At 27.6% G+C, this 57,671-nt stretch carries 57 protein-coding genes (1 of these 57 running past the window's edge); 50 read left to right on the forward strand and 7 right to left on the reverse strand.

The window, feature by feature from the left end; genetic code table 11:
• From HMPREF9629_RS08815 to rfbB, 27 genes are all read left to right on the forward strand, one after another.
• Positions 1-449: GGDEF domain-containing protein (locus HMPREF9629_RS08815; RefSeq protein WP_009526055.1), on the forward strand; the 449-nt coding region annotated here is incomplete at its 5' end.
• Between the two features lie 433 nt (positions 450-882).
• Entirely contained in the window at positions 883-1,605 is a 723-nt protein-coding gene (locus HMPREF9629_RS08820; RefSeq protein ID WP_009526056.1) for a glycosyltransferase family 2 protein, read from the forward strand.
• A 37-nt stretch (positions 1,606-1,642) separates the two neighbouring features.
• Positions 1,643-2,656, forward strand: coding sequence for a glycosyltransferase family 2 protein (locus HMPREF9629_RS08825; protein WP_242822041.1), 1,014 nt, complete (start codon positions 1,643-1,645; stop codon positions 2,654-2,656).
• A complete protein-coding gene (locus HMPREF9629_RS08830; protein ID WP_009526058.1) occupies positions 2,631-3,404 on the forward strand; it encodes an ABC transporter permease in 774 nt (257 codons plus the stop codon). The genes HMPREF9629_RS08825 and HMPREF9629_RS08830 overlap by 26 nt, the downstream gene beginning before the upstream one ends.
• 14 nt (positions 3,405-3,418) lie before the next feature.
• Positions 3,419-3,928, forward strand: coding sequence for an ABC transporter ATP-binding protein (locus tag HMPREF9629_RS12605; protein ID WP_009526059.1), 510 nt, complete (start codon positions 3,419-3,421; stop codon positions 3,926-3,928).
• Positions 3,882-4,163: an ABC transporter ATP-binding protein gene (locus HMPREF9629_RS12610; RefSeq protein WP_009526060.1), complete on the forward strand. Its 282-nt coding sequence runs from the start codon at positions 3,882-3,884 to the stop codon at positions 4,161-4,163. Before HMPREF9629_RS12605 ends, HMPREF9629_RS12610 begins: the two co-directional genes overlap by 47 nt.
• A gap of 36 nt (positions 4,164-4,199) precedes the next feature.
• The gene (locus tag HMPREF9629_RS08840; protein WP_009526061.1) at positions 4,200-5,198 is read left to right on the forward strand and encodes a GHMP family kinase ATP-binding protein; all 999 of its coding nucleotides are present in this window, start codon (positions 4,200-4,202) and stop codon (positions 5,196-5,198) included.
• An 18-nt stretch (positions 5,199-5,216) separates the two neighbouring features.
• The gene (locus HMPREF9629_RS08845) at positions 5,217-6,170 is read left to right on the forward strand and encodes an NAD-dependent epimerase/dehydratase family protein (RefSeq protein WP_009526062.1); all 954 of its coding nucleotides are present in this window, start codon (positions 5,217-5,219) and stop codon (positions 6,168-6,170) included.
• Positions 6,167-7,459: an HAD-IIIA family hydrolase gene (locus HMPREF9629_RS08850; protein ID WP_009526063.1), complete on the forward strand. Its 1,293-nt coding sequence runs from the start codon at positions 6,167-6,169 to the stop codon at positions 7,457-7,459. The genes HMPREF9629_RS08845 and HMPREF9629_RS08850 overlap by 4 nt, the downstream gene beginning before the upstream one ends.
• Before the next feature lie 25 nt (positions 7,460-7,484).
• Positions 7,485-8,072, forward strand: coding sequence for an SIS domain-containing protein (locus HMPREF9629_RS08855; RefSeq protein WP_009526064.1), 588 nt, complete (start codon positions 7,485-7,487; stop codon positions 8,070-8,072).
• A 2-nt stretch (positions 8,073-8,074) separates the two neighbouring features.
• On the forward strand, positions 8,075-9,094 hold the full coding sequence (locus tag HMPREF9629_RS08860) for a glycosyltransferase family 2 protein (protein ID WP_009526065.1): 1,020 nt from the start codon (positions 8,075-8,077) through the stop codon (positions 9,092-9,094).
• Between the two features lie 136 nt (positions 9,095-9,230).
• The gene (locus tag HMPREF9629_RS08865) at positions 9,231-10,934 is read left to right on the forward strand and encodes an acyltransferase (protein WP_009526066.1); all 1,704 of its coding nucleotides are present in this window, start codon (positions 9,231-9,233) and stop codon (positions 10,932-10,934) included.
• Between the two features lie 153 nt (positions 10,935-11,087).
• A complete protein-coding gene (locus HMPREF9629_RS08870) occupies positions 11,088-12,944 on the forward strand; it encodes a glycosyltransferase family 2 protein (RefSeq protein WP_009526067.1) in 1,857 nt (618 codons plus the stop codon).
• Between the two features lie 94 nt (positions 12,945-13,038).
• Positions 13,039-13,665, forward strand: coding sequence for a hypothetical protein (locus HMPREF9629_RS08875; protein ID WP_040012708.1), 627 nt, complete (start codon positions 13,039-13,041; stop codon positions 13,663-13,665).
• A gap of 56 nt (positions 13,666-13,721) precedes the next feature.
• Positions 13,722-14,351, forward strand: a complete 630-nt coding sequence (locus HMPREF9629_RS08880) for a class I SAM-dependent methyltransferase (protein WP_278224227.1) — start codon at positions 13,722-13,724, stop codon at positions 14,349-14,351.
• 110 nt (positions 14,352-14,461) lie between these two features.
• The gene (locus HMPREF9629_RS08885; protein WP_009526070.1) at positions 14,462-16,693 is read left to right on the forward strand and encodes a hypothetical protein; all 2,232 of its coding nucleotides are present in this window, start codon (positions 14,462-14,464) and stop codon (positions 16,691-16,693) included.
• Positions 16,694-17,269, forward strand: a complete 576-nt coding sequence (locus HMPREF9629_RS08890; protein ID WP_009526071.1) for a hypothetical protein — start codon at positions 16,694-16,696, stop codon at positions 17,267-17,269.
• Between the two features lie 4 nt (positions 17,270-17,273).
• Complete coding sequence (locus tag HMPREF9629_RS08895; protein WP_009526072.1) at positions 17,274-18,227, forward strand: glycosyltransferase family 2 protein; 954 nt, start codon at positions 17,274-17,276, stop codon at positions 18,225-18,227.
• Positions 18,227-19,561, forward strand: coding sequence for an NDP-hexose 2,3-dehydratase family protein (locus HMPREF9629_RS08900; protein ID WP_009526073.1), 1,335 nt, complete (start codon positions 18,227-18,229; stop codon positions 19,559-19,561). Before HMPREF9629_RS08895 ends, HMPREF9629_RS08900 begins: the two co-directional genes overlap by 1 nt.
• 8 nt (positions 19,562-19,569) lie before the next feature.
• Positions 19,570-19,929: a Gfo/Idh/MocA family protein gene (locus HMPREF9629_RS11580; RefSeq protein WP_009526074.1), complete on the forward strand. Its 360-nt coding sequence runs from the start codon at positions 19,570-19,572 to the stop codon at positions 19,927-19,929.
• Positions 19,930-19,939: 10 nt separating this feature from the next.
• On the forward strand, positions 19,940-20,527 hold the full coding sequence (locus HMPREF9629_RS11585) for a Gfo/Idh/MocA family protein (RefSeq protein ID WP_050801868.1): 588 nt from the start codon (positions 19,940-19,942) through the stop codon (positions 20,525-20,527).
• Between the two features lie 3 nt (positions 20,528-20,530).
• Complete coding sequence (gene rfbC, locus HMPREF9629_RS08910) at positions 20,531-21,076, forward strand: dTDP-4-dehydrorhamnose 3,5-epimerase (RefSeq protein ID WP_009526076.1); 546 nt, start codon at positions 20,531-20,533, stop codon at positions 21,074-21,076.
• Positions 21,077-21,085: 9 nt separating this feature from the next.
• Positions 21,086-21,991, forward strand: a complete 906-nt coding sequence (locus HMPREF9629_RS08915) for an NAD-dependent epimerase/dehydratase family protein (RefSeq protein WP_009526077.1) — start codon at positions 21,086-21,088, stop codon at positions 21,989-21,991.
• Positions 21,988-23,163 carry a UDP-galactopyranose mutase gene (gene glf / locus HMPREF9629_RS08920; RefSeq protein WP_009526078.1) on the forward strand — a complete coding sequence of 392 codons (1,176 nt, stop codon included), beginning with the start codon at positions 21,988-21,990 and terminating at the stop codon, positions 23,161-23,163. The genes HMPREF9629_RS08915 and glf overlap by 4 nt, the downstream gene beginning before the upstream one ends.
• Positions 23,153-23,539 (forward strand): GtrA family protein, encoded by a 387-nt coding sequence (locus tag HMPREF9629_RS12750; RefSeq protein ID WP_009526079.1) that lies wholly within the window; start codon positions 23,153-23,155, stop codon positions 23,537-23,539. Before glf ends, HMPREF9629_RS12750 begins: the two co-directional genes overlap by 11 nt.
• 11 nt (positions 23,540-23,550) lie before the next feature.
• A complete protein-coding gene (gene rfbA / locus HMPREF9629_RS08930) occupies positions 23,551-24,417 on the forward strand; it encodes a glucose-1-phosphate thymidylyltransferase RfbA (protein ID WP_009526080.1) in 867 nt (288 codons plus the stop codon).
• 50 nt (positions 24,418-24,467) lie between these two features.
• The gene (gene rfbB, locus HMPREF9629_RS08935; protein ID WP_009526081.1) at positions 24,468-25,514 is read left to right on the forward strand and encodes a dTDP-glucose 4,6-dehydratase; all 1,047 of its coding nucleotides are present in this window, start codon (positions 24,468-24,470) and stop codon (positions 25,512-25,514) included.
• Between the two features lie 172 nt (positions 25,515-25,686).
• On the opposite strand, the gene HMPREF9629_RS08940 is transcribed toward rfbB, so the two are convergent.
• The 5 genes from HMPREF9629_RS08940 to HMPREF9629_RS08955 form a co-directional block, all read right to left on the reverse strand.
• Positions 25,687-26,868 carry a glycosyltransferase gene (locus tag HMPREF9629_RS08940; protein WP_009526082.1) on the reverse strand — a complete coding sequence of 394 codons (1,182 nt, stop codon included), beginning with the start codon at positions 26,866-26,868 and terminating at the stop codon, positions 25,687-25,689.
• A gap of 213 nt (positions 26,869-27,081) precedes the next feature.
• The gene (locus HMPREF9629_RS08945; RefSeq protein ID WP_330367859.1) at positions 27,082-28,176 is read right to left on the reverse strand and encodes an aminoacetone oxidase family FAD-binding enzyme; all 1,095 of its coding nucleotides are present in this window, start codon (positions 28,174-28,176) and stop codon (positions 27,082-27,084) included.
• Positions 28,127-28,321 carry an NAD(P)/FAD-dependent oxidoreductase gene (locus HMPREF9629_RS12300; protein WP_009526084.1) on the reverse strand — a complete coding sequence of 65 codons (195 nt, stop codon included), beginning with the start codon at positions 28,319-28,321 and terminating at the stop codon, positions 28,127-28,129. Before HMPREF9629_RS12300 ends, HMPREF9629_RS08945 begins: the two co-directional genes overlap by 50 nt.
• Before the next feature lie 144 nt (positions 28,322-28,465).
• Positions 28,466-29,533 (reverse strand): DNA replication/repair protein RecF, encoded by a 1,068-nt coding sequence (gene recF / locus HMPREF9629_RS08950; protein ID WP_009526085.1) that lies wholly within the window; start codon positions 29,531-29,533, stop codon positions 28,466-28,468.
• Positions 29,524-29,739 (reverse strand): RNA-binding S4 domain-containing protein, encoded by a 216-nt coding sequence (locus HMPREF9629_RS08955; RefSeq protein ID WP_009526086.1) that lies wholly within the window; start codon positions 29,737-29,739, stop codon positions 29,524-29,526. The genes recF and HMPREF9629_RS08955 overlap by 10 nt, the downstream gene beginning before the upstream one ends.
• Before the next feature lie 476 nt (positions 29,740-30,215).
• On the opposite strand from HMPREF9629_RS08955, the gene HMPREF9629_RS08960 reads away from it, so the two are divergent.
• On the forward strand, positions 30,216-31,835 hold the full coding sequence (locus HMPREF9629_RS08960) for a putative manganese-dependent inorganic diphosphatase (RefSeq protein WP_009526087.1): 1,620 nt from the start codon (positions 30,216-30,218) through the stop codon (positions 31,833-31,835).
• Positions 31,836-31,932: 97 nt separating this feature from the next.
• Here HMPREF9629_RS08960 and HMPREF9629_RS12685 read toward each other — a convergent pair whose 3' ends face one another.
• Positions 31,933-32,184, reverse strand: coding sequence for a type II toxin-antitoxin system RelE/ParE family toxin (locus HMPREF9629_RS12685; RefSeq protein ID WP_081466046.1), 252 nt, complete (start codon positions 32,182-32,184; stop codon positions 31,933-31,935).
• A 349-nt stretch (positions 32,185-32,533) separates the two neighbouring features.
• Here HMPREF9629_RS12685 and HMPREF9629_RS08965 point away from each other — a divergent pair, with 349 nt between their 5' ends.
• Complete coding sequence (locus HMPREF9629_RS08965; RefSeq protein WP_009526088.1) at positions 32,534-34,189, forward strand: hypothetical protein; 1,656 nt, start codon at positions 32,534-32,536, stop codon at positions 34,187-34,189.
• Between the two features lie 321 nt (positions 34,190-34,510).
• Here the strand turns inward: HMPREF9629_RS08965 and HMPREF9629_RS08970 are convergent, their stop codons facing one another.
• The gene (locus HMPREF9629_RS08970) at positions 34,511-35,689 is read right to left on the reverse strand and encodes a hypothetical protein (protein ID WP_009526089.1); all 1,179 of its coding nucleotides are present in this window, start codon (positions 35,687-35,689) and stop codon (positions 34,511-34,513) included.
• Positions 35,690-35,993: 304 nt separating this feature from the next.
• On the opposite strand from HMPREF9629_RS08970, the gene nadD reads away from it, so the two are divergent.
• The 21 genes from nadD to HMPREF9629_RS09065 form a co-directional block, all read left to right on the forward strand.
• Complete coding sequence (gene nadD / locus HMPREF9629_RS08975; protein WP_009526090.1) at positions 35,994-36,602, forward strand: nicotinate-nucleotide adenylyltransferase; 609 nt, start codon at positions 35,994-35,996, stop codon at positions 36,600-36,602.
• Positions 36,586-36,786 (forward strand): HD domain-containing protein, encoded by a 201-nt coding sequence (locus HMPREF9629_RS12475; protein ID WP_009526091.1) that lies wholly within the window; start codon positions 36,586-36,588, stop codon positions 36,784-36,786. Before nadD ends, HMPREF9629_RS12475 begins: the two co-directional genes overlap by 17 nt.
• 47 nt (positions 36,787-36,833) lie before the next feature.
• Complete coding sequence (gene yqeK / locus HMPREF9629_RS08980) at positions 36,834-37,208, forward strand: bis(5'-nucleosyl)-tetraphosphatase (symmetrical) YqeK (protein WP_009526092.1); 375 nt, start codon at positions 36,834-36,836, stop codon at positions 37,206-37,208.
• Positions 37,209-37,397: 189 nt separating this feature from the next.
• Complete coding sequence (locus tag HMPREF9629_RS08985) at positions 37,398-38,684, forward strand: LCP family protein (RefSeq protein ID WP_009526093.1); 1,287 nt, start codon at positions 37,398-37,400, stop codon at positions 38,682-38,684.
• 143 nt (positions 38,685-38,827) lie between these two features.
• Positions 38,828-39,178, forward strand: a complete 351-nt coding sequence (gene rsfS / locus HMPREF9629_RS08990; protein WP_009526094.1) for a ribosome silencing factor — start codon at positions 38,828-38,830, stop codon at positions 39,176-39,178.
• A 13-nt stretch (positions 39,179-39,191) separates the two neighbouring features.
• Positions 39,192-39,413 carry a hypothetical protein gene (locus tag HMPREF9629_RS12305; RefSeq protein WP_009526095.1) on the forward strand — a complete coding sequence of 74 codons (222 nt, stop codon included), beginning with the start codon at positions 39,192-39,194 and terminating at the stop codon, positions 39,411-39,413.
• A 31-nt stretch (positions 39,414-39,444) separates the two neighbouring features.
• Positions 39,445-40,284: a GGDEF domain-containing protein gene (locus tag HMPREF9629_RS08995; RefSeq protein WP_009526096.1), complete on the forward strand. Its 840-nt coding sequence runs from the start codon at positions 39,445-39,447 to the stop codon at positions 40,282-40,284.
• A gap of 350 nt (positions 40,285-40,634) precedes the next feature.
• Positions 40,635-41,240, forward strand: coding sequence for a hypothetical protein (locus HMPREF9629_RS09000; RefSeq protein WP_009526097.1), 606 nt, complete (start codon positions 40,635-40,637; stop codon positions 41,238-41,240).
• 363 nt (positions 41,241-41,603) lie between these two features.
• Entirely contained in the window at positions 41,604-42,719 is a 1,116-nt protein-coding gene (gene alr, locus HMPREF9629_RS09005; protein WP_009526098.1) for an alanine racemase, read from the forward strand.
• Positions 42,720-42,737: 18 nt separating this feature from the next.
• Positions 42,738-43,094 carry a type II toxin-antitoxin system PemK/MazF family toxin gene (locus HMPREF9629_RS09010; RefSeq protein WP_009526099.1) on the forward strand — a complete coding sequence of 119 codons (357 nt, stop codon included), beginning with the start codon at positions 42,738-42,740 and terminating at the stop codon, positions 43,092-43,094.
• A gap of 160 nt (positions 43,095-43,254) precedes the next feature.
• A complete protein-coding gene (locus tag HMPREF9629_RS09015) occupies positions 43,255-44,169 on the forward strand; it encodes a YegS/Rv2252/BmrU family lipid kinase (RefSeq protein WP_009526100.1) in 915 nt (304 codons plus the stop codon).
• 390 nt (positions 44,170-44,559) lie between these two features.
• The gene (gene trxB, locus HMPREF9629_RS09020; protein WP_009526101.1) at positions 44,560-45,495 is read left to right on the forward strand and encodes a thioredoxin-disulfide reductase; all 936 of its coding nucleotides are present in this window, start codon (positions 44,560-44,562) and stop codon (positions 45,493-45,495) included.
• Positions 45,496-45,534: 39 nt separating this feature from the next.
• A complete protein-coding gene (locus HMPREF9629_RS09025) occupies positions 45,535-46,296 on the forward strand; it encodes a TrmH family RNA methyltransferase (RefSeq protein WP_009526102.1) in 762 nt (253 codons plus the stop codon).
• 36 nt (positions 46,297-46,332) lie between these two features.
• Positions 46,333-47,352, forward strand: a complete 1,020-nt coding sequence (gene pheS, locus HMPREF9629_RS09030) for a phenylalanine--tRNA ligase subunit alpha (RefSeq protein WP_009526103.1) — start codon at positions 46,333-46,335, stop codon at positions 47,350-47,352.
• A 357-nt stretch (positions 47,353-47,709) separates the two neighbouring features.
• Positions 47,710-50,085 carry a phenylalanine--tRNA ligase subunit beta gene (gene pheT, locus HMPREF9629_RS09035; protein WP_009526104.1) on the forward strand — a complete coding sequence of 792 codons (2,376 nt, stop codon included), beginning with the start codon at positions 47,710-47,712 and terminating at the stop codon, positions 50,083-50,085.
• Between the two features lie 381 nt (positions 50,086-50,466).
• Positions 50,467-50,916: a MaoC family dehydratase gene (locus tag HMPREF9629_RS09040; RefSeq protein WP_009526105.1), complete on the forward strand. Its 450-nt coding sequence runs from the start codon at positions 50,467-50,469 to the stop codon at positions 50,914-50,916.
• 405 nt (positions 50,917-51,321) lie between these two features.
• On the forward strand, positions 51,322-53,298 hold the full coding sequence (locus HMPREF9629_RS09045; protein ID WP_009526106.1) for an elongation factor G: 1,977 nt from the start codon (positions 51,322-51,324) through the stop codon (positions 53,296-53,298).
• Positions 53,299-53,679: 381 nt separating this feature from the next.
• Complete coding sequence (locus tag HMPREF9629_RS09050) at positions 53,680-54,894, forward strand: diaminopimelate decarboxylase family protein (protein WP_009526107.1); 1,215 nt, start codon at positions 53,680-53,682, stop codon at positions 54,892-54,894.
• Positions 54,895-54,970: 76 nt separating this feature from the next.
• A complete protein-coding gene (gene nagA, locus HMPREF9629_RS09055; RefSeq protein ID WP_009526108.1) occupies positions 54,971-56,110 on the forward strand; it encodes an N-acetylglucosamine-6-phosphate deacetylase in 1,140 nt (379 codons plus the stop codon).
• A 119-nt stretch (positions 56,111-56,229) separates the two neighbouring features.
• Entirely contained in the window at positions 56,230-56,622 is a 393-nt protein-coding gene (locus tag HMPREF9629_RS09060) for a PTS sugar transporter subunit IIA (RefSeq protein ID WP_009526109.1), read from the forward strand.
• Between the two features lie 452 nt (positions 56,623-57,074).
• A protein-coding gene (locus HMPREF9629_RS09065; protein WP_009526110.1) for an S-layer homology domain-containing protein crosses the window boundary here: on the forward strand, positions 57,075-57,671 show its beginning. 2,370 nt of this gene lie beyond the right edge of the window; only the first 597 of its 2,967 coding nucleotides appear in the window; its start codon is at positions 57,075-57,077; its stop codon lies beyond the right edge, outside the window.

Genomic DNA, 57,671 nt, shown 5'->3' on the forward strand with positions numbered 1-57,671 from the left:
CAGACATAGACAACTTCAAGAAAATAAATGACCAATACGGACACGATGCAGGAGACAAGGTATTAACAACAGTATCAAATATATTAAAAAGAGAACTAAGACAAGACGATATAGCAGCAAGGTTTGGAGGAGAAGAATTTTTGATAATATTAAACGATATGACAAAAGACAAGTTAAACGATGAGAAAGCGTATAATATAATAGAGAAGATAAGAAGAAAAATAGAAAGTAGCTATATAGTATATCAGGGCAATAAAATAAAAGTAAGTATGACATTTGGAATGGTAAGCTCCGGAGGATATAAAGATGTAAGGAAGATGATAAAAGAAGCTGATGAAAAGATGTATATAGGAAAGAGAAGCGGAAAGAATAAAGTTGTGTTTGATAGTTATAATATGACTGTAAATATTGATAAAATCAGCAAAAGTGATGATATGTTTAATGAATGACGATAATCTGATATTTTTAATTCAACTGATTATAGCCCGTTTACATTCATTTTTATTAACATTATTTGATATTATATCCTATACATTACTATCAAAATAAGAATTGTAGTTAAGTAAAATTTTATAAAAATTTCAGATTTATAAGATTTATATAAGTTCAATATATTTTAATACATTTTTTATATGTATATCAGAAATTTATTTTTATTATATACAAATCTATTACACATTAAGACACCCTGTACAGATAATTTTTTTGTTGTCTTCACAGGGTGTTTTAACTATTTTTTAATTTTACTGATATAAAATTATTTGTATAATGCAGACAATTATTCTAAATATAGTGAATTATTTTATGTTGAGTAATTATAAAGTATCTGTTATAATATATACTGATAAATAAATTATTTTGTTATTTTTGGAAGTGATTATATTGAGTGATACGACTATAATTTCAGTAGTAATGGGTGTTTATAATCCTGATAAAGAATATCTTATAAATTCTATAAACTCAATATTGAATCAAACTTTTGAAGATATAGAATTTATAATTTGTGATGACGGATCTAATAAAAATGAAGATATATTTGATGAACTGAAAAATTTAGATAATAGGATAATTATCATAAAAAATGAAAAAAATATGGGATTGGCGTATACATTAAATAATTGTATAAATTATTCAAGTGGTAAATATATAGCAAGACAAGATGCAGACGATGTATCAAAAAAAGATAGATTAGAAAAACAATTTAATTTTCTGGAAAATAATATGAGTTATTCATTCGTTGGAAGCAACATCTCTCTTTTTGATGAAAATGGGGAATATGGTACTTTTAAATTTCCTAATTGCCCCACAAATAGAGATTTTTTGTTTACTTCTCCGTTTAATCATGGAAGTATAATGATTAGAAAGCAAGTACTTGAACAAAATAATCTGTATAGAGTATCTAAAGAAACAATAAGATGTGAAGATAAAGAATCAAAAAAAAGAAGAAAATTTATTTGTAGAATAGATGATTTTAAGATTAGAAAAAAATATTTTAAAAAATCAGGAATAGGATTAGAAAGATATATTTATATGATAAAGCCTATATTGGTAGGCTTATTTCCTGTAGATATTATAGATTATATGAAGAAGATTTATTACAAGTAAAGTCTTTTGTCTTTATATTGGAGAAAATATTTTGAATATGTTGCTTAGTATAATAATACCTGCATATAATATAGAAAATTATATAGTAGAGTGTATAGACAGTGTTTTGAAAATAAAAAATATCAAATATGAAGTTTTAGTAATATTGGGAGAATCTACAGATAATAGTAATAAAATAGTTGAAGAATATACTTTAAAAAATGACAATATTTTTATGTGTTTTCAAAATGCGAGAGGCTTATCAAATGCACGTAATTGTGGTATGGAGTATGCTAAAGGAGAATACATATTATTTTTAGACGGTGATGACTATATAGATTCAAATAAACTTGAATGTGCTATTAAATATTTGATGGATTGCAAGTCTGATGTACTTGTATCAGAATATAGGAAATTTTATGATTTTGATGATAGATATTTTATTTCAAAACAGATTAATGATATAAAGAACAATGAAAATATAGACATAAAGATTAAAAAATTTTTGAGGGAAAAAAAATGTTTTTGGAATGTATGGAGATATATATATAGAAAAGATTTTTTAATTAAAAATAAAATAAGATTTAAAGAAGGAACGTATGCCGAAGATTTAGAGTATACTACAGATATATTTTTAAATACTGACAATATCTGTTTTTTTAATGACTATTATTATAATTATAGACTTAACAGGAAAAATTCTCTTATGAATGTTCCTACAAAAAAAAGAACTATTGATACTATAGGTGTAATTGAAAGTAATATAAGAAAATTATATAATCATAATTATAAATATAAAAAGTTATTTTATAAACAATATGCAATAGAATTTATTTTGAATCTATCCGGTTTATATGAGATAAATGTTGATGATAGAGAAGAAGTTATTCGATTTTTAGAAGAAAAAGAAAATGTTCTTTCAATAGAAAAATATTATGTAGCTGAGTATGCACATATTTTTATTAAAATTTTTACTTTAAAATGCTTTGCATATATCATATTCATCTTAAAATGTATAAAGAGAAAATTAAAAGGGACATTATTAAATGGAATATTTAAAAAAATTTTATAAATATAGAAATTTATTGAGTGAATTAGTTAAGAGAGATATAAAAATAAAATATAGACGTTCTATTTTGGGATATTTATGGAGTGTATTAAATCCGCTACTTATGATGGTAGTAATGTCTATAGTGTTTTCTTATATGTTTAGATTTGATATAGAAAATTACACTATATATCTTTTGACAGGTCAGCTTATTTATAATTTTTATTCAGATGCAACTAATATGTCTATGTCATCTATAATTTGGAGTGGAGGACTTATAGGGAAGGTGTATATACCTAAATATATCTTGCCGTTAGCCAGAACACTATCTTCATTTGTTAATATGATGTTTTCTCTAATAGCATTGATACTTATGCTAATAATAACAAAAACTCCTGTAACTCCTGCTATATTTATGTTTCCTGTGCCATTGTTCTATCTTTTATTGATTTGTATAGGTATGGGTTTGATATTATCTGTATTGGCAGTATATTTTAGAGATATTGTCCATTTATATGGAGTTTTTTTGGTTGCACTAACATATCTAACGCCTATATTTTATCCTATTTCAGCTGTGCCTAAATATGCGCTTAATATATTAAAAATGAACCCTTTGTTTTATGTATTAAATATGTTTAGAAATATAATTATGTATGGTAATATTCCATCTTTACAGGATAATTTTGTTTGTTTTGCATGGGGATTTATTTTAATAGTCATAGGATTATATATTTTTAGAAAAAAACAAGATGATTTTGTATTATATATGTAAAAAAGGGGAAAAATTTGAAAGAATATGCAGTCAGGATTAAAAATGTATCTATGGAATTCAATTTAGCTTCTGAAAAAGCTGAGGGATTAAAAGAATATGTAATAAATATAATAAGAGGCAAAAATATAAAAATAGAAACATTTAGAGCATTGAACAATATAAGTTTTGACATTGAAAAGGGAGATTCATTTGCAATAATGGGCTCAAACGGTTCCGGAAAGAGTACTCTGTTAAAGTTAATATCCGGAATATTTCATCCAACTTCAGGACATATAGAGACTAATGGTTTGATAGCACCTATGATAGAATTAGGAGCAGGCTTTGATTTAAATCTAACAGCAAGAGAAAACATATATCTCAATGGCGCTGTTCTTGGACACGATAGATTTTTTATGGATAAATATTTTGAAAATATTATAGAATTTTCAGAATTATGGGATTTTGTAGATGTTCCTGTAAAAAAATTTCTCTTCGGGAATGCAAGCAAGATTAGGTTTTGCAATAGCAACATTAATCAAACCTGATATATTAATTGTGGATGAAATTTTATCCGTTGGAGATGCACATTTTCAGGAAAAATGTAAAAATAAAATGAATGAACTTAAAAGTGGAGGAACTACACTGATATTAGTATCCCATTCAATAAAAGATGTCGAAGATAACTGCAAAAATGCAGTATGGATAAATAAAGGCAACTTAATGAGAATAGGTAGTACTGAAGAAGTTATAGAAGAATATATAAAAAATAAAGATTTGTAACTATATCAAAAATAAATATAAATTGGAGATGTAATAATGCTTATAACAAAGACACCGTTTAGAATAAGCTTTGCAGGTGGAGGAAGTGATATGGCATCCTTTTATGAAGAACATGGAGGATGCGTTCTTAGTACAAGTATAAATAAATATATGTATATATCTATACATCCATATTTTGATCCTAATTATACTGTACTTAAATATTCTAAGAATGAGATTGTAAAAGATATAAAGGATATAGAACATAAAATAATTAATTGTGTTTTAAACGATAAAAATATATCTGGAGTAGAAATAGTAAGTACGGCTGATGTACCGGGAGGAACAGGATTAGGTTCATCAAGTACATTCACGGTAGGACTTCTTAACACAATATACAGTTATATAGGCAAATATGTATCTAAGGAGAAATTGGCGTATGAAGCTTGCGATGTGGAAATAAATAAATTATTATCTCCCATAGGTAAGCAAGATCAGTATGCAGCATCATATGGCGGATTAAATTTTATAAAATTTAATAAAGACGGTTCAGTATCTGTCTCCCCTATAATAATGAAAGGTAATATATATAAAGAGTTGCAAAACAATCTCATGATGTTTTATACAGGTAAAATGAGATCTGCTAATGATATATTAAGTGAACAGAAGAAGAATATAACGCAAGAAGACAAAGCAAATAATTTAAAAAAGATGTGTATTTTAGCAGAAAATATGAAATTGTCACTCGAAGATAATGATTTGTCATCATTCGGTAAGTATCTTAATGAAGGATGGATTTTAAAAAAGACTTTGGCAAAAGGAATAAGCAATCCTGATATAGATAAAGCATATGAAATAGCGTTAAATAGCGGTGCTAAAGGTGGTAAGTTATTAGGAGCAGGAGGAGGAGGTTTCCTATTATTTTATTGCGAAAAAAATAAGCAAGAAAGATTAGCTGAAAAACTCAAGAAAGAATTGAGTATAGAAAAATTTGATTTTAAATTTGAGCATGACGGCTCATCAGTTATCTATATAGGAGATAAATACTGGGATTAAAAAAACAATGGAGGAACAATGAAAGTATTAGTAGCCGGTGGAGCAGGTTTTATAGGCAGTCATTTAATAGATGCACTTTTAAAAGAAAATCATACAGTTGTATGTATAGATAATTTTTTTATTGGAACAAAGGAAAATATAAAACATTTAAAAGGAAATAAAAATTTTATTTTTTATGAGCAAGATCTTTGTGATATAAATAAATTAAAATCAATTTTTGAAAAAGAAAAAATAGAATATATTTTTCACTTAGCGGCAAACTCTGATATACAAGCAAGTGCAAAGAATCCGGTCATAGAATATAATAACACATATACTACAACATTTAACATATTGGAATGTATGAGACTATATGATGTAAAAAAGGTGTTTTTTGCGTCGACTTCGGCTGTATATGGAGAAAAAAATGGTGTAGATGTAGCAGAAAATAATACAACTCTAGAACCTATATCATATTATGGGGCATCAAAGCTTGGCTCAGAAGCGATAATAAATGCTTACACATATATGAATAATTATAAAACTCTAATATTCAGATTTCCAAATGTCATAGGACCGAGGTTAACACATGGAGTAATATTTGACTTTATAAAAAAACTTGAAAATAATAATGAGAAATTACAGATATTAGGAGATGGAAATCAGACTAAACCATATATGTATGTATATGATTTGGTGGATGCAATAATAAAGTTTAAGGATAAAATCGAAGAAGGAGTTACAATATATAATATAGGTGTAGATACACATACAAGCGTAACAAAAATAGCGGATATAATATGTGAAAAAATGAATTTAAAAGATGTTAAGTATGACTACACAGGTGGTAAAGGTGGATGGAAAGGGGATGTTCCGAAATTTTCATACAATCTTAATAAAATACATTCAGCAGGTTGGAAAGCTAAGTATACTTCTGATGAGGCTGTAGAAGAAACAGTGAAAGAAGAATTGAAAAAAAGAGGATATAAATGAGAGCAGTAATAATGGCTGGCGGCAAAGGAACAAGACTTAAAGAAATGACAAGAAATGAGATACCTAAGCCAATGGTAAAAATTTTGGGAAAACCGATATTAGAATATCAAATAGATGTACTAAAAGAGAATGGATTAAAAGACATAATAATAGTTATTGGATATTTGGGATATAAAATAAAACAATATTTTAAAGATGGAAAAGATTTTGGAGTAAATATAACATATATTGAGGAAAATGAGCCACTTGGAACAGCAGGTGCTTTTTATTATATTAAAGATTATATAAAAGAAGATTTTATATTATTATTTGGAGATATAATATTTGATGTATATTTGAAAAAAATGATAGATTTTCATAATATGAAAAATTCATATGCAACGTTATTTGTCCATCCAAATTCGCATCCTTATGATTCTGATATCATATTAATGGATGTTGATAATAAAATTATAGGATTTGATTCTAAAAATAACATTAGGACTTACTCGTATGATAATTGCGTAAATGCAGGTATATATATAATATCAAGTAACCTGATACAAAAAATTGATGAATTAAAGAAGTTGGATTTGGAGAAAGATATATTGTCAAAAGAAATTAATGAAGAAAACATATTCGGATATTATTCATCAGAATATGTAAAAGATGTAGGAACAGTTGAAAGAATCAAGAAAACATCTAAAGACTTACAAAAAAATATATTAAAAAGTAAAAATTTAAAAAATAAACAAAAATGTATATTTTTAGATAGAGACGGCACAATAAATATTCATAAGGGACTAATTGTCAACCCTGATGATATAGAGTTAGAAAAAAATGTCGCAGAAGCTGTACAAAAGATAAATTCATCAGAATATATTACTGTCGTTATAACTAATCAACCACAGGTTGCCAGAGGATTATGTAGTATAGAAGATGTTGAAAATATAAATAAAAGACTCAAAACTATATTAGGTGAAAAGGGTGCTTATGTAGAAGATATATACTATTGCCCTCATCATCCTGATAAAGGTTATCCGGAAGAAAATAAAAAATACAAAATAAAATGCAAATGCAGAAAGCCGAGTATTGAATTGATAGAAAAAGCAGTATTAAAATATAATATAGATTTAGAAAACTCTTGGTTTATTGGAGATACTACGATTGATATTCAAACAGGTGTGAATGCCGGTATGAAAACAATATTACTTAATACAGGTGAAGCAGGAAAAGACGGCAAATATGATGTGGTTTCTGATTATATATGTAATGACATATTAGAAGCTGTGAATATAATAATAAAATAAGTGTAAAAAATTTAAGGAGAGTAACATGGATTATAAAAATCAAATTCAAGAATATATAAATTTAGAGATAGAAACACTTAAAAAATTAGATATAGATGCAATAAACGAAGCCATGAATCTGATATATGATACCTATGAAAAAGAAGGAACTATATATGTTTTTGGTAATGGCGGAAGTTCAGCTACAGCATCACATTATCAAAATGATTTCAATAAAGGTATTTCAGAATATGTAGAAAAAAAATTCAGATTTTTGTGCTTAAATGATAATATTCCTACAGTTATGGCAATAGCAAATGATATAGGCTTTGAAGAGATATTCAGATTTCAATTAAAAAATAAACTAAAAAAAGATGATATAGTATTGGCAATATCAGGAAGCGGAAATTCAAAAAATGTACTAAATGCTGTGGAATATGCAAAAGAATGTGGAAATAAAATAATAGGTATGACGGGATATAATGGTGGTAGATTATTGGAATTATCAGATGTATCCTTAAATGCACCTGTAATGAGCATGCAAGTAACAGAAGATATCCATATGATATATGATCATTTGATAATGAGTATATTTTATAAAACTATGTGTAATAAAGAACATTTGAGTAAATAGTAATGAGTAGAATATCGGTGGTATTACCAGTTTATAATTCATGGGAAAATCTAAGAGATACAATTGATAGTATAATAAATCAAACATATACTGATTGGGAAATTATAATAATAAATGAATATGGTTCTAATGAGATAGTAGAAAAAATAGTTTCTACTTATAAAAATAATAAAATTATATTTATTCAAAATGATACAAGATTAGGATTATCTGAATCATTGAATAAAGGTATTAGATTGTCATCAGGAGAATATATTGCAAGGATAGATTCAGGAGATATATCATATAGAAATAGATTTAGAAAGCAAGTGGATTTATTAGAACAAAATGATTCTATAGGAGTTTGCGGAACTTATCAAAGACATAAAGGTAAAAGAGTTAATTGGGTTCATAAGACACCTATAAGTAAAGAAGATTGTAAAGCAGCTTTGCTATTTGATTGTGAATTATGTCATTCGACAGTTATGTTTAAAAAAGATATTTTTGAAAAGAATAATTTATATTATGATAAAAAATATTATGCAGAAGATTTTGAATTATGGTCAAGAGTAGTTGAGTTTACAAATATAGTAAATATACCGGAAGAGTTAGGACTTTATAGGGTTGGAGATAATATAACCGATAAGAAAAAAGAAAATATAATATCTGAAAGTGTGAGAATAGTAAAAAAATCTTTAAAAAAATATTTAGAAATAGACGTTTCAGATAGATATAATGATTATATAAAAAATTGGACTAATCCATTTAAAAATGAAAGAGATTTAAACATTAGAAAGAAAATGTATCTTGAGTATATTGAATTGTTAACAAATATCTATAAAAAAAATCTTGATATAGGGTTTTATAATGAAAATTCTCTAAAAAAAATAATTAACTTAAAATGGAAAAATATGAAATATAGAGAGCCAAAAGATTTTACTAAAGGATTTGAAAGAGAATTTGAATATATTTTTAAAAAAAATTATATTCCTAATTATTTTAATATTATATATTTTTATTATTTACACAATAAAATTATATAATATTAAAATATTCTTATTATAGCATTTTTATACTAAGATTTGTTTAATAAATTAATATAATATTGTATAAGTGTTTAATTTTCTTATTAAAAATAGTTATTATTTTATCATTAAATATTAGTATGGGGAAATAAATATGAGAGAGATATTTGTTATACTTTTAATAATATCAACCATTATTTTGAGTGTGAATAATAAAAATACTGAATTTTTAAAAAAATATATAGTGTCTATTTTAATTTCTGTATTAATTACAGGATTTTGTTATTATTTAATTCAGTATATATATAGTTATACCCAAAAAATTAATATAGAGATTACAGCAGAAGGAAACGGAGATGTTATTTTTATAGGTGCTATGATAGATGATAATAAGTGGTACTGGGCTGATCAACTTAAACCTATTTCAAATTGGGACGTATATGAAGAGCATAGATTGAAGTATAACTTCAATAATAAAAATAATACTATTGATGATAAAAAATTAAGTATATCTATACCTAAGGCAGAAAATATATCACTTGGTTTTAAAACCGGAAAATCATTTGGAAATGTTATAATAAATTCAGAAAATATAATAAAAAAACAATCTTTATATAATAAAAATGAAGGTGAAACCGCTGTTGATATTGAGTTAGTTAATAGTAATATTTTAAAGTCGGAAAATAAAGTTTTTATTATATTGGGAACTATATTTTTAGTATCTATTTTTCTGTGCATAGCTATTTTTAATAAATATGAAATTATTAATAATATAGAATATATTAATGATAGCGAAACGTGGCCGGATATATTTAGAATAGTTTTAATATTTATAATTGTACTGTTTCATACAACATACAATGTATTTTTCAGCTTTACTGAAAATATCTTTGATTGGTATAATATACTATATATAAATTGTTTTACAGGATTTGCAGTACCATGTTTTTTTATGTTGTCGGGTTCCTTATTACTTAGAAAAGATAATAAGATAAAAAACACATTACTAAATAGAACTATTAAATTTTATGGAGTATTAATAATATGGGGGATAATTTATATTATAATAAATATAGTAAAATTTAATGAAAATGATAATTTTATAAAATTATTTTTAGCATCATTTTTTAAACCGTATGAATTATTTTTATGGTTTGGATATTCTATAGTAAGCCTATATTTTCTCTTACCAATATTATCTTATTTTAAAAATTTGAATGAGCTTTATAAAAAATATATTTTAATTATATTATTATTTATTCCAAGCCTAATCTATGAAATTCAAAGTTTATCAGGTTTTTTTATAGGTATACCCCATTTTTCATTATTTTGGCCTGATATGGGATTATTTTTGTGGGGTTATTATTTATGGGAAAAAAGAAATATTCTAAAAAATAAGAAAATTATGTTCTTTATTTCTTTAATTTTTAGTTATTTTTTGATTATTGTAGAAACTTATTATATCAGTATAAAGAATAATACTCCACAAAATTTATTTTTTGGAAACACAGGAATAGGATTATTAATTATGTCGACTTCTATATTTGCTTTATTTATGTCCTTTGAAGATAAATTTAAGATGTTTAAATTTGAAAGTCGGAAGTTTTTAAGAATAGTTTCTGGAATTGTAATGGGAATATATTTTTCTCATTTTATGCTTATAAAAATATTTGGTGACAAGTTAAAAATATTTGGCATATATTTTAACTCAAATACAGGAACTTTGTTAAGTATGTTTTTAGGAGCAATATTTTATTTCTTATTAAGTGCAATGTTATGTTATTGTTGCTCAAATATTCCTATAATTGGATGGTTATTCGATATGAGAACAAAGCTCAGAAAAATAAAAAGAGATTAATTTTTCAAAAAACACTTATTTAAAATATTTTGATACATATTTTATTATTAAATCTATAAAAATTAATTATTAAAAATATATGTTATTTATACCAAAAGATTTAATGAAAATATATTGATGCTTAAACTGTTTAAAAATTAGGAGGAAATAAGAGTGGATAGACTTAAAAATGCTGTAATGGTGGCAGATACAAGGCCATTGTTAGTGGCTCATATTTTATTACAATTACAAGAAGATAATAAGGGATTATTTGATGAGGCTATAATTTATCATACAAATTTTTCTGAAAATGATAAAAAACTTATGAATAGTATAATGCCGTGCAGATTTATAGATTATATTTCTCCTATACCTAAAGAAACATTTAATTTACCAAGATTTAAAAGATTTTCGCCTATTATGTTTGTTAGATATGAAATTTTTAACCTAATTAGAGAATATGAAACTATAATGTGGATAGACACAGATGTATTGATCCAAGGAGACCTATCTAAATTATTGGAAGAAGTGAAAAAAACCGGATATGCAATGTTAAGTGAAGATCCGCACAATAATTCTGCTGGAAATGTAGATTATATGAGGACGAATTTCTTTAAAAGTGTACCAAATTATGATATGGATAGATATTTACTATGTACAGGAACAATAATAGTAAATAGAAAACTAACAATAAAATCTGATTATACAAATTGGTGTTATAAAAAGACAATAGAATGGGCAAAAAATCTGAACTTGCCGGATCAAGGCGTTATAAATGCATTAGTTCAAGAATTTAATATAAAAACTACTCCGATTGGACATAATGGGGTGTATGGATGTTTCCCATCTTATGGAAGAGATTGCAGTAAAGCTATATATATACATGCTTGGGGAGAAAATAAGTTTTGGAATGATTGGTATTTATATAATAAATTTCCTAAATGGAAAGAAGTTTATGATAAATGGATTGATATGGGAGGAAGTAGACTTTTAGACAAATTTGTTCCGGAGGTTTCTATAGTAATACCAACATATAAACCGGATTTTGGATATTTTAAACAGTGCTTGGACAGCCTAATTGGACAAAAGAAAAATGATTATGAAAGATTTTCTAATTTTGAGATAATAATAATATCAGAACCATTAGATCAAGAAAATATTACTAAGTTTGTAGAATCCTATGATGATAATAGAATTCAATTATATTTTAATGAGAGTAGATTAGGGATTGCTGCCAGTTTAAATAGAGGGATGCGTCTATCTCAAGGAGAGTTTATAGCAAGAATAGATGATGATGATATAGCATCGCCAAAAAGAATTTTTAGTCAATTATCTTATTTAAAAGAAAATAAAGATATAACTCTTTGTACCACAGAATATAATTATTTTGGAGATATGAATGAAGGAAGAAAAGTTTTTGAAGGAGAAATGTCAAAAGCATGGTCAATATTTACATGTCCGTTTGATCATCCTACAATCATGTTTAGAAAAGATTTTTTTATAAATAATAATTTGTTCTATGATGAAAATAGAAGATTTGTAGAAGATTGGGAATTATGGTTAAGAGCATTTGATAAAGGTATGAAAGTCGGATGTATACATGAGGTGCTGATGTATCATAGATGGCATAATGGCAGTGCGGGACAAAGTAATAAGACTGTTGATATGATGGATGAGTTGGTAGAGCAAAATTTTTTAAAGCTTGATATAAAGATTCCTAAAGATATTATTCAAATTATTAGACCTTGGAATGGAAAAGTTAGTGAGGAGAATTATTTTAAATTAGAAAATATTTTTGATACAGCTATAAGAAATAATTATGATTTTAAAATATATGACGATAAAAGTTTATTACATGTTTTTTCAATAAGACTTTTTGAGGCAAAAACAGGAACTTTACCTGAAGTAAATGTGGAGTTAAAAGAAAACTGTATAGATTTTGGTAGAGATAATACAGAAAATACTGTAAAAGGGCATTTTTTTAAAAAGAGCTTTAAAAAGAATTTTAAAACCTTTATATGCACCTATTAAAAATAGATTTGAAAATAAAATTAATAATATAGATAGGCTTGTTTGGAATTTGACTTGTGATGTCGCTAAAATTAGAGACTTATACGATAATCAAATGTTTGATTTAAAATATTATAATGAATTTAGCAATAGAAAGCTAAATACAGAAATTAAAAAGATGCAACAAGATTTGACAAAAAAATTAGAACAAATTCAATCTCAGATAATTAATAATGGAGACAAATTTGATAAAAAAATATATGAAGAAAATGAAAATACAAGACAGAATCTATCAAAGAAATTATATGAGATAGAAACAGAAGTAAAGAACAGTGCATATGAATTTGATAAAAAAATATATGAAGAGAATGAAAATACAAGACAGAATTTATCAAAAAAATTATATGAGATAGAAACAGAAGTAAAGAACAGTGTATATGAATTTGATAAAAAAATATATGAAGAGAATGAAAATACAAGACAGAATCTATCAAAGAGATTATATGAAATAGAAACAGAAGTAAAGAACAGTGCATATGAATTTGATAAAAAAATATATGAAGAGAATGAAAATACAAGACAGAGTTTATCAAAAAAAATGTATGAAACAGAATTGCTAATAAATGAAAAAACAAATATAAAATTTACTGAAATCAATAGGCATATTGATTTTACTTATAGAGATTTAATGATTATATTAGACAAAATAAATAATTTTATAAAGAAAAAAATATTGAATTAAAAACGGATTTTCCAATAGCATTTGAAAGTAATGATCATAAATTTCCTCATGGAACTATTAGAGATAATACAAGATATCCAAGATTTGTATCTAAATGTGAAAGTCTTTTTGAAAGAAATAAAGAACTATCGTTTTTAGATTTGGGCTGTTCTGGAGGAGGTATGGTTTTAGAAGCTGCCCTTAAAGGTCATTTTTCTATAGGATTGGAAGGAAGTGATATATCCTTTAAGCAACAGAGAGCTGAATGGAGGTTATTGGGAGAAAATCTAAAGACTTGTGATATAACGAAACCCTTTGAATTATTATTAAATGATGACATATATAAGTTTGATATAATAACAGCATGGGAAGTTTTGGAACACATAAAGGAAGAAGATTTAGAACAATTATTTAAAAATATACATAATCATTTGTCAGATAATGGAAGATTTATAGCATCTATAGCTAATTGGGATGATATAGACCCTATTACGGGAATTAACTGGCATGTTACAAAACACGATTATGAATGGTGGAAAAATAAATTTGAAGAATTTGGTTTTACAATATGCACTGAAGAACTTAGCGTTTATGATTTAGCAAGAGGTGGATATAATCCTCCGCATTGCTATGAAGAACCGTATCAAGAAGTTGATCTAACAAAAGGATTTCATATTGTAGTGATAAAAAATGGGATAAAAATATAACGCTTTTTTATATAATTGAAAAAAAGATTAAATCCTTATTTGAAATGGGAATTATATAACTTAAATTTAAAATATATATAAATAATTGTAAAATTTAGGATAGGTATTTGATGAAAAATATTTTTTTATTTATAATTTTTATTATGAGTGTATTGTTATTATACAAAAAATTTGTATATCATAGAATTAATTTTTTTGACAGAAATATTATTTTTAGTAAATTAATTATTTCTCTAATTATTACAGCATTTATGGCTATTTTCTTCCAAAAGATGTATTACAGCTTAATATATGAAGAGACTAAAGAAACTAATATATTAGTACAAGCAACAAATAAAAAGAGTGAAATGGCTGAAGGAAATGAAATATTATTAAGATATATAGAAATCGATGGTAAAAGATTTGATGCATATGATTATATAGTGGAAGGAAATTGGCTTTATTATTGTGGAGGAGCACATTGGAAAACCTATGATTTAGAAAAAACTATTTCAGATTCTATAAAATTGAAAATTCCAAGAGGCTTTAAAAAAAATCTGATATTCCAAAGTAATAAATGGAGAGGTATAGTAAGAGTAACTTATAATGATAAAGAAAAAGATATAGATTTATATGAAGACGTTACAGAGGAAGATAATGAGATATCAGTAGGATTAAATGATAATTCATTTTTGGAACAATATGATATGTATATATTATACTTTTTTTATTTTATAACAGATATTATTATTATTATTATTATCGACCTAATGATAGTATTAAATAAAAAGATTTCAAATGAAAATAGTCTAATAAAGATACAAATTAATGATATTGTTTATTATTTTATAATAGCCTTACTTACGTTATCAATTACTTTCACATATACTGATAGCCCTTGGTCTAAAGTTGTACCATGGGTAGATGCTGATATATATTTATATAATGGTTATGCTATGAACAAAGGTTTGACTATTTATAAAGATATATTTGATAATAAGGGTATACTTTTACAGATAATACAATTTTTAGGATATAGATTTTCTGATAGTTATGTGGGGGTATGGTATATTGAAACTGTAATGTTATTTATTACTTTTTGTTTTTTTTATAATACATCAAGAATTTTTTTTACAAAAAATATATCTATTTTAATAGTTTTTTTGACAATAAATACAATACCAGTCTATTTGCAGTTAGGTAATTATTCTGAATCATATGCATTATTATTTGTATCTATATCTATGTATTTATTTGTAAAGAATATTTATGAAAATAATGCTTTAATAGGTAGAATACATTCATTTATTATAGGTTTATGTTTTATATGTGTTTTTTTACTTAGGCAAAATCTTATTTCTATATGGATTGTATTTTGTCCATTTATATTTTTTAAATTGATGTTTGATAAAAAATATAAAGTAGCTATAAAATGTATTATTTATTTCTTTTTTGGAATATTATCGGTGGTGATTCCATTTTACATATACTTGCTTTTTAATAATGCAGTTAAAGAATTTATTTATGCGTGTTTTACTATAAATTTCAAATATGTATCAAATGGATATAATGGAGAATTATCAAATTATGATAGATTAAATGTAATTTTATTTTTTAGTAAAAACTATAATTGTCTTATAGCATCTATGCCTATAATTTATTATTTATATATAAAAATTATAAAAAAAAGTAAAATCAATAAGAATATAATTATAGTATACATTTTATCATATGCTTATATAATTATAACTTTTGTACTTGTATCAATTTCTGGAGACAAATGGTTGCATTATGGAATAATATTATTTCCGAGTTTTATGTTATCTAACATTATTTTTATATTATGTTTAAAAGATTTAATTATAAATTATAATTATGGTAAACAAGTATTTTTTTTATTAGGCATAATAACATGCATCTCCATTATTGGATCAGAATCATTAATTAATTTTCAAAAACAACATTTGTGGGTGATAACTTCAAACTATGTTGATACGGAAATAAAATATATATGTAATTTAATAAAAGAAAATACAGATGATAATGAAAGAATACTTGTATATGGGATAAATAACAGATTGTATTTGCAATCAAACAGGTTATCTTCTTCAAAATATTTTAGTCAATCACCATATGTTTCTATCGACAAAAGTATAGAATCAGATATTGCGAAAGATATAGAAAATAGTAACCCAAAAGCTATAACCATAGATAATATAGTTTATAATAATGAAGAAGCTTATGGTTTAGATTTATTTATAAAAAATTTTATAAATAGAGAATATACGAAGTTTTACGAAGGTAAAGATATAACATTATTTTTAAAAAGAGTTGAAAAAATATATAGTTATGAGGAGTTATAGATGAAAGTATTTATAAAAATATTAATACAGTATTGTATAATTTTTATTTTATGTACAATATTATTTGCAATATCATTTAGATTACCATTATATATAAATATGAATGTATTTTTTTATAGAGCTATATTTTTATTATTTACCGTTAGCATTTTAGTTTTTATTACATTAGTGTCATTAAAAAGAATAGAAAAAATTGAAATCAATTATAGAGATGTATTTACATCTGTTTTGATATTTTTTTCAATTATGATGGTTATTATATCTACTGTATTAGTTTCATTAGATAGATCAATATCAGTATTTATAATATCAGATATGAGACAAAATGAACAACATATATTTACAAAAGAAGAAATAGAAAATAGGTTTTTAAATATTTATGTTAAAAAATATGGAGCAATGGATCAAAGAATTGAAGAACAAATAGTTACTGGTACAATAGAAAAAATAGGAAATGGATATAGAATTACAGATAAAGGCAAAATCTTAATAAATATATTTAAACTAATATCTGATATTTTTCCTGTAGACGGAAAATTTTTAAATCCGCCACCATTAAACCAAAAGGAGATATGATTAAATGAAAAAAATCAGTGTTGTAATTCCATGTTGGAGTGAGGAAAAAAGTATAAGGTTAATGTATGACAGATTAAAAAATGTGTTCGATAGTAAACTTTCAAACTATGACTATGAGATAATATTTGTAGATGATCACTCTCCTGATAATACATGGTGTGAGATAGAAAAATTATGTGAAATTGATAAAAACGTTAAAGGTATATTAAATGCTAGAAATTTTGGATACACAAGGAATGTTTTTGCTACATTTAGATATGGTAGTGGAGATGCAACATTTATGATATTTGGAGATTTGCAAGATCCGCCTGAGCTGTTGTCTGATTTTGTAAAAAAATGGGAAGAAGGATATAAGGTTGTTATAGGAAAAAAAATTAAAAGTGATGAAAGTAGACTGCTGTTTATTGGAAGGACAATGTATTATAAGTTGATTTCTAGTTTTTCTCAGACAGAACAAATCCAACATTTCAATGGATTTGGATTATATGACAAGAAATTTATAGATATAATGAAAGAAATAGAAGATCCGTCTCCTTATTTTAAAGGTATAATATCTGAGTTTTCCATGAATCCATATATAATTGAATACAATCAAGCAGAAAGTAATAGAGGAAGATCTGGTTCTAATTTTTTTAAAAATTATGATGCGGCTATGATAGGTATAACTTCTTATACAAAGACATTTATGAGAATGGCTACATTTGTAGGAGCAATATTAGGGATATTCAGTTTGTTATTTGCTATATTTATTTTTATCAACAAAATTCTTAATTGGAACGAGTATCCTGTAGGAACGGCAAGTATAATTATAGGAATATTCTTTATAGGTGCGATACAATTATTTTTTATAGGCATACTTGGAGAATATATACTTAGTATTAATACAAGGGTACTAAAAAGACCGTTAGTGGTTGTAGAAAAGAAACTTAATTTTGATGAAAACAATGAGGAAGTTTAATGTATATATTAAAATCTAAAGAGGAAATACTGTCTTGGGTTGAAGAAAAAAATAAAAATCTTAAAGTTGTAATAAACAAAAAAAATATATTAGAAACAAATTGGTTTTTAGATGAAGATGGAGTTATAAGGAATAAAGATAATACTTTTTTTCAAATAAAAGGCATAAAAAGATATAATTATTCTAATAATATAATAGAGGAACAGCCTATATTAATTCAAGATGAAATAGGATATTTAGGCATAATTTGCAAAGAATTTAATGGGATTATGTTTTTCCTTATGCAAGCTAAAATTGAGCCTGGAAATGTAAATAAAATACAAATTTCACCAACAATACAAGCTACTAAGAGTAACTTTACGCAAAAACATGGTGGTAAAAAACCGGCATACATTGAATATTTTTTGAATTCTGATAGATATAAAGTATTGGTTGATCAAATTCAATCTGAGCAATCATCAAGATTTTTGGGAAAAAGAAACAGAAATATAATTGTATCAGTTGATGAAGATATAGAGGTATTATCATCTCATATGTGGATGACATTAAAGCAAATAAAAGAGCTCATGAAAATAGACAATCTTGTAAATATGGATACAAGAACCGTATTATCCTGTATACCGTATCTTAGTTTAACAGATGATGAAAAGAAAAGTATAGGCTACCCTAAAAGTAACGAATTAAAAAAATCTCTATATGAAGGAGACGGATTAAATCATATAACTCAAATATATCACTATATTAATGATTATAAAATGTTCGATGATGATAAAAAAGAAATTATATCTTTAAATAAAATGCAAAATTGGAAATGGAAGGGAGATGAATTTTGCCATAAAGACAGATATCATTTTAAAGTCATATTTTGTGAGATGGAAATAGAAGGCAGAGAAGTCAAAAAATGGACACAGCCACTATTTGAAGCAGTAGGAAAAGCCGTTTTTGGCCTTATAACTTGTATAGAGGATGATATGTTAAAATTTCTTGTAAAAGCCGTACCTGAAATAGGGTGTTTTGATAAGATAGAACTTGCTCCTACTATTCAACTTGAAGCAGGGTATGAATATGATGAATTAAATTATATAGATAAATTATTTTTTGATAGATGGAAAAATAAAAATGGAGTTATTTTTGATACTATATTATCTGAAGAAGGCGGAAGATTTTATCATGAACAAAATCATAATGTAATATTGAATGTGAATAAAGATGATATAAGATATCTTCCTGACAATTATTTTTGGGTAGATTATAAAACATTGGTAGAACTTATAAAAATAAATAATGTTTTGAACATTCAGCTTAGAAATCTCTTATCAGTTTTGGAGGCTTAGAATAAATTATGAGTAAGATAAATATAGGAATAATAGGTACATCGGAAATAGCTTTTCGCAGATTTTTGCCGGCTTTATTAAAAAATGATAAGTTTAATTATATTGGAATAGCATCAAGAGATTTAAAAAATACTGAAAAATTTATAAATGAATATGGTGGGGTAGGATACGCTTCTTATAATCAAATAATAAATGATGAAAATATAGATGCGTTATATATTCCTTTACCACCTGCATTACATTATGAATGGGCTAAAAAAGCATTGGAAAAAGGAAAACATGTTTTTTTGGAAAAACCTTCTACAACTAAATTAAAGGATACAAAAGATTTACTCAAAATTGCTAATGAAAAAAAAGCTTGCACTTAAAGAGAACTATATGTTTTTAAAACATAAACAATTACATAGAATAAAAGATATTATAAATGATAAAGAAATTGGAGATTTAAGGTTAATAAGATGTAGTTTTGGATTTCCTAAACGTAGTAGTAATGATTTTAGATATGACAAAAAATTAGGCGGAGGAGCATTACTTGATTGTGGGGGTTATCCTATACGTCTAATGCTTGAATTACTCGGAGAAAAGCTTAAAATAGATACATCAAAATTGTATTATATAGATGAATTTGATGTAGATTTGTATGGAGATGTTACTTTATCTAATAATAATGTTACAGCGCAGATTTCTTTCGGTATGGATAATGAATATAAATGTGAGTTGGAACTATGGGGGAATAAAGGATATATCAAAGCTCCAAGAATATTTACAGCGCCACCTGAATATAATGTGACATTTGATATTATAAAACAAGGTAAAGCTGAGATAATTGAGGTAGGTAGTGATGACCAGTTCTATAATTCTATAAATCACTTTTATAATTGTATAAATGATGATAAAGTAAGGAATGATGAATATCTATACCTTGAAAGACAAAGTAATTTAGTTGAAATTGTAAATGGAGAATAAATTATGAAAATTACTGAATTAGGACTTGATGGAGTAAAAATATTGGAACCTCAGTATTTTGAGGACTATAGAGGATACTATACAGAAAGCTATTCAAGCAGAACGTTAAGAGAATATGGTATAGATACAGTTTTTGTCCAAGATAATCATTTACTATCTTTAAAAAAAGGAACTATAAGAGGAATTCACTTTCAAAATTATCCTAAGGCACAGTCAAAATTACTTAGATGTACGAAAGGAAGTATTTTAGATATAGTTGTAGATCTAAGAAAATCATCACCAACATACAAAAAGTGGTTAAGTGTAATATTGTCTGAGGAAAATAGGAAACAAATTTTTATACCAAAAGGGTATGGTCATGCATGTATATCTTTGGAAGATAATACACAAGTTCAATATAAGGTGGATGAATTATACTATCCTGAATATGACAGAGCAATAGCATGGAATGATCCTGAGCTTGATATTAATTGGACTATAGATAATGTGATTCTGTCTAAAAAAGATAGAGAGGCACCGTTTTTAAAAGATAGTGATGTTAATTTTTAGGAGAAACTTATGAAAAAAGCAATTATTACAGGTGCAAGCGGATTTATAGGTAAAGCCCTATGCAAAAGATTGTTGGATGAGGGATATTATATATATGCCGTTGTTAGAAATAAAGAAAAAATGAAAGATGTTATTGAAAATAAGTTTTTGAAAGTTATAGAGTTAGATCTTGAAAAATATATTGACTTATGGAAATATATTGATGATAAAGTGGATTATTTCTTTCATTTGGCATGGGATGGAGTATATGGAGAAAATTTTAGAAATTTAATCATACAATCAGAAAATATTATAAATTCAATAAATTTACTTGATTCTATAAAAAAAATTGGAGTAAATAAGTTCATTTTTTCTACGTCAAGCCATATTTATAGAGTATCAAAAGAAAATGATGATGTTATTACTTGTACTTATGGTTCTTGTAAATTTGCTTTTCAAAATATAGCAAAGACTTTTTGCTATAATAATAATATAGATTTTAATAGTATTTTTTTTACAAATGTATTTGGAGTTGGAGATTATTCTAATCGTTCAACAAACACCATAGTAAAAAAAATGATAAATAATGAAGATTTAAAATTAATTAATAAAGACACTTTATATGATTGGATATATATTGATGATGCTATATATGGTATTATGAAAGTTATTGAATTAGGAAAAAATTATGAAGATTATTATATTGGAAATAATGTAAGAAGGTTTGAGGATATTATTATAGATGTTAAGAAAGTTATTAACAGTGATAGTAATTTATTTTTTGGAGAATTTGAAGAAAATTCATTTGTAAATTATGATAAAGTTGATATTAACAAGCTAAATAAAGATACAGGTTTCTATATAAAAACAGATTTTCAAGAAACCGTAAAATTAACTGAAGAGTGGATAAAAAATAATCTCATGGAGGAAAAGTGAAAGCTTTAATAGTAGGAACTGGATATTCTGGAAGTATAATAGCAAGAAAATTAGCAGAAGAAAAAAATTTCAAAGTGAAGATGATTGAACAACGTTCACATATAGCCGGAAATATGTATGACTATTTCAATGAATATGGTGTATTAGTTCATAAATATGGACCTCATTTATTAAATACCAACAAGTATGAAATAATGGAGTTCTTAGAAAGATATACAGAATTAATACCATTTGAAGTAAAACTGCTTAGTCACATTGATGGAAATTATGTTAGATTACCATTTAATTTTAAGACAATTCAACAACTTGTAGGATATAAAAAATCAGAAAAAATAATAAAAAAAATAAGAGAAAAATATAAAAATATTCAAGAAGTATCAATATATGAGTTAATTAAAGAAGATGATAATGATATAAGAGAATATGGAAGATTATTGTATGATAAAGCTTATAAGACTTATACGGCTAAGCAATGGGGTACAGATCCGTTTTCATTGGATGAGAGTGTCCTTAATAGGGTAAAAATGAGGCTTAATTATGAAGAAAAATATTTGAATACAGATTTTCAATTTATACCTAAGCATGGTTATACAAAGTTATTCGAAAATATGTTGAATCATGAAAACATAGAAGTGACATTAAACACAAATGCAATTAATCATATAACTTTTGATGATACTAATAATGTAGTTTTATATGATGGTATAAAATATGATGTATTGGTATTTACAGGTGCAATAGATGAGTTATTTGGTGAGATGTATGGTAGTTTGCCATATAGGTCTTTAGAATTTGTATATGAGAGTAAAAAGACAAACTCGATATTACCTACACATATAGTTTCTTGTCCAAACCCTAATGTAGCATATACAAGAATAACAGAGTACAATAAAATAAATGGACAAATGCAAGGAGAATATTCAACTATAGGAATTGAATATCCTTATGAGTACAATAAAGATGCTGAAAAAGGGAATTTGCCCTATTATCCTATAATAAATGAAGAAAATCTTAAATTATTTAATAAATATGTTGAATATTCTAAAAAATATAAAAATTTATTTTTATGTGGAAGATTAGCTGATTATAAATACTATAATATGGATTTAATAATAGATATGACACTTAAAAAATATAAAATTTTAGAAGAGATATTAGATGATGTTGAATAGAGTATTTTATAAATATAAGGAATTAATTTTATATGGCTTTTTTGGTGTTTTAACTGTTATTGTCAATATAATTTCATTCAAGTTGTTGTTGATATTAAATATTCCTTTACTATATGCCAATACGGTCGCATTTTTTATTGCTGTTTTATTTGCATATTATACAAATACAAAGTATGTGTTTAATGATAAGTTTACAAAAAAGAATTTTATAAGCTTTATATCTATGAGAATAAGTACTTTATTTATTGATAATATGGGCTTGTATTATTTGGTAAGTATATCAGTTGATGAATTAATAGCAAAAAGTATAATAAATATAATAATAATTTTAATAAATTATATATGCAGTAAATTTATAATTTTTAAAAAGAAGTAAGAGGAGAAAATATGAAAGGTATAATACTTGCTGGCGGTTCAGGCACAAGACTATATCCTATAACAAAAGCTATATCTAAACAGATAGTTCCTATATATGACAAACCTATGATATATTATCCACTGTCCACGCTTATGCTTGCAGGTATAAGAGATATACTCATAATATCTACACCGAAAGATATTTATTTATATCAAGCCCTGCTTGGAAGTGGAAAAGATTACGGACTTAAAATATCTTATGCAATACAAGAAAGTCCTAACGGTCTTGCAGAAGCATTTATAATAGGTGAGAATTTTATAGGAAAAGACAATGTTTGTCTTGTTTTAGGAGACAATATTTTTTATTCAAGAGGATTCTCAGAAATGCTTAATAAGGCGAAAGATGTACAGCATGGTGCTACAATTTTTGGATATTATGTAAATAATCCGAGTGATTTTGGAGTAGTTGAATTTGATAAAGATTGGAACGTTCTTTCTTTGGAAGAAAAACCTGAAAAGCCGAAATCAAATTATGCGATTCCAGGGTTATATTTTTATAATAATGATGTTGTTGAAATTGCTAAAAATGTAAAACCATCTGAAAGAGGAGAACTTGAGATAACTTCTGTTAATGAAGAATATATGAAAAGAGGAAGTTTAAAAGTAGAGCTGTTTGGAAGAGGATTTGCATGGCTTGATACAGGGACTCATGACGGATTACTCGAGGCATCTAATTTTGTACATACTCTTCAAAAAAGGACAGGATTATATGTTTCGTGTATAGAAGAAATTGCGTATAGGAGAGGATTTATAACTAAAGAGCAGTTGTTGAAATTAGCAGAACCGCTAATGAAATCAGACTATGGAAAATACATTTTGCGTGTAGCTAATGAATAGTTATATTTGAAACTAATTTTTATACAAATATAGAAATATGGAGTTTTTATATGAAAAATATACTAATTACAGGTGGAGCGGGTTTTATAGGCTCTAACTTTGTAAAATTAATGCTTAATAATTATGATTACAATATAATAAATTTGGATTTGCTGACATATGCAGGCAATCTTGAAAATCTAAGGGAAATTGAGGGCAAGTCAAATTACACATTTATCAAAGGAGATATATGCGATAAAAAACTTGTAGATGAGATATTTACTAAGTATGATATAGATACAGTAGTAAACTTTGCTGCTGAATCTCATGTTGACAGAAGCATAGAAAATCCTGAAATATTTCTTTTGAACAATATACTTGGCACTCAAAATTTGCTTGACAATGCGAAAAATCATTGGAAGATAAATCCTGAAGATAAATATTCAAGAGAATATAAAGAGGGTGTGAAGTATTTACAAGTATCCACTGACGAAGTATACGGTGCACTTGGAAAAAAAGGGATGTTTACAGAAACTACTTCTCTTAGCCCGAATTCTCCTTATTCGGCATCAAAAGCAAGTGCGGATTTATTTGTAAGAGCGTATTATGAAACATTCGGTATGCCTATAAATATAACAAGATGTTCAAATAACTATGGACCTTATCAATTTCCTGAAAAATTAATACCTCTCATGATAAACAACTGTAAAAATGATAGGAAAATGCCTGTTTATGGAGATGGAATGCAGGTAAGAGATTGGCTACATGTAAAAGACCATTGTACAGCAATATATACCGTACTTGAAAAAGGAAAGATAGGAGAAGTTTATAACATCGGTGGAAACAATGAAAAAGCTAATATAGAAATTGTAAAACTTATAATAAATATCATTGGAAAATCGGAAGATTTAATAGAATATGTAAAAGATAGACCTGGTCATGATAGAAGATATGCAATAGATAATACAAAGATAACAAGTCAGTTGGGCTGGGAACCGTCATATACTTTTGAGCAAGGAATATCAGAAACTATTAAATGGTATCTTAATAATGAGGAATGGCTATCAAAAATAACATCAGGTGAATATCTGAAATATTACAAGAATATGTATAAATAAGTGTAATAATTATAAGATGGAGTATTTCTAACATTATTTTGCAATTTAGCTTCTATAATTATTATTTATGGTTGCACTTATATTGTAAATCTAAATATAATAAGTTCAAAAAAATCTTGAGGCTCTATAATATCTGTTGGTGAAAATACTGACAGATATTATAGAACAAATATTAATCAAGAATATCAAGGAGTTTTATATTACGTCCAAAAACTCTATCTATCATATAGTCTTTTATAAATGCGGCTTCATTTTCTTTCATTATACTTATATTTTTGTCATTTATTATTTTTAGCAGTTTTTCTGTGAGTTCGTCTATAATTTTAATATTATCGCTATTTACAGAATTATCGTATAATTCTAATTTTTTTATGCTTGATTTTTCTGTTTTCTTATCTTCGATTTCAAATAAATATCCGTTGTACGCATCTTTTATAAGGTCATTATGTCCTTTTACATTTGATGCTATTACAGGTATTTTCAGACTCATTGCCTCCATTATATTAAACGGAAGCCCTTCGCTCTTACTTGATGATATTATTATATCTGATGAAAATATTAATTCTTTTATTTGTGACACAAATCCTGCTAAAATTATGTGATTTTCTAAATCAAGTCTGTTTATTTCTTGTTTATAAAAATCGTACAGTTCTCCATTTCCGGCTAATAGCAGTTTGGCATTGGGTATTTTTTTTATTATATTTTTCATAGACTGTATAAGGAATATTTGATTTTTTCTTTTTGATAATTCGCCTGCATATGTTATTAATATATCATTAGAGTTTATGTTATATTTCAGTCTTGTTTTTTGTTTTATATCATAAGTAAATATTGGCGGTGGTGTTATTCCCATACCTTTTATATTTTCTATTTTATGTTTACATAATTTGTATTTGTTTGCTAATTCGAAGTCTTCTTTGTTCATAGTGATTAACAGATCTGTTGATTTCACGCATAGTTTTTCTGCTGTTACATATAATATTTTTTTAAGAAGTGGGGTATTTTTTGAGAATAAATATCCATGTGATATATTTATTAATCTACCATGATTTTTTGCTTTGGATATTTGTTTAGCGATTCTAACTATGAAGCTTGCCAAAGAGGTGTTTGTTATTATCAAATCATATTGTTCTTGATGTAATATATGTTTAACTGTTTTTATAGTAAGTATGTTGTTTATTGATGTGATTTTTTTCTCAAAAGGTATATTATATATCTTGTCCACATTTATGTTGGCAGTTCCTTCTGAGAGAATATGGATAGTATATCCTTTGTTTTTGAAATAATTTATGTAGGGCATATGAAAGTTTAATATATGTGAAATTCTTGAGGCTGTATATAATATTTTTTTCATAGTATATCCTTTTTGCATGTATTTTTATTAAAACAACATAATATATGAATATATAAACTGCATAAACAGTGCAGTGCTTATATTAATTTTGAAAAGATAATAAATAATATTTACCAAGTATAAATATATTTGACTAATTCATTTATTTTGTAATAAAAAATAATATTTAAAAGAGAGTTATATCTATATAGTAATTAAATTCAAAAATTGACATTATAACTTTGCATTGTTGCCGGCTAAGTATACTGTGGAAAATGCGATTTGTAAGTTATATCCGCCTGTTAATGCGTCTATATCCAAGCATTCTCCTGCAAAATATAGATTTTGTATATTTTTAAATTGTATAGTTGATGGAGAGATTTGATTTAATGATACTCCGCCTTTTGTTACGATTGCACTTTTTATGTTTGAAAAATTTTTGATTGCTATTTTATAATTTTTTAAGATATTTAAAAGTTTTTCTTTCTCTTCTTTTTTTATATTGTTTATGTCTTTGTCTTCGTATTTTTCAAATAAAAATTTCAACATTCTTTCGGGTAAATATGCTGACAGTTTTGTTTTTAATGCTTTTTTTGAACTGTCAAATATTATGTCTTCTAATTGATTTTTGCTTATATCTGGCATAAAATCTATGGATATCTCTAAATTTTTTCCTTTGTATGTCAAATTTTTATGATTTGACGAAGTATCTGTTTTTAAATCTTGAAACTTTACTATATAACTGCTCATATCTATTATTGCGGGTCCGCTAAGTCCTTTTTGGGTAAACAGCATATCTCCTGAGGTTAAATATTTTTTGCCATCTATATTTGCACGTACGGATACGTTTTTTATTGATATACCTGATAAATTTGAGTAATCATAAATGGTTTCGATTGATACGAGTGAGGGATAAAGCTGTGTTATTTGTATACCTTTTTTTGCAAGCAATGAAAAAGTATTGTTTTTGCAATATGATAAACCGCCTGTTGTGATTATGAGCTTGTCTATATGTTCTTTTGTCTTAGTGGTAGTTATTGATGTTACGGTATTTGATTCATTATCTATTTCAAAATCTATTAGTTCTTCATTTAATCTTATTTCTACATTTTTTTCTTCTAACAGTTTGATGAAGGTATTTACTGTTTTTTGTGCACTTTCATTTTTAGGGTATGCTTTTTGACCTTCATATTTTAGTGGTATGCCTATATTTTCAAGATAATCTATAAAATCGTAGTTGGAAAATTTGGCAAAGGCACTGTAAAAGAATTTTGAGTTTTCAGGAATTTTGGCAAAAAAAATCTTCTTTGCTGTCCAAATTTGTGATATTGCATCTGCCTGAGCCTGTTATGGACAATTTTTGCCCTATAACTTTATTTTTCTCTATTAAAATTACTCTGTTGTCTTTTGTTTTTGTAGTGAGAGCCGCCATTATTCCTGACGGACCTGCACCTATTATAGCTATTGTATCCATGGTTATCCTTATTTATTAAAAATATAGTAAATTAATTCATAAACAGAGCCTTAACAAGCTAACAATGACAATTTTAGATTATATAGACTGATTTTAAAACTAATCTGTTATACTTGTTAGATAATAATGTAAAAAACTGATAAATTATACCAAAACATTTCTATCTTTTACTTCAAAATATTTTATATCTTTGTTTATGTCTATTTTTTCAGTTGTAGTGATGAAAGTTTGTATGTTATATAGTTTTTCTACAAGCATCATACGTCTTGTGATGTCAAGCTCGCTGAATATATCATCTAATATTACTATTGGATATTCTTTTTTCATATTATGGATTAGCTCTATTTCGGAGAGCTTGAGAGATATTGTGGCAGTTTTTTTCTGCCCTTGTGAGCCATATTTTCTTATGTCTATATCTCCTATTTTCAGAATTATATCGTCTTTGTGTATACCTTTTGTAGAAACTGTATGTCTTATATCTTCTGCTCTTGCATCTTTAAGCTCTGATAGAATATCTGATTTTATTGATGATTTGAGATTGCTTTTATATTCTATGAGTAGATTTTCTTTTTTTGATGAGATTATATAGTGTGTTTCTTTTGCGATTTCTGATATTGTTTTTATAAAAGTATCTCTATATGTGATTATTTTTTCAATTATATCTGCAAGTTGTTCATCGTATATGTCGAGCATTATCATATCTATGTTTTGTGATTTGAGCAAAGTATTTTTGTTATTTAGCGTCTTGTTGTAATCGAGTAATAAATTATAATATACAGGGCGTATCTGAGATATTTCTTTATCCATAAAATTTCGCCTGTATATAGGCGAGTCAGACACTATTTTAGTATCTTCCGGAGAAAACACAACTACATTTATTATACCCATCAAGTCGCTTATTTTGGATATAGGAATGTTGTCTACATTTATAGCTTTTTTGCTGTCTTTTGATATTTTTATGTCTATTTTATTTTCGTCTGCTTCGTTTGTAACGATTGATTTGATATAGGAGGTATTAGCTTCAAAATTTATCACTTCTTTATCTTTGTTTGTGCGAAATGATTTTGCGAAGGACAAAAAATGTACAGCCTCTACTATATTTGTCTTGCCTTGACCGTTTTGACCTATAATCATATTGATATTCGGTGAAAAATCAAGACTTAGATTTTTATAATTTCTGAAATTTATCAGATTTATATTGTTTACTTGCATTGAATTACCTGTATTTGTTTATTCATAGCATCTACTATGTCGCCATCTGTTATTTTTTTTCTTTTCTGTATTTCAACGTTGCCGTTTACTTTGACTTTTCCGGATGTTATAAGTGCGTGTGCTTCAGCTCCTGATGATACTATTGATGATAGTTTTAAAAGCTGGTCTAACTTGATGTAAGGTGTATCTATATTTATTTTTTCCATTTTGATTCTCCAATATATAAAAAAAGTAAAATTTATGTATTATAGTTTTATGTTGTAAAGCTAAAATATAAAAACTTTCATAAAATAAATTATATCAAAAATATAGACTTTTATCAAAATAGATTTCAGATTATTATTTTTTGTATTATGGTGTATAATAGAGGTATATTATAAAAATATATTTAATAATAATTAATGCTTATGGTATACACTCATATTAAACTTCTATAAAATAATAGTGCAAAAGAGAAAAATAAGATGTAATGCCTTTCAAAAAATATATGCTTAAAAGTATAACTTAAGGGATTTGAACATGGTATTTATTTGGTGGAATATTTAGTATTGATTTTTGAATGGAGTGTGTAATAATAAGCTATAAAAATTTTAAAATGAATATTAAATGATATTGGGAAAATTAATTTTTAATAAGATTGCTATTTTTATAATAAATTTATGTTATTAGAGAGGTTACAATTATGAATACATTTGTTTTCGGTCATAAAAATCCTGATACGGATTCAGTATGTTCAAGTATTGCATATTCATATTACAAAGATAAAATCGGTGAAAAAGTTGAGCCGAGAGTGCTTGGAGACATTAGAAGAGAGGCAGGTTTTGTGCTCGATTATTTTAATATAACAGCTCCTAAACTGCTTACAGATGTCAAAGTGCAAGCCAGTGATTTACATTATGATAAGATTATTCCGCTAACAGTGAATTCATCCGTTTATGAAACATATATGATTATGGAAAAAGAAAAAATACATTCATTGCCTATAGTAGATGATGATTTTAAACTTATAGGTATAGTTTCTATGAAAGATATAGCAGGAGCTTTGATACATATTAACAGCAACTGTGTAGATACAAATCTCAAATCTTTTGTAAATGTATTTTCCAATCACAATCTAAGGATAATTTGTGCCGATAATTATGATATGAAAATACAAGGCTTGCTCAAAGTTTTCAACCCTAATGTACCTAATGATGCCACATTCAAAGAAGGTGAAGTTATAATTTTAAAGGAATATCATAAAAAAGAGTTTTTTTCAAAATTGGAATTTCCGATAAGTTTTTTGATATTGACACAATTTTCAGAGCTTAGCAAAGAGGAAATGGAAAAAATAAAAAAATATGATATACCTGTTATAAGCATAGATTTGAATTCACCGATGATAATTAAAAAGATGCAACAGACGGACAGTATAGCAAGTATAATGAAAAAAGACAAGATAAGTTATTTCGTGCTTAAAGATTATTTGAATGACATAAAAGAGTCTATGTTAAAAACCAATTTCAGAAACTATCCTCTTGTTGATGAAAACGGAAAATATGTAGGACTTATTGCGAGGAAACACTTGCTTAAAGTCGGAAGAAAAAAAGTTATATTGGTAGATCATAACGAATTTGCACAAAGTGCCGCAGGTATTGAAGAAGCAAATATTCTGGAAATAGTGGATCATCATAAAATCGGAGGAATAAACACATCAGAGCCGATACAGTTTTTAAATATGCCGGTAGGCTCTACTTGTACAATAGTTTATGAGCTTTTCAAAAATTCGGCTATGGACATACCTTACAAGATTGCAGGTTGTCTTATAAGCGGTATATTATCCGATACCTTGTATTTCAAATCGCCTACTTGCACTCAAAAAGATATAGAAGCGGTTGAATCGCTCAACAGAATATTGAAGCTTGATTTGGATAATTATACCAATATGATGTTCAAAGCAGGATCTTCAATAGAAGATATGAGCCTTAAAGATATACTGTACAACGACTTTAAAGAATTTACAATAAGAAACAGAAAAATAGCAGTATCACAGCTGTTTACAATGGATATAGAAGAATTGGAAGACAAAAAAGAAGAATTGCTTGATTATATGAAAGACGTTAAAGAGAAAAATGCGTATAACACATTGATATTTGTAGTGACTGATATACTAAAAGAAGGTTCATATATATATTATGTGAGTGATGAGCCGAGCATAATAAAACAAGCATTTAATACAAGCGGCGAGCAAGGCAAATTTCTGTCATATATAGTATCAAGAAAAAAACAAATAATTCCAATGATAATAAATGTACTTGATTAATGATGTTTTATCTAATTGGACGTAGATATTTATACTGAAATCGGATAGATAGAATAAAAAAATAGCCACTCCAAGGAATGGTTATGTATAAATAAATTTACAGTATGTCAATCCAATTTTGTTTTGGATGAAGTATTCGATGAATTAAAATAGTTTTATTTTCTTCATCAATTTTATAAAAAATGATGTAGTTTTTAACAAGACATTTTCTAAATTCTTTATGAAGAAGGTAAGTATCATTGACTAATCCATAGCGATAAGGCATAGTAGATAGACTTGAAACGGTGATTTCTATGTCATCGAGCAATTCCAAAGCTGTAAAGGGTGCATCTATATTGTGAGAAATAATAGCATAATATCTTTAGATTGTCAATTTTATAGAAGATAAGTATACCAAGGAGAGTATCAAACATTTCAATCATTAATACATTAGAATTAAACTGTTTATGCCTGATAGTGAGCATTGCTGATAGAAATAAGGAATTGATAAATTAATTATTCTATATGCTATATTAATCAAAAACATCTATTTAAAAGTATCTGACTTGTATAAAATATTTTATATAATACTTATGACAATATAATAATAGATAATTTATATAAGAAATTTATAAATAGTGTTATATTTTATTTAAATTATTGCAACTCTATTGATTTATTGAGTTTTAACATAAAAAATTTTAAAAATGGAGCATTATATGTTTAACAAAATTTTTTCAAAACTAAAAAATAATAATGAACAAAATAGCGAAAAGTTTGTAGATGTAGGAGAACATAAATTTTTAAAAAATTTCAAAAAGATAACTATAACTCTGCTTATACTTTTTGTAGCTATATCATATTATGTGTTGTTAGTGCCTATAAATTTACGTTCGGCACAGTTTTATTCGTATATACTATTTATACTGTGTTTACTTACAGTTATATTTTTTATAGATTCGCTATTCAACAAGAAGAGCGTGGTAATTTATAAGACATCTATAAAACTAATAGCGGTTATAATAGTAGCGTTAGTATTGTCAAATCTATATTCATCGCCTATACTTCAAGCAAAAAAATATGCAATGCTTATTAAAAAGCAGGAAGGTGTTTTTGAAACAGATGTAAAATCAGCAGATTTCAATAAACTTCCTGTTGTGGATAGAGATATGGCGATTAAATTAGGTGCAAGAAAGATGGGAGAAATGGGAACTTTGGTTAGCCAATATGATATAGATGAAACATATTCTCAGATTTGTGTAAAAGGCAAACCATTAAGAGTTACACCGCTAATTTATGCAGATACTATAAAATGGTTTTTGAATAAATCAAACGGAATACCATATTATATAAATATAGATATGGTTACTCAAAATTCAACTCTTGTCAAATTATCTTCACCTATAAAATATTCGTTAAGTGATAAGTTTTCACGAAATTTGTACAGACATATAAGATTCGGCTATCCTACAGCGATAATATCACAAATTAATTTTGAAATTGATGAAGATGGCAAACCGTATTTTATAGCATCTGTTGTAGAACCGACCATAGGAATTTTAGGTGGCGAAGATGTCAAAGCGGTTATAGTAATAAATGCATCGACAGGTGAAATGAAAAAATATAATACTGATGAAGTTCCGACTTGGATAGACAGAGTTTATCCCGCTGAGTTAATAATAAAACAACTTACGGATAATGGGCAATATGAAAGAGGATTTATAAACTCCAAAGTAAAACAGGAGGGAGTTACAAAACCGACAGAAGGATATAACTATATAACAATGGGAGAAGATATATATTTATACACAGGGATAACTTCTGTATTGTCAGATGAATCCAATATAGGATTTGTTTTTGTAAATATGAGAACAAAAGAAACTAAGTTTTATCCTGTATCATCAGCGGAAGAATTTTCAGTTATGGAAAGTGCGGCAGGAGCAGTACAGGAAAAAGCGTATAAAGCTACTTTTCCTATACTTATAAATCTATACAACAGACCGACATATTTTATGGCACTGAAAGATGATGCCAAGCTTACAAAAATGTATTCACTGGTAGATGCACAAAGTTATCAAAAAGTTGCAGTAGGTAACACCATACAGGAAACAGTAGATAATTATAGAAAGATTACAACTGATATAGCTATTGAAAGTACAGACATAATATCAAAAGAAATAGTTGTAGAAGATGTAAAAAGCGTAGTAGTAGACGGAAACACCGTATTTTATATAAAAGTACAGGGAGAAGATAAAATCTACACAGCTCCTATAGATGTTGACGCTACACTTGCATTTGTTAAACAAGGAGATATATTAAACGTTTTGGGTAATGATGCGGAAAGCACGTTCATAGTAACGGGATTGAAAAAATAATGAGCTATGTATAAATAATATTAAATTCTATTAGAATTATTAATATTTTTATTTTGGGTTATTTACTATTATAAATATAATCAAAATAAAGTTTATATAAATTTTATTCATTAATTAAACATAACGTCAGCATATATTTAGGCGTATATGAAAAAGGACTGTTGCAAAATTATAAAAATTATAGCAACAGCCCTTTTTTTGAATTTATACTAAAAATCGATAGAATAATAGACATTTCTGTTTTTAAAAACTTATTAGCTGAGCGAAATTAAAAATAAATAACTTATATAGATGTATCTATTAATTAAATGTAGATTAGTATTATTTTACATTAGGAACCTCGTAATATCTGACGCTTTTGTCCTGCCAAGACCAAACTATTAAATCTTTGCCTGATATGAATAAATTTGCTTGGCTTACAGGTACTGTTAAATTTGCAAATTCAATACCGTCTTTGTTTATAAGCTTTATTTCCGATTTATTTTTGCCTTGAAATAGCACTGCCATATTTTTTCCGTCAGTTACAAACCATTCCATATTGCTGTAAAGCGGAGTGCATTTCCCATTTTCAGCCATATATAAAGTAGTATATTTTTTAAAGTATTCGCCTTCTTTTTTAGGTGTATATTCTTCATTGCCCATAAAAAATGCTTTGCCCCCTATTGGAATTATGTTAAAATCGGGATCTGTATGATTGCAGATAAGTGTTGTTTTGCTGTCTTTTAAAGAGTATGAGTATAACAGGTTGGCTGTTTTATCATTTTCATCTTGTTTCCAGTAATATATTTGATTTTCACCCATTGTCATATTGTAAATGCCGGGGATTAACACAGTGTCTTTTCCACTTTTTCTATCTATTGCTACTATGCCGTATTGTGATTCGTCCTCTACATTTTTGGAATATGGACATTTTATGCAATAAACTACATCTTTTTTTACAGCTGAAAAATTTACATTAGGATGGTGCATTACATCGCTGTAAAATTTGTAAAAATGTTCTTTGCCTTCGCTTTCACCCATAAAATACGGATCCGGAAAACCGTAAAATTTTTTATTTTCTATATCAACATCATAGCTTCCGTACCCTACAAGATATATCTGATCATCTTTTTTATTGTCGATTATATCAGTTTTATTTAGCAATACAGCAAGATTGCCTCCCATAAATCCGCCGCCGTAGTGAGTTGTGATATACAAATTGCCGTCACTTAACAAATGAAATGAAGGCTGGTAGTCTACCGCTTCAAGAATTTTTACAGCCTTTTTAGATGACATGATATCCTTGGCAAAAAAAGTCGGGGAATTTTCAGAATAAATACCTCTTTTTTCATAAATCATATAATAAAGAGTACCCTTATGTACAGCTAAATTGCTATGGAATGCTTCTATGGGCAGAGTTATAAGTTTTTTCGGTTTTAACACTGAAACGGCGTATATATGATGAATACTTATAGCACATAATATAAATATAGCTAAAAAAATTTTAAAAAACTTTTTCATAATAAATAACCTCCTGAAATAAAATATAAAAAATATTCTCATGTGTATTTATGATTCAATAATAAAATAACAGCATAAAAAAGTCAATTTACCATATTGTTAAAAACATATTAAATATATATGATAAATTTGCTTAAGTTGAGCAATATTATAAAATGTGGTATAATTAATAAATAAGTTTAATGAAAAACTATAAATATATATTGTTTTCAAATTATAGTAATTTAAATTAAATATTTGCTTTAAAAAATTTTAAAATTTATTTACATATTATATAAATTATGTATAAGATGAGGTATTGATTGTGAATATAGGCATACTTGGAGGTACTTTTAACCCTATACATTTCGGACATACTTTCATAGCAAACTATGTCATGGATTATATGAAACTTGATAAAATAATGTTCATACCGTCCGGTATTCCTCCACACAAAGATTATGTTATTGACAAAAATCATCGTAAAGCTATGGTAGAGCTTGCGATAAAAAGCAATTACGATTTTTTGATAAATTTTTATGAAATGGAAAAAGAAGATTATTCATATAGTTATGAGACTGTATCATATTTGTTAAAGGAATATAAAAATGACAAATTTTATTACATAATAGGTCAAGAGGCTTTTATGTTGTTTGATAAATGGTATAAATTCGAAGAACTTAGCAAATTGATAACTTTTGTCATAGTTACAAGAGGAGAAGAAGTAAAATCAAAGCTTCAAAGAAAATTTCAAAAATACAGTGTTGATATGTGTTTTTTGGATACTCCCAATATAGAAATATCTTCTACAGACATAAGAAATAGAGTAAAAGAAAATAGAAGTATAAAATATTTTGTCGATGAAAAAGTAGAAAATTATATAATAAAAAATAATCTTTATAAATTGGAGAATGAAAATGGAGCTTATATTTGATAGAATAAAAAAAGATTTGAAACATTTGTTGAGCGAAAAAAGATATCAGCACACATTAGGTGTGGAGAAATCTGCAATAATGCTGTCAGAAAAATATGGAGAAAATATAAATAAAGCAAGAATTTCCGCATTGTTGCACGACATTGCCAAGCAATTAAGTCATGATGAAATAAAAGAAAAATAAAAAAATATAATATAGTTTTTGATGAAATAGAGCAAGTAAGTCATCAGTTGCTACATGCGAAGATAGGACGATATATCGCACAGTATGAATATAATATTGAAGATGAAGACATATTAAATGCAATAAGTTATCATACAACAGGCAGGGCTGATATGAGCAAATTGGAGATGATTATATGCTTGGCAGACTATATCGAAGAAAATAGAAAATTTGAAGGAGTTGAAAAAATAAGGCAATTATCTTATATAGATTTGTACTATGCTTTATACTATGCACTTAACAACACTATGATACATCTTGCAAGCGAAAATGACCTCATACATCAAGACACATTGAATGCACGAAATTTTTTGCTTAAAAATTGTAAGAAACATTTGGAAGAAGTTAAACATCCTCATATAAAAAAAATAATTCAAGACTAAGTTTTTAAATAATACTAATTTTTAATAGAATAGCAGAATGATTTATTAAATTAAGAATTATATAAACAATTTTTTATTTTATCAGAGTGTATAGTGCAGTTTTCTATAGTTCTATTATATTTTCGGATAAAATAGTATTATATATGTGAAAAATTTTATGAAGATATTGAGATAAGGTTGGAGTCAATAATGAAAAAAATGCTCAAACTGTTTTTATTTATTGCAGTATTTATATTTGTTTTAGTGCTTGCCGTAAATATATACATAAACAATATAAAAAAAAATAATCCGGATAACGAGATTACATTAGCGGATTTGCAAGAACTGTCCAAGAGCGTCAATGATGACAGAGTAAATATATTGCTTTTAGGGGTGGACAGTTTGGACGGCAGTCAAAATCATGCGAATATGAGAACTGATACAATGATGCTGTTGTCGGTAGATCCCAAGACTAAAACAGCGTTTATATTATCCATACCAAGGGATACAAGAGCGGAAATTGAAGAGTATAAATATAAGTTTAATAAAATAAACTCGGCGCATTCAATAGGAGGCATAAATGCAACGTTAAAGGCCGTGAAAAAGCTGTTGAATGTAGATATACATCACTTTGTAAAATTAGATTATCAGGCATTGTTCAAAACAATAAACGATATAGGCGGAGTAGAAGTGGACGTGCCTATGGATATGAATTATGACGATCCTTATGCCGTTCCGCCACTGCATATAGAGCTTAAAAAAGGTTTGCAACTGTTAGACGGTGAAAAATCCATGCAGTTTTTAAGATTCAGATACGGATATGCAAATCAAGACCTTGGAAGAATAGAATCTCAGCAAAAATTTATGACAAGCCTTATAAAAAAAGTTTTGTCGGTTGAGTCGGCTGTACATATACCACAATATATAGATACATTTTATAAATATGTACAGACAGATATGAGTATCACAGATATGCTCAAAATTGCATCAAAATGTATAGATATAAAACCGTACAACATAAAAAAAGAAGTATTGCCGGGCGAAGCAAAGACTATGTACGGAACATCATATTATATAGCAAATCCTGAAAAATCAAAAGAATTACTGGACACTCTTTTATCAGGTAATTATTATATATCACAAGAGATGCAAAATGAAAATTTAACGGCATCAAACGGGGGAAATTCTACTGATACGTCAAATGTAACAAATACTCAAAAAATACCTTATGTTGTCGTATTAAACGGTAATGGACGTCAAGGCTCGGCACAAAGAGCAAAAGATTTATTGTTTGTGAATAACATAGAAGTTCAAGATTCGGCAAATGCGGATAATTTTGATTATGAAGAAACTGTAGTATATTATACAGATGACGAGATTTTAGCACAAAATATAGCGACTATATTGGGTGTGAACAAAATAACACAGGAAAACAAGGCATACTATGGAAAACCTACAGATATTGTTGTAGTTCTCGGAAAAGATTTTGTGAAGTAATACCAAGCACCATTTAAATTAAAATATATTTGTACTTATGTGTAAAATAGTTTGACATATAGGTGTTTAAAGTGTATCATTAGATTAATATAAAGTATGAAAATAAAAAACAGGTTTTTAATTTTTGAGGAGAACTTAATTAGATGACTACTAACGAAAAAATAAAAAAAATATATGAAGTATTGGATAAAAAACTCGGCGAAGATATTGTTGTATTGAATGTAAACGGAATATCAAGTATAACAGACTATTTTGTAATAGTATCCGCACCGAGCGAAAGACAGGTAAAGGCGTTGGAAGACGCATTGGACTATGAAATGTCTAAACTTGGCGTAGAACCAAGAGCGGTCGAAGGAAAGAACAGTGCAAAATGGATATTAATAGATTATAACGATATAGTTGTGCATATATTCAAGACGGAAGATAGAGAGTTTTATAATTTGGAAAGGCTTTGGAAGGATGCTGTATTTGTAGATATTGATGAAGTACAATAAGGAAAAGTAGAGTATGAGTATAAAAGATAAATTTTTTTTAATTTTCTACGAAAAAGATGAAAAATACAGGACAGATATAACTTATATTTTGTTAGCTACAGGTTCGCTGGTTGTTCATATAATTTATCATATTTTTTTCATAAAACACAATAAATTACCGTTAATTCAATATAATATATTTCAGTGTATGCTTTTATCTGTTTTTGGTTATTTTCAGGAAGAAGGTACGGCTTAATAAATTTACAATAGTATGGAATATAGAAGTCATGCTCTTTGCCACACTTGCAATTATAAAAATAGGATTTGGATACGGCTTTGAGCTTTTGTTTTTGATTCTTATGTCCACAGACGTATTTTTAATGGATGATAATATATTTATAAAAATGTTGGTTATATTTTTTGAGGCTGCTATATTTTTCAGATTGCTTATAACCAAGAAATTTGTATGGAATTTTGATCCTGCAGTGATAGATTTTTATATATTAAATTTCCTTGCATATTTCTTTTCTGTAAATGTTGTAAACTATTCATCTCTCAGCTTTTTTGAAATAAAAAATAAGTTTGAAAATATGAAATTGGTAGAAGAAAAAGAAAGATATAAGAAAATAGCGGAGTATGATATTTTGACGGGCTTGGTAAGAAAATTCTATATGGAGCAACAGTTGGATGAAGCAATAGATGATTATAACTGCAAAAGGTTGGACAACTTGGTTTTGATATTTTCGGATATAGATGATTTTAAAAATATAAACGACACATATGGGCATCCCAACGGAGATATAGTGCTTGCAAGAGTAGGCGCAATTTTCAAACGAAATTTCAGAAAAGATGACATAATATGCAGATGGGGAGGAGAAGAGTTTTTGATACTTATGAAAAATGTCAGAAAAGGATTTGCATATAATATAATAGACAAGCTCAGAGAAAAAGTATCAAAGCAAAATTTTTCGTTTGACGATGTAAATGTGTCTATAACCATGACTTTCGGAGTGTGTGCGGTATATGATTCAAAAATAACATATGAAGAATTAATAAAAACGGCTGATGATTTACTGTATGAAGGAAAACACTCAGGTAAAAATAAAGTAGTTTACAAAGAAATATAATGAACCGCAAAAGGCTATATTAAAATTATTTTGATTAATATAGCCTTTTTTGATAATAATTTTTATTTTTGTCATTAGTTATTTAATAAATATTATTTATTACTATAAAAAAATATTGTAAATTTGACGATATAAGCATATAATATAATTATAAAGTTGAATTTTTTATATGAAGTCATTAAAAAATCAATTCTTATACAAAAGTCTGTTTAAAATATCGTACATAAAATATAAAAAAAGCGACCCTTATATAAAATATATTGAATTACGTACTTTTTATATATTTATTTAATCAGGCAACAGTATCAGAGTTATTGAGATTGATTTTATAAAAAAAGAAAGGAAGAAGTGTGAAGGGTTTTAAAAGTCAAAGCGATAAACTATTTGAAGAAATACTTGAAAAAAAAATAGTTCCTATGTTGTTGGAATACAAGCCGTTTAATGATATGATCAAGTATGTCAGAACGTCTCAGATGGAAGATACAATCAAATCGCTCAGAGAAATAATGACGACTGAAAAAACACAAGTTTTGGAGGCCAATAACATACATAAGGAAAAATCAAGGCTTGTCTCAAATGTATTATACTTATCGAATCAGTTGAACAATGGTAACACAAAAGCGGAAAAAGAGCTCGAAGATACAAGAAACAAGATATTGGAATTTAATGATGAGATAGAAAAAAGAGAAAACAGTATAAAAGAGTTACTTGTATTAAAAGAAGAACAAAATTTACAACTTTTAAGAGAAACTCTAAGTTGCTGTTACGCCACAATAAAAAACGATGAAAAAGAATTGGACACTTTATTAAAAAATATAGAGCAGTTAAGAAAAGAATTGGAAAATAAACGTATAAAAAGAGATGAATTGCAAAACAGAATAGATTCGACATATGGCTTTATTCATGGATTTATGGGAGCAAAAGAAACTCAAAAAATCGATGAACATTTGTTATAGGTTGTTAAATTGAGATTAGCCTTATCAATTATATTTGTGGGGCTAATTTGTGTATTTAGAGAAAAATTTTAAGATAGTATAAAGAAAAGTGTTGTATAATTTCAAAAAACAGATATAATGTATTTTTATATTTTATTAATTTTGTAAATGTTAATTATATAGCGAATAATGAACATTTACCGTGAAATAAAAATTTTTAAAAAGTAATAGTGAATATATGATAAAATAACAGATAATTTATATAAAAATTGTATAAACGGTATTTTATTAAATTTACACAACACTGTTTTTTATAGTTTTATTGAATTTTAGTATAAATTAAAAAAATGACTTTAAATTATACTCGTCAGGAGATGAACAAAAGTGGAGCTGTCATCCAATAGGGCAATAGCAAGGATTTTTTTAAACAATATATTACATAACATAAATGAATTTAAAAACATAAGAGATAAAAAAACAAAGATATGTGCAGTAGTAAAAGCGGACGCTTACGGACATGGCAGCATTGAAGTCGCAAATTATATACAGGAATATATAGATTATTTTGCAGTATCGACAGGAGACGAAGCGATAGAGTTAAGAGATGCAAAGATATATAAACCTATAATAATACTCGGATATGTATTTGAGGAAGAAGTGGAAAATCTGATAAAAAATGATGTGGATTTCACGGTATACAACACTAAAATAGCTGAAATCATATCTAAAAAAGCCGGGGAGCTTAAAGCTACAGCCAAAGTTCATATAAAATTGGATACGGGAATGTCGAGAATAGGATTTTTGATGCAAGACGATTATGTATCTGAAATAAATGCCATTAATGATATGTCTTATATAAAAATTGTCGGTTGTTTTTCTCACTTTGCTTGTGCCGATGAAGTTAAAAATAATTTTAATAAAATTCAGTTTGACAACTTTAACGAAATGTGCATAAATTTAGAAGAATCAGGTATAAATCTCGGAATTAAACATATCGCCAATTCATCCGCTTCCGAATCTGCAAAATATGATTTGGATATGATAAGATTAGGAATCGGAATGTACGGATATTCATTAAACGATATAAAGAATCCTTCACTTGATTTAAGACCTGCCATGAGATTGGAAAGTGTCATATCTAACATAAAACTCCTCAAAAAAGGCACAACTGTAAGTTACGGTGCCAAGTATAAACTTGAAAAAGATGAGTGGATAGCAACGGTATCTATAGGATATGCCGATGGAGTAAGCAGAGCATTGTCCAATAAATATGCACAAGTTTTGTTTGAAAACGATAAAAAAGGAACGGTAGTAGGAAATGTGTGTATGGACCAGATGATGATAAGACTGGACGATTACATAGAAATCGGTGAAAAAGTTTATATATTCGGTTATGACAAAAACAGCGGGCATTACATATCTGAACTGTCAAATACAATAATAGACGAAACCATATGTGCAGTGCAAAAGAGAGTAAAAAGAGAGTATCACGAAAAATAATTAGAAAGGAGGTGTGTAATGAAATCCGATAAAGTGGTCAAGAGAGGCGATATATATTATGCGGATTTAAGTCCTGTTATAGGTTCCGAGCAGGGAGGAGTAAGACCTGTTATAGTAGTGCAAAACAATATAGGAAATAAATTTTCACCAACTGTAATAGTAGCACCTATAACTTCAAAAATGAATAAAGCCAAATTGCCCACTCACATAGAGATAAGTGCAAAACAATTCGGCTTAGAAAAAGACTCGGTTATGTTATTAGAGCAGATACGAACTATTGACAAAATAAGATTAAGAGAATTTATAGGGACAGCAGATGAAAATACAATGGGAAGAGTTGATCAAGTTTTAAAAATAAGCTTATCTTTAAATTAATACATATTACAAAAAAACATACATAATAATACTAAAACCTATTTAGAGTGATAAATCTAAAACTATTACAATACATATAAAAATATAACTTACACATTTAAGTATACTGTTATTTTAATTAGAGATTAGTATAAACTTCAAATGTAATGAGGTACTAACTATGAAAGCTTATAAAAAAGCACTTTTTATATACAACCCATTATCAGGCAATAGAGATATAGCAACGGAATTAGACAAGATAGTTGGACACTTTATAAAAAACAAAATAATTTTGACGGTCATAAGACTTGAAGAAGAAGTGTATGATATGTTAAGTGACTTGCTGAAAAATTTAGACTATGATTTTATTATAGGAGTTGGAGGTGACGGCACAATAGATTCAATAGCAAGAAGAATTGTAAAAAATAATGTAAAAAAACCGTATGCAGTAATAGGCAGCGGAACCTGCAACAATTTTGCATCAAACATATTAATGCCTTCAGGAGTATATAAAGCGATAGAAGAAATTGCAAAATATAAAACTGCAATGGTTGATATAGGCTGTTTACAAACAGGTCAGATATTTTTATCTTCACTTGCAATCGGAGTTTTTGCAGAGACATCTTTTGAAACCAACTCCGATTTAAAAGAATGGCTCGGTCCGTTTGCATATCATCTTCAAGGACTCACACAATTACCGAATATAAAGACTAATAAATTTACAATAAAATCAGATGAAAAAATTCTTGAAATACAAGCATATATGGTTCTGGTCTTAAACGGAACTAATGTGGGAAATATAGGCGGATTATTCGGAAATAACGTGGATATAAAAGACGGTTTATTTGAAATGATTATAGTTAAAGAGGCAAATCCTGTAGATTTGGCAAACTTATTGGTAAAAGTGGTAAAAGGAGAAGATTTTACAAATTCAAGCATAATAGAAATAATAAAATCTTCTAAATTTGAAATAGACTGCGAAGACAGGAGTTTGGCAGTAAGCATAGACGGAGAAAAAGGACCGTCACTTCCCTTAAAATTGAGTGTAAAACCGAATTATATAAACGTTATAGTAGGCAACACTTATGATGAATAAAATCAAAATACATATAGATAATTTTTTAGCTGAAAGCCGAATATAAATTATCTGTATGTATTTTTTTATGCAATTATTAAAATTATATTATTAATAGCATTACTATAAATTATCTACTATTTTATTGATAATCAGTATAATATATTATGAGAATATCTTACATTTAAATAAAGTTTAGAACAATAGCAAAAAACATATAATATATTTTTTGAATTAAAAGAATATATTATGTAAAATTATGGTATAATATTAGTATTTATATGATATAAAAAAATAAAATTTATATAAAAAATTATGATTTTATATCTGTTTTATTAAACAAGTTTTAGCATAAGATAAAAATTTTAGAAGGGAGAATAGTTGATATTTTCATATCAATGAACAACAAATATGAAAAGCTATGACGTTATTATAGTTGGCGGAGGCTCAGCAGGACTTACAGCAGCAATCTACACATCAAGGGCAAAATTGAAGACATTAGTTTTAGAAAAAGCAGCTTTCGGAGGGCAGATATCAAGCACTATGGATGTTGAAAATTATCCGGGCTCTCTTGGTAATGAATCCGGTCAAGACATAATAAATAGAATGTATGAGCAGGCGGAAAAGTTCGGTACTGAATTTGTAAAACAGGAAGTAGTAGATTTTGATTTTTCCAATAAATTGAAACTTATAAAGACAAAAGAAGAAACTTTTGAATCCAAAGCCATTATACTTGCGCTTGGAGCAAATCCGAGGAAATTAGGAGTAAAAGGGGAAGATGAGTTTGCATCAAAAGGAGTATCGTATTGTGCTACTTGTGACGGTCCTTTTTTCAAAGATATAGAGATTTTTGTCGTAGGTGGAGGAGATACAGCTTTGCAAGAGGCTATATTTTTGACAAAATATGCATCAAAAGTTACAGTAATTCACAGACGTGATGAATTCAGAGCGTCCAAGATATTACAAGAGCGAGCTAAAAACAATGAAAAAATAGAGTTTAAAATGAGTTGCGTCATAGATGAAATAAAAGGTGACGGGTTAGTAAATGAGATTGTGATTAAGGAATTAAAAACGGGAAATATAGAGCAAATCAAGCCACAAAATGAATTTAACATACTTGGAGTATTTGTATTTACAGGTAATGTGCCAAGCACGAGCCTATTTGCAAAAGAATTCAAATTGGATGCTAACGGATATTTTGTAGCAGGCGAAGATATGAAAATTGCACAAGGAGTGTATGTGGCCGGAGATTGCAGACAAAAACGTTTCAGACAAGTTGTAACGGCAACTTCGGACGGTGCGATAGCAGCCCTTGAAGCCGGTACTTATATAGATGAAAATTTTTAATCAAAAAATTTATTAAATTTAAGAAAGTTATTTTTAAATATGAAAATAATACAATCAAGTGATAATAAATATATAAAACTTGTAAAATCTTTACAAAATAAAAAATATAGAGAAAAATACAATCTTTTTTTTGACGAAGGTGTAAAAAATATTGAACTTTCTTTGAAATCTGATTATATGATAAAATTTGTAATGATTAGAGAAGATTTTGTAAATGATGAATTGCTTGAAGCTTTAAGAGACAAAGTTGGAGATGAAAATATATTTTTTGTAAAAACTGCTGTATTCGATATAGTATCGGATACAGTAAATTCTCAAGGCATAATGGCAATATATGAAAAAAAAGAATTTTCTCAGCCTTTAAACAGTAAATACATACTTATCCTTGACAGATTACAAGATCCGGGAAATATAGGGACTATAATAAGAACGGCAGAGGCAAAAGGTATAAATGACATATACTACATTAAGGGCACAGCAGATTTTTTTTCACCAAAAGTTGTGAGAGCTACTATGGGTAGCATATATTTTATGAATATATTTATGCTTGATGACGTTCAAACGATTAAGGACTTAGGATATAAACTGTACTCAAGCTCTCTGAAAAATGCCGTTAATTGTGTAAATGCCTTTACAGATGATAAAATAGCACTTATAATAGGTAACGAGGCAAACGGAGTAAGCGATGAGCTGTTGTCAGTTTCAGATAAAAAGATAAAAATATCAATGCAAGGTAATGCACAGTCTCTCAATGTATCAGTTGCAACAGCTATGTTGATATATGAGATGACCAGAAAATAAAATTTATTAATTTAAAATATAAGGAAGTGTAATAATTTGAAAGAGCAGTTGCAAAAAATAAAGGAAGAATTCATCAAAGAAATGGAAAAATCAAGAGATAAATTATCTCTTGAAAACATAAGGCTTAAATATATTGGAAAAAAAGGCGAATTAACGGCAATCCTTAAACAAATGGGTAAGTTGTCGAGCGAAGAAAGACCTCTTATGGGAAAACTTGCAAATGAAGTAAGAGAAGAAATTGAAAAGAGATTGGAAGAATTTGCAAAAGCTTTAAAGCAATTAGAGCTTGAAGAAAAATTAAAATCAGAGTTCATAGATGTAACAATGCCGGTTAAACCAAGATTTACAGGCTCTCTTCATCCGTTATCAACAGTAACTTCTCAAATGGAAGACACATTTATGTCAATGGGATTTTCAGTAGTGGAAGGACCTGAAGTAGATACAATAGAAAATAATTTTGATGCACTTAATGCGCCTAAATACCATCCGTCAAGAGATATGACTGATACATTTTATCTGAACAATGATTTATTGCTTAGAACGCAGACATCTACAGTGCAAATAAGGACTATGAAAACTCAAAAACCGCCTATAAGAATGATTTCTCCCGGAAGATGTTTCAGATGTGATACTCCGGATGCAACGCATTCTCCTATGTTTCATCAACTTGAAGGCTTGGTTATAGATAAAGGAATTACATTTGCAAATTTAAAATATACATTGGAAGAGTTTGTAAGAAGATTTTTCGGCGACGATATAACAGTAAAATTTAGACCGCACAACTTTCCTTTCACCGAACCGAGTGCGGAAGTGGATGTGCTTTGCTTTAAATGTAAAGGTCATGGTTGTCCTACTTGCAAAGGTGAAGGATTTATAGAGATACTTGGAGCAGGTATGGTGCATCCGAATGTACTTAGAAATTGCAACATAGACCCTGAAATATACAGCGGTTTTGCATTCGGTATGGGTATAGACAGAATAACTATGATGAAATATGAAATAGAAGATATAAGATATATGTATGAAAATGATATGAGATTTTTGAAACAATTTTAGAAAAATATTATTAAAAATTTTTAATTAAGAATAATATGGTCTGTTAATTTTATAATTATAATTTAGAATGTAGATATTTTTTATTTTTATTATAAATTTTTAAATTTGTGTAAAAATGTCTATTGTTTCATAGCTTATAGTATTCAAATATTTATAATGATTCGTTGTTTTATATTAGTTATTTAATAATATAATTAGGATATAATACTAAAATCTTATATAATAATGGAAAATAATAACAATTAATTTTTCTGGTAGACTATGTATATTAATTTTATATAATTATACAAGTTATCCATAATTTTATTAGAAAATAGTATAAAATCCAAAGACTGTAATATTTTTGGAGGGTTGAATTTGAGAGTACCGGTAAAATGGATTAGAGATTATGTAGATATAGATATAAGTGCCAAAGAGTTGGCTGATGCACTTACAATGACAGGAACAAAAGCAGAGACGATAGAATATCTCGGTGAAGAAATATCAAATGTTGTTGTTGGCAAGATAATGAGTATAGAGAAACATCCTGATGCTGATAAATTACAGGTAACACAGATAGATGTCGGAAAAGATGAATTGGTGCAGATAGTTACAGGAGCACAAAATGTATCAGTAGGAGATGTAGTGTCCGTAGCATTACATAAATCAACACTTCCTGGCGGAATAAAGATAACAAAAGGCAAATTAAGAGGAGTAGAATCAAACGGAATGTTATGCTCCTGCAAAGAATTAGACGTAGAAGAAAAATATATGGATGAAAAATCTAAAAACGGAATATGGATTTTGAACAGTGATTTGAAAATAGGTCAAGATATAAGAGATGCTTTAGATTTGAAAGATGCCATAATAGAATTTGAGCTTACAGCAAATAGACCTGATTGTATGTCTATGATAGGTATAGCACTCGAGACATCATCAACTATAAACAAGCCTATAAATCTTCCTGAAAATAAATTTAATGAAATAGATGAGAAATTTGATTTTGAAGTAAGCTGTGAAGATGAAACTCTTTGTCCAAGATATATGCTCAGAAAAATAAAAGATGTAAAAATAGAGCCGTCACCTTATTTCATGCAAAGAAGATTGATAGAGGCAGGAGTAAGACCTATAAACAACATAGTAGACATAACAAACTATGTAATGCTTGAATACGGTCAGCCGATGCACGCATTTGATGCAAAAATGCTCGAAACAGATAGAATTGTTGTAAAAAGAGCAAAAGACGGAGAAAAATTTGTTACATTGGACGACGTTGAAAGACAGCTTGACAGCTCTATGCTTATGATAACAGACGGAATAAAATCGATAGCAATAGCAGGAGTGATGGGAGGACAAAACTCCGAGATAACAGATAATACAACTGAAGTAGTATTTGAATCTGCAAATTTTGAACAGGACAGCGTAAGACTTACATCAAAAAAATTAGGACTTAGAACAGACTCATCAAGTAGATTTGAAAAAGGTATAGATATACAAAGACCTGAGCTTGCAATAGAAAGAGCTTGCTATTTTATAGATAAATACGGTTGGGGGAAAGTAGTAAAAGGTCAAAAAGATACATTAAAAGAAAAAATAGAAAAAAGAGAAATAACAGTAAATGCAAAAAAAATAATAGCAAAATTAGGAAACGATATAGAAATAGAGCAAGTAATAAAAATATTGGAAAAACTGTTTTTTGAAGTATCAAGAAATGGTGACGAGCTGATTTTGAAAGTACCGTTTAACAGGAATGACATATGTATGAGTGATGATATACTCGAAGAAGTTGCAAGAATATACGGCTATAACAATATAATTTCAAAAAATATAACATCAACAATAACATTTGGAGAAAAAACACCTCAAAAAAGATTTGAAGACAGTGCCAAGACAGCATTAATGTCTAACGGCCTTACAGAAGTAATAACATATTCATTTATAGGTGAAAAAGACCTCGATATGATAAATTTTCCAAAACAAAATTTATTAAAGATAATAAATCCTCTTGGAGAAGACACTTCTATAATGAGAACCACTTTAGTACCGTCTATGATGAACGTTGTAAAAAGAAATTATAGCAGAAAAAATGAATTTTTTGCAGGTTTTGAAATAGGTCACATATTCATAAAAGAAGAAGATAAGATAGAGCCTACACAAAAGAAACAACTTGTAGGGGCAGTATATGGAGATAAAACAGATTTCTTTGATTTGAAATCTATGCTTGAAGGTGCTTTTGAAAATTTGGGAATTTTTGAAAGAAGATACGAAATTGAAAACACAAACGAGCTTTTTCACACTCAAAGATGTGCAAAAATATCTGTAAAAGATAATGTGATAGGCTATATAGGAGAATTGCACCCGATTATATTGGACAATTACGATATAAAAAAGAGAGTATATATGTTTGTAATAGATTTTGATATCTTATTTGAGAGCAAATTTGACGTGAAATTAGCTAAAAATGTATCAAAATTCCCTGCAATTAAACGAGATATAGCCTTCGTTATAGATGAAAAAGTGCTTTGCAATGACATACAAGACCTTATAGAACAAAACTCAAACGACATAGTTGAAAGTATAGAATTATTTGATATATACTCAGGCTCACAAGTGGAAAAAGGCAAGAAATCAATGGCATACTCAATAATATACAGAGGAAAAGACAGAACGCTTACAGATGAAGAAGTAAATCCTGTCCAAGAAAATATAATAAATAAACTAAAAGAAAAATTTGACGCATATTTAAGAATGTAGCGCTAAAAAATCAGGAGAAAAATAAGGTTACTTTTATTTCTCCTGATTTTTTTCTTTGTTAATATTATATTAGTTTAATACTATTTTCTAATAAAATTATGGACAACTCGTATAATTATATAACATTAATATAAATAGTCTACCAGAAAAATTAATTATTATGTTTTTCTATTATTCCATAAGATTTCCGTACAACGTTATATAATATTTTTGCTTTTATTATATTTAATTTTACTTAGATAATAAATTCTTAAAAACATTTATTATCTCCATAATTTATAAATATAAAGAAAATGCCAAAAAAACATTGTAAATAAAATAAAAATAGTATAAAATAAATGTGGTAAATGTTTTCTGATTTAAAAGAGTGGAGGTATAAATATGAATCCTTTAATTGATAATAACAGTTTAAATATGAGTGGATACAGTATAGATGAAATCCATGTAGGTATGAAGAAAAGTGTTTCAAAAACTATAACGGAATCAGACATATATACTTATGCAGGTATTATAGGAGATATCAATCCACTTCATGTTAATGAAGAATATGCAAAAAATACGAGATTTAAAACCAGAATTGCTCATGGTATGCTTACAGCATCGTTTTTTTCAACTTTAGTAGGTATGTGCATTCCCGGAGCGGATGCCATATATTTGGGGCAAACTCTCAAGTTTCTATTACCGGTGAAAATCGGAGATACTATAACAGCTACAGGCGAAATAACTAAAGTAGTGCCTGAGAAAAAAATAGCATATATGAAAACTACAGTTGTAAACCAAAGAGGTGAGCTTGTAATAGATGGAGAGGCAACTGTAATGGCAACTAAATAAAATACTATCATTAATAATAAAATAAATGTTTTTTTATATAATGCTCAAATATATTTTGCTTAGGGTATTTTTGCACAAATATTTTCAATTCCGCCGGCAAAACAATTTGAGCATATATTAATTTAATCAGGATTTAGTATAAGGCTGTAAATTAAATAAAAATGGGTATTGCTTTTTAAAAAAAATAATTATATAATAGTATTTATGAAAGCGTTTGATTATAAGGCTTAACTTATCTCATATAAATTTTTAAATTTATAATATTATTTTTAAATATAGGTTGGTGATTTTATCAGAACTTAATATATTTTATAATTTGCAAAAAAATTTATGATAATTAGTTAAATTTAAGATTATTCGCTTGATGAAAAAATAAATTCGCACAAATGAAGGGAGAACATTTTTATGAAGGTTTATGAATCAGACCAAATAAGAAATATTGCAATACTTGGACACTCAGGATCAGGAAAGAGTAATCTTATGGAGGCGTTCTTATATACAACAGGAAAGACAAATAGAATTTCAAAACCGACAGATCAAGTAAAAATTACTTCATCATTAGGGCTAAACGCTATAGAATGGAAAGATCATAAATACAATATCTTGGATACACCGGGATATTTTGATTTTGAAGGAGAAACTATTTCAGCTTCAATAGCTGCGGCATCTACAATAATAGTTGTTGATGCAACTACATCATTGCAGGTAGGAACAGACAAGGCATTGGAGTTTTCAGATAATTATAATTTTCCAAGATTTATATTTGTAAATAAAATAGATTCTGAAAAAGCTGATTATGAGAGAATATTGGATGAATTAAAAGAAAGATACGGCAAAAAAGTCGCACCTTTCCATTTACCATGGGGAAAAGCGGAAAATTTTAAAGGCTTTATAAATGTAGTTGACCTATTTGCAAGACAATATAATGGTAAAGAATGTGTCACAGTAGATATGCCACAAGATTTGCAAGCTGATGTTGAGAATGTAAGAGCTATGCTTATGGAAGCGGTAGCTGAAACTGATGAAGCATTGCTTGATAAATATTTTTCAGGAGAAGAATTTACATCAGAAGAAGTACATATAGGGCTTAGAAAAGGTGTAATAAGTGGAGATATAATACCTGTACTTTGCGGTTCAACAGCAAAAAATATAGGTCTGCACACATTACTTGACATGATAAATGATTATCTTCCATCACCTCTTGACAGAATGAAGAGAGATAAAACTGTATTTGATGGACAAATATTCAAAACTTTTGTAGATTCGTTCTTGGGTAGAGTATCATATGTTAAGATAAATCAAGGTGTATTAAAGCCTGATGTGGAAGTATATAATATAAACAAGAGAACTAAAGAAAAGATAGCAAAGATATATGTATCTACAAATGAAGGCTTGCAGGAAGTGGAAAAAGCTAACGCAGGAGATATAATTGTACTTGCAAAATTACAAACATCATTAACAGGTGACACATTAGCTGAAAAAGTTGACGCATCTGCATATGACTTGCCTGTATTCCCTAAACCACAGATGTTAGTAGCAATAGAACCTGTTAATAAAGGCGATGAAGATAAAATATCACAAGGATTGCACAGATTATTGGATGAAGACCCTTCATTTACTTGGGAAAGAAATGTAGAAACAAAACAAACAGTAGTAGGAGTGCAAGGAGATATACACATAAATTCACTAAAAGACAAATTAAAAGAAAAATTCGGTGTAGATGTTAGAATAGAAGACTTGAAAGTACCTTATAGAGAAACAATAAAAGGAAAATCAGATGTTCAAGGAAAACATAAAAAACAATCAGGCGGACACGGACAATATGGAGACGTTAAGATAAGATTTGAACATTCCGACAAACCGTTTGAATTTACAGAAGAATTATTTGGCGGTTCTGTACCTAAATCTTATGTACCTGCAGTAGAAAAAGGACTTATAGAGTCAATGGAAAAAGGTGTGCTTGCAGGTTTCCCTGTTACAAATATAAAAGCCACACTATATGACGGTTCATATCATGATGTAGACTCATCAGAAATGGCATTTAAGATAGCGGCATCATTAGCTTATAAGAAAGGTATGGAAGAAGCAAGACCTATATTGTTGGAACCTATAATGGATTTGAAAATAATAGTTCCTGAAGAATATATGGGCGATGTAATCGGAGATATGAACAAAAAACGTGGAAAAGTAATGGGTATGGAAGCATATAAAGGAAATAAACAAATTATAAGTGCACAAGCACCACAAGCTGAAATATTCAAATATGCAATAGATTTAAAAGCCATGACACAAGGACAAGGATATTTTGAAATGGAATTTGCAAGATATGATGAAGTTCCACAACAAATAGCACAAAAGATAATAGCGGACGCAAATAAATAAGACTACATTTATGAGATTGTTTTAAATTGATTTAATATAGCTATTACTAAAAAAGTAAAGATATTTTTTATTTAAAAAATTTCTTTACTTTTTTGCCCTTGTATAAGGATAAACACGATAAACTGATATAGATAATTCATATTAATACTAATATTCGGTTGATAAATGGATGCATTTATATAAGTTATTTTTTAAAGTATACTTAATTTTACTTATCTAACAAATTCTTAAAAATAAAAATATCCATTGTTATGTCAGAAATTAGTGTAAGAGTTCTATAAACGGTGTTATATTTTATTAAATTATTTTACATAGTTTTATTGGATTTTAGTATTTAAGCGTATAAATATTATAAATCTAACTTTTAAGGAGGCTTATATTATGATAACAAATGATATAATAATCGAGCAGTCAAAAAAATATGACAGTTTTTATTTATATAATGAAGAGGGGATTGTAAACAATATAAACAGATTGAAAAATAATTTTGTGGGCGTTGATTTTCTTTATTCTGTTAAGTGTAATCCACATACTTTAGTATTGGATACAATATTTAAAAATAAGATAGGTTCAGATGCAGCCAGCTTGAATGAAGTGCTTATAAGCAAAGAAAAAGGTGTATCTAAAGAAAACATATATTATTCAGCACCGGGAAAAAATAGAAAATCTATAGAACAATCCATAGATATAGCTGTTATAATAGCGGATAGCTTATCAGAGATAGAGCTTATAGATGAAATAGCAAGAAATAAAGGAATTGTAGTTAATATAGGAGTCAGAATCAATCCTGATTTTTCATTTACAGGAGATTTTGGCGGTTCATCAAAATTCGGTATAGATGAAGAACAATTCATAGAAAAATTTCCATCACTTAAAGAAAAGAAAAATATAAAAATAACAGGAATACATGCACACGTAAAAAGCCAAGAGTTAGAAAAAAACAATTTGGTAAATTACTACAAAAGAATGTTTAAACTTTCAGAAAAGATTCAAAATGTGCTTGGATATGAATTGGATTTTATAAATTTGGGTTCAGGAATAGGTATAACATATTCACCTGATGATGTAGAAATAGATATAGAAAGTTTAGCCAAAGAAACTGTTGGTATAATAAAATCATATAAAGAAAAATTTAAAAATACAAGAATATTTATAGAAACAGGAAGATATTTAGTGGGGAAAAACGGAATATATGTAACTAAGGTATTAGACAAAAAGTTTTCTCGTAAAAAGACGTATGTTATATTATCCAACACATTAAACGGCTTTGTAAGACCTTCAATGAGTAAAACTGTAATGAAATATGCAAGCTCATCACCGATGCCTTATGAACCTTTTTTTACTTGTGAAGATGCTTTTCAATTTAAAGCGTTGACAGATAGAAGTGATAGAGAAACTGTAAATCTTGTAGGAAATTTATGTACAGCTATAGATGTGATAGCTGAGGACATAAGCTTGCCAGTGCTCGAAAAAGATGATGTAATAGTAATCACAAATGCAGGAGCTTATGCATCTGTATTAACACCTATGCAGTTTTCATCACAGGAAAAACCTCCAGAGTTATTTTTAAATACAAAAAATGAGGTTATAGAGTAAACTTCCATAATAAACTTAATGAGATATATGAATTATTGAAAAACGTTAGATATAATAAAAAATCAGGAGATAAATAATGAGTGAGTTTTATATAAAATCAGATGAAATTTTCACATTAAATGGAGTTTTTTCAGGGTATATAAAGATAAAAGACGGAGTTATAGAAGAAATTTCAAAAGTTGCGGATGAGAGTATAGAGATAAAAGACTATACAGGTAAGATAGCAGCGCCGGGATATTTTGATACACATGTTCACGGATATGGGGGTCATGATATAATGGATGCTACAAAAGAAGGACTTCTTGAAATATCAAAGGGTATAGTGCAAACAGGAGTTACATCATTTTTGGCAACTACACTTACAGATACTACTGAAAAATTGGACAAAGCCTGCAAAAATGTAGGAGATAATAAAGATTTTTGTGAAGGAGCGAAAGTTCAAGGAATATTTTTGGAAGGACCGTTTTTTACTGAAGAATTTAAGGGAGCACAAAATCCTGATTATATGACAAATCCTGATATAAATAAATTGAGTAATTGGAAAAAACTTTCAAAAGGTCTTGTAAATAAAATTGCTATAGCTCCTGAGAGAGAAAATAGTGAGGAATTTATAAAAGATGCTTTAAAATTAGGTGTAAAAGTTGCGCTTGGTCACAGCAATGCAACATATGAGCAGGCTAAAAAAGCTGTAGATGTAGGTGCAAATATATTTGTTCACACATATAACGGTATGAGTCCGTTACATCATAGAAATCCTGGAATGGTAGGAGCAGCGCTTTCAACAGAAAACACATATGGAGAAGTTATATGCGATGGACACCATGTACATCCGGCAGCAGTAAAAGTTGTTATGAGAGCAAAAACTTATGATAACACCTTGCTTATAACTGATTGTATGATGGCAGGTGGAATGCCGGAAGGTGATTACAAATTAGGAGATTTTGATGTAAAAGTAGAAAATGGTACTGCAAGAATACAAAATGGTTCTCTTGCAGGTTCTATATTAAGACTTGATAATGCTGTAAAAAATATTGTAAAATGGGGATTAGCTTCACCTTTTGATGCAGTTAAAATGGCAAGCTTAATACCTGCAAAATCCGTAGACTTGGATGACAAGATAGGAAGTATAAGCGTAGGAAGATGTGCAGATATAAATATATTGGACAAAGATATGAATGTTCTTGAAGTGTATATTGACGGTGAAAGAAAGTTCTGATTATATAATATTTTAAATAAGTTTTAGTATAAAAAATTTTATAATATAAATTTGTATGACAATTTAATCGCAAGTGACTTATGTTTTAGCTACTACAAAATAAAAAAGGCGGGCAAAATATGTATGGAGTAATAATAGCAGCGCACGGAGGATATTCAACGGGCATATATAGCGGTTTGAAATTGGTGTGTGGAGAAATAGAAAACCTGAAAATTGTAGATTATTTAGAAAATCAGACATATGAGCAGTTAGATGCTAATTTGAAAAAAGCCTATGAAGAATGCAACGCTTATGAAGGAGTAATATTTATTGCAGATTTATTAGGAGGAATACCATTTTCAAGGTGTGCATTAAATTTTGGACATATAGAAAATGTCAGAGTTCTTGCAGGACTTAATTTTTCTATGCTTTATTCTGCGGCTGTAATAGAGCCTTCAGGTGATATGGATGAAGATATTGAAAATATATTGAATATGGGAAGAGCCGGCATAACGGTATATAAAGCAAATTAAAAATAGAAAAATTTTGTGGATGACAAAATTGCAGTGTATAAACCAAAAAAACTATTTATTAGTCAAGTTTTAAGATTAGTAAATAGTTTTTTGATTTTGTATGTTAATAGCTATATTTTACGAAACGGTAATACCATGACCTAATTAAACAGACATACAATAAAAATGCTGAATGAAATATATTTGAACATGGAATCTTTTGTTTATGTAGGAGTTAGCAATTCTGCACATTTTTGTATTTATAAAAAGTTAAAGTTACGTTTTATTGATGACGAACAATGTAAGGTATGTTATAATGTATTTTATTGTTTTATCGCTTAACGCAACTTAAATGGGTTTAAAATTATATTTTGCTAAGAATTTTACTTTCAGCTCAAAGGAATAACTAAAGAAATAGTCTATTCGGTCGATATTGTTTATAAGTCAAATTAATTAGAAAGGGAATACTGATAATGAGTAAAAAGATAAATAAAAGGAAGGCAATTGTGGAGAGTAAAAAAGGTATATATTGCACTTTACTTGCTACAGGACTATTATTGCAGACTTGTAGTTATCCTGTGTTTGCTGACACAGGTTCAAGCATATCAAACTTAGGGAGCATCTATGCCTTAAATACTTCACAAAGTGATTTGCAAATTCTAAATGATAGAATAGGAAAGCTTGAAGCACCGACTCAGGCAGAGGACGAAAATATTGTAATCAACGAGCACTCATTAAACCTTGATGTAGGCGATGAATTTCAGTTAAAACTCCTTGATTCAGATGGTACAGATGTAAATAATGTGGAGTGGTTTGTAAGAGTTAGGGTACCGCAGGATATTTTATACACTGCTGAAAGTTTCAGTAGGCTAAACGGAGTCAGTATCAGTATTAATGACGGACTTGTAAAAGCTAAAGCGCAAGGAAATGCTGAAATATGGGCAAAGAAAGGTGATGCCTTATATAAATGCGTAGTAAATGTAGAAAAAGAAAAAGATTCATTAGTTGAAAAAAAGGTAGAAGAAATAGCTGATAAATTCAGACATCTAAGCAGTGATGTTGACAAGCTT

The sequence above is a fragment of the Peptoanaerobacter stomatis genome, from assembly GCF_000238115.1.
GTDB classification, from domain to species: Bacteria; Bacillota; Clostridia; order Peptostreptococcales; family Filifactoraceae; genus Peptoanaerobacter; species Peptoanaerobacter stomatis.

Coding starts and splice junctions, on each gene's coding strand:
- HMPREF9629_RS12300 (WP_009526084.1), bottom strand. CDS start 28,321: ATGGATACAATAGCTATAATAGGTGCAGGTCCGTCAGGAATAATGGCG.
- HMPREF9629_RS08840 (WP_009526061.1), top strand. CDS start 4,200: ATGCTTATAACAAAGACACCGTTTAGAATAAGCTTTGCAGGTGGAGGA.
- HMPREF9629_RS11580 (WP_009526074.1), top strand. CDS start 19,570: ATGAGTAAGATAAATATAGGAATAATAGGTACATCGGAAATAGCTTTT.
- HMPREF9629_RS08890 (WP_009526071.1), top strand. CDS start 16,694: ATGAAAGTATTTATAAAAATATTAATACAGTATTGTATAATTTTTATT.
- HMPREF9629_RS08940 (WP_009526082.1), bottom strand. CDS start 26,868: ATGAAAAAAATATTATATACAGCCTCAAGAATTTCACATATATTAAAC.
- HMPREF9629_RS08960 (WP_009526087.1), top strand. CDS start 30,216: ATGAATACATTTGTTTTCGGTCATAAAAATCCTGATACGGATTCAGTA.
- HMPREF9629_RS08970 (WP_009526089.1), bottom strand. CDS start 35,689: ATGAAAAAGTTTTTTAAAATTTTTTTAGCTATATTTATATTATGTGCT.
- HMPREF9629_RS08825 (WP_242822041.1), top strand. CDS start 1,643: ATGTTGCTTAGTATAATAATACCTGCATATAATATAGAAAATTATATA.
- HMPREF9629_RS12750 (WP_009526079.1), top strand. CDS start 23,153: ATGTTGAATAGAGTATTTTATAAATATAAGGAATTAATTTTATATGGC.
- HMPREF9629_RS08985 (WP_009526093.1), top strand. CDS start 37,398: ATGAAAAAAATGCTCAAACTGTTTTTATTTATTGCAGTATTTATATTT.
- HMPREF9629_RS12610 (WP_009526060.1), top strand. CDS start 3,882: ATGCAAGCAAGATTAGGTTTTGCAATAGCAACATTAATCAAACCTGAT.
- HMPREF9629_RS08885 (WP_009526070.1), top strand. CDS start 14,462: ATGAAAAATATTTTTTTATTTATAATTTTTATTATGAGTGTATTGTTA.
- HMPREF9629_RS09060 (WP_009526109.1), top strand. CDS start 56,230: ATGTATGGAGTAATAATAGCAGCGCACGGAGGATATTCAACGGGCATA.
- rfbB (WP_009526081.1), top strand. CDS start 24,468: ATGAAAAATATACTAATTACAGGTGGAGCGGGTTTTATAGGCTCTAAC.
- HMPREF9629_RS09040 (WP_009526105.1), top strand. CDS start 50,467: ATGAATCCTTTAATTGATAATAACAGTTTAAATATGAGTGGATACAGT.
- rfbA (WP_009526080.1), top strand. CDS start 23,551: ATGAAAGGTATAATACTTGCTGGCGGTTCAGGCACAAGACTATATCCT.
- HMPREF9629_RS08900 (WP_009526073.1), top strand. CDS start 18,227: ATGTATATATTAAAATCTAAAGAGGAAATACTGTCTTGGGTTGAAGAA.
- HMPREF9629_RS08830 (WP_009526058.1), top strand. CDS start 2,631: ATGGAATATTTAAAAAAATTTTATAAATATAGAAATTTATTGAGTGAA.
- HMPREF9629_RS08875 (WP_040012708.1), top strand. CDS start 13,039: ATGTTTGATTTAAAATATTATAATGAATTTAGCAATAGAAAGCTAAAT.
- HMPREF9629_RS08860 (WP_009526065.1), top strand. CDS start 8,075: ATGAGTAGAATATCGGTGGTATTACCAGTTTATAATTCATGGGAAAAT.
- HMPREF9629_RS08965 (WP_009526088.1), top strand. CDS start 32,534: ATGTTTAACAAAATTTTTTCAAAACTAAAAAATAATAATGAACAAAAT.
- rsfS (WP_009526094.1), top strand. CDS start 38,828: ATGACTACTAACGAAAAAATAAAAAAAATATATGAAGTATTGGATAAA.
- HMPREF9629_RS08865 (WP_009526066.1), top strand. CDS start 9,231: ATGAGAGAGATATTTGTTATACTTTTAATAATATCAACCATTATTTTG.
- HMPREF9629_RS08845 (WP_009526062.1), top strand. CDS start 5,217: ATGAAAGTATTAGTAGCCGGTGGAGCAGGTTTTATAGGCAGTCATTTA.
- HMPREF9629_RS08855 (WP_009526064.1), top strand. CDS start 7,485: ATGGATTATAAAAATCAAATTCAAGAATATATAAATTTAGAGATAGAA.
- rfbC (WP_009526076.1), top strand. CDS start 20,531: ATGAAAATTACTGAATTAGGACTTGATGGAGTAAAAATATTGGAACCT.
- trxB (WP_009526101.1), top strand. CDS start 44,560: ATGAAAAGCTATGACGTTATTATAGTTGGCGGAGGCTCAGCAGGACTT.
- nagA (WP_009526108.1), top strand. CDS start 54,971: ATGAGTGAGTTTTATATAAAATCAGATGAAATTTTCACATTAAATGGA.
- HMPREF9629_RS09025 (WP_009526102.1), top strand. CDS start 45,535: ATGAAAATAATACAATCAAGTGATAATAAATATATAAAACTTGTAAAA.
- HMPREF9629_RS09010 (WP_009526099.1), top strand. CDS start 42,738: ATGAAATCCGATAAAGTGGTCAAGAGAGGCGATATATATTATGCGGAT.
- HMPREF9629_RS09045 (WP_009526106.1), top strand. CDS start 51,322: ATGAAGGTTTATGAATCAGACCAAATAAGAAATATTGCAATACTTGGA.
- HMPREF9629_RS11585 (WP_050801868.1), top strand. CDS start 19,940: ATGTTTTTAAAACATAAACAATTACATAGAATAAAAGATATTATAAAT.
- HMPREF9629_RS08955 (WP_009526086.1), bottom strand. CDS start 29,739: ATGGAAAAAATAAATATAGATACACCTTACATCAAGTTAGACCAGCTT.
- HMPREF9629_RS09050 (WP_009526107.1), top strand. CDS start 53,680: ATGATAACAAATGATATAATAATCGAGCAGTCAAAAAAATATGACAGT.
- HMPREF9629_RS12475 (WP_009526091.1), top strand. CDS start 36,586: ATGGAGCTTATATTTGATAGAATAAAAAAAGATTTGAAACATTTGTTG.
- HMPREF9629_RS08915 (WP_009526077.1), top strand. CDS start 21,086: ATGAAAAAAGCAATTATTACAGGTGCAAGCGGATTTATAGGTAAAGCC.
- HMPREF9629_RS08850 (WP_009526063.1), top strand. CDS start 6,167: ATGAGAGCAGTAATAATGGCTGGCGGCAAAGGAACAAGACTTAAAGAA.
- recF (WP_009526085.1), bottom strand. CDS start 29,533: ATGCAAGTAAACAATATAAATCTGATAAATTTCAGAAATTATAAAAAT.
- HMPREF9629_RS08895 (WP_009526072.1), top strand. CDS start 17,274: ATGAAAAAAATCAGTGTTGTAATTCCATGTTGGAGTGAGGAAAAAAGT.
- HMPREF9629_RS09015 (WP_009526100.1), top strand. CDS start 43,255: ATGAAAGCTTATAAAAAAGCACTTTTTATATACAACCCATTATCAGGC.
- HMPREF9629_RS08995 (WP_009526096.1), top strand. CDS start 39,445: ATGCTCTTTGCCACACTTGCAATTATAAAAATAGGATTTGGATACGGC.
- HMPREF9629_RS12305 (WP_009526095.1), top strand. CDS start 39,192: ATGAGTATAAAAGATAAATTTTTTTTAATTTTCTACGAAAAAGATGAA.